60 protein-coding genes, 1 tRNA gene and 1 pseudogene are annotated in these 55,003 nt (G+C 59.0%); 35 read left to right on the forward strand and 27 right to left on the reverse strand.

Annotated features, from left to right (window positions below):
• The 10 genes from QD336_RS00005 to QD336_RS00050 form a co-directional block, all read left to right on the forward strand.
• Positions 1 to 213, forward strand: a 213-nt coding sequence (locus tag QD336_RS00005; protein ID WP_499168728.1) for an integrase core domain-containing protein, incomplete at its 5' end; no start/stop codon positions are given.
• A gap of 436 nt (positions 214 to 649) precedes the next feature.
• Entirely contained in the window at positions 650 to 850 is a 201-nt protein-coding gene (locus tag QD336_RS00010) for a helix-turn-helix domain-containing protein (RefSeq protein ID WP_499168729.1), read from the forward strand.
• A gap of 108 nt (positions 851 to 958) precedes the next feature.
• On the forward strand, positions 959 to 1,339 hold the full coding sequence (locus QD336_RS00015) for a hypothetical protein (RefSeq protein ID WP_499168730.1): 381 nt from the start codon (positions 959 to 961) through the stop codon (positions 1,337 to 1,339).
• Positions 1,340 to 1,454: 115 nt separating this feature from the next.
• Positions 1,455 to 1,730 carry a hypothetical protein gene (locus tag QD336_RS00020; protein WP_499168732.1) on the forward strand — a complete coding sequence of 92 codons (276 nt, stop codon included), beginning with the start codon at positions 1,455 to 1,457 and terminating at the stop codon, positions 1,728 to 1,730.
• Between the two features lie 56 nt (positions 1,731 to 1,786).
• Positions 1,787 to 2,218: a hypothetical protein gene (locus tag QD336_RS00025; RefSeq protein ID WP_499168734.1), complete on the forward strand. Its 432-nt coding sequence runs from the start codon at positions 1,787 to 1,789 to the stop codon at positions 2,216 to 2,218.
• Complete coding sequence (locus QD336_RS00030) at positions 2,211 to 2,528, forward strand: hypothetical protein (protein WP_499168735.1); 318 nt, start codon at positions 2,211 to 2,213, stop codon at positions 2,526 to 2,528. Before QD336_RS00025 ends, QD336_RS00030 begins: the two co-directional genes overlap by 8 nt.
• Positions 2,529 to 2,593: 65 nt before the next feature.
• Positions 2,594 to 2,878: a hypothetical protein gene (locus tag QD336_RS00035; protein ID WP_499168736.1), complete on the forward strand. Its 285-nt coding sequence runs from the start codon at positions 2,594 to 2,596 to the stop codon at positions 2,876 to 2,878.
• Positions 2,879 to 2,949: 71 nt separating this feature from the next.
• Positions 2,950 to 3,261: a hypothetical protein gene (locus tag QD336_RS00040; protein ID WP_499168737.1), complete on the forward strand. Its 312-nt coding sequence runs from the start codon at positions 2,950 to 2,952 to the stop codon at positions 3,259 to 3,261.
• Positions 3,262 to 3,266: 5 nt separating this feature from the next.
• Entirely contained in the window at positions 3,267 to 3,617 is a 351-nt protein-coding gene (locus QD336_RS00045; RefSeq protein WP_499168739.1) for a hypothetical protein, read from the forward strand.
• 171 nt (positions 3,618 to 3,788) lie between these two features.
• Entirely contained in the window at positions 3,789 to 4,145 is a 357-nt protein-coding gene (locus tag QD336_RS00050) for a hypothetical protein (RefSeq protein ID WP_499168740.1), read from the forward strand.
• A gap of 1,156 nt (positions 4,146 to 5,301) precedes the next feature.
• Here QD336_RS00050 and QD336_RS00055 read toward each other — a convergent pair.
• The 5 genes from QD336_RS00055 to QD336_RS00075 form a co-directional block, all read right to left on the reverse strand.
• Positions 5,302 to 6,315, reverse strand: coding sequence for a hypothetical protein (locus QD336_RS00055; RefSeq protein WP_499168741.1), 1,014 nt, complete (start codon positions 6,313 to 6,315; stop codon positions 5,302 to 5,304).
• Positions 6,312 to 6,932 (reverse strand): hypothetical protein, encoded by a 621-nt coding sequence (locus QD336_RS00060; protein WP_499168742.1) that lies wholly within the window; start codon positions 6,930 to 6,932, stop codon positions 6,312 to 6,314. The genes QD336_RS00055 and QD336_RS00060 overlap by 4 nt, the downstream gene beginning before the upstream one ends.
• A gap of 773 nt (positions 6,933 to 7,705) precedes the next feature.
• Positions 7,706 to 9,022 carry an AAA family ATPase gene (locus QD336_RS00065; protein ID WP_499168744.1) on the reverse strand — a complete coding sequence of 439 codons (1,317 nt, stop codon included), beginning with the start codon at positions 9,020 to 9,022 and terminating at the stop codon, positions 7,706 to 7,708.
• A complete protein-coding gene (locus tag QD336_RS00070) occupies positions 9,015 to 9,203 on the reverse strand; it encodes a helix-turn-helix domain-containing protein (RefSeq protein ID WP_499168746.1) in 189 nt (62 codons plus the stop codon). The genes QD336_RS00065 and QD336_RS00070 overlap by 8 nt, the downstream gene beginning before the upstream one ends.
• Positions 9,204 to 10,357: 1,154 nt before the next feature.
• Positions 10,358 to 10,433, reverse strand: a tRNA-Lys gene (locus QD336_RS00075).
• A gap of 282 nt (positions 10,434 to 10,715) precedes the next feature.
• Here QD336_RS00075 and QD336_RS00080 point away from each other — a divergent pair.
• Together QD336_RS00080 and QD336_RS00085 are read left to right on the forward strand one after the other, a co-directional pair.
• A complete protein-coding gene (locus QD336_RS00080; protein ID WP_269341042.1) occupies positions 10,716 to 11,462 on the forward strand; it encodes a cytochrome c biogenesis CcdA family protein in 747 nt (248 codons plus the stop codon).
• Positions 11,463 to 11,497: 35 nt separating this feature from the next.
• Positions 11,498 to 12,436, forward strand: a complete 939-nt coding sequence (locus QD336_RS00085; RefSeq protein WP_499168747.1) for an AEC family transporter — start codon at positions 11,498 to 11,500, stop codon at positions 12,434 to 12,436.
• On the opposite strand, the gene QD336_RS00090 is transcribed toward QD336_RS00085, so the two are convergent.
• Positions 12,420 to 13,628, reverse strand: coding sequence for a UbiH/UbiF family hydroxylase (locus QD336_RS00090; protein ID WP_499168748.1), 1,209 nt, complete (start codon positions 13,626 to 13,628; stop codon positions 12,420 to 12,422). The two genes, QD336_RS00085 and QD336_RS00090, sit on opposite strands and share 17 nt — an antisense overlap.
• Positions 13,629 to 13,838: 210 nt before the next feature.
• Here QD336_RS00090 and pcsA point away from each other — a divergent pair, with 210 nt between their 5' ends.
• The 12 genes from pcsA (at position 13,839) to QD336_RS00150 (ending at position 25,728) form a co-directional block, all read left to right on the forward strand.
• Positions 13,839 to 14,564 carry a phosphatidylcholine synthase gene (gene pcsA / locus QD336_RS00095; RefSeq protein WP_499168750.1) on the forward strand — a complete coding sequence of 242 codons (726 nt, stop codon included), beginning with the start codon at positions 13,839 to 13,841 and terminating at the stop codon, positions 14,562 to 14,564.
• 211 nt (positions 14,565 to 14,775) lie between these two features.
• Positions 14,776 to 16,335, forward strand: coding sequence for an ABC transporter ATP-binding protein (locus QD336_RS00100; RefSeq protein WP_499169237.1), 1,560 nt, complete (start codon positions 14,776 to 14,778; stop codon positions 16,333 to 16,335).
• Entirely contained in the window at positions 16,325 to 17,416 is a 1,092-nt protein-coding gene (locus tag QD336_RS00105; RefSeq protein ID WP_269341046.1) for an ABC transporter permease, read from the forward strand. Before QD336_RS00100 ends, QD336_RS00105 begins: the two co-directional genes overlap by 11 nt.
• Positions 17,416 to 18,336, forward strand: coding sequence for an ABC transporter permease (locus tag QD336_RS00110; RefSeq protein WP_499169239.1), 921 nt, complete (start codon positions 17,416 to 17,418; stop codon positions 18,334 to 18,336). Before QD336_RS00105 ends, QD336_RS00110 begins: the two co-directional genes overlap by 1 nt.
• Before the next feature lie 35 nt (positions 18,337 to 18,371).
• On the forward strand, positions 18,372 to 19,445 hold the full coding sequence (locus QD336_RS00115) for a BMP family ABC transporter substrate-binding protein (protein ID WP_269341048.1): 1,074 nt from the start codon (positions 18,372 to 18,374) through the stop codon (positions 19,443 to 19,445).
• Positions 19,446 to 19,657: 212 nt separating this feature from the next.
• On the forward strand, positions 19,658 to 20,395 hold the full coding sequence (locus QD336_RS00120; protein ID WP_499169241.1) for a FadR/GntR family transcriptional regulator: 738 nt from the start codon (positions 19,658 to 19,660) through the stop codon (positions 20,393 to 20,395).
• A 210-nt stretch (positions 20,396 to 20,605) separates the two neighbouring features.
• Positions 20,606 to 21,967 (forward strand): bifunctional UDP-N-acetylglucosamine diphosphorylase/glucosamine-1-phosphate N-acetyltransferase GlmU, encoded by a 1,362-nt coding sequence (gene glmU / locus QD336_RS00125; RefSeq protein ID WP_499168752.1) that lies wholly within the window; start codon positions 20,606 to 20,608, stop codon positions 21,965 to 21,967.
• Between the two features lie 102 nt (positions 21,968 to 22,069).
• Positions 22,070 to 23,896, forward strand: coding sequence for a glutamine--fructose-6-phosphate transaminase (isomerizing) (gene glmS, locus QD336_RS00130; RefSeq protein WP_499168754.1), 1,827 nt, complete (start codon positions 22,070 to 22,072; stop codon positions 23,894 to 23,896).
• On the forward strand, positions 23,893 to 24,396 hold the full coding sequence (locus QD336_RS00135) for a GNAT family N-acetyltransferase (protein WP_499168755.1): 504 nt from the start codon (positions 23,893 to 23,895) through the stop codon (positions 24,394 to 24,396). The genes glmS and QD336_RS00135 overlap by 4 nt, the downstream gene beginning before the upstream one ends.
• A gap of 13 nt (positions 24,397 to 24,409) precedes the next feature.
• Entirely contained in the window at positions 24,410 to 25,078 is a 669-nt protein-coding gene (locus QD336_RS00140) for a DUF502 domain-containing protein (protein ID WP_499168756.1), read from the forward strand.
• Positions 25,079 to 25,192: 114 nt separating this feature from the next.
• Positions 25,193 to 25,441 (forward strand): CopG family ribbon-helix-helix protein, encoded by a 249-nt coding sequence (locus tag QD336_RS00145; RefSeq protein WP_499169242.1) that lies wholly within the window; start codon positions 25,193 to 25,195, stop codon positions 25,439 to 25,441.
• Positions 25,438 to 25,728 (forward strand): type II toxin-antitoxin system RelE/ParE family toxin, encoded by a 291-nt coding sequence (locus tag QD336_RS00150; RefSeq protein WP_499168758.1) that lies wholly within the window; start codon positions 25,438 to 25,440, stop codon positions 25,726 to 25,728. Before QD336_RS00145 ends, QD336_RS00150 begins: the two co-directional genes overlap by 4 nt.
• A gap of 24 nt (positions 25,729 to 25,752) precedes the next feature.
• Here QD336_RS00150 and QD336_RS00155 read toward each other — a convergent pair whose 3' ends face one another.
• Positions 25,753 to 26,025, reverse strand: coding sequence for a hypothetical protein (locus QD336_RS00155; protein ID WP_499168759.1), 273 nt, complete (start codon positions 26,023 to 26,025; stop codon positions 25,753 to 25,755).
• Between the two features lie 12 nt (positions 26,026 to 26,037).
• Positions 26,038 to 28,143, reverse strand: a complete 2,106-nt coding sequence (recG, locus tag QD336_RS00160) for an ATP-dependent DNA helicase RecG (RefSeq protein ID WP_499168760.1) — start codon at positions 28,141 to 28,143, stop codon at positions 26,038 to 26,040.
• A 189-nt stretch (positions 28,144 to 28,332) separates the two neighbouring features.
• Between recG and QD336_RS00165 the strand changes: the two genes are divergently transcribed.
• A complete protein-coding gene (locus QD336_RS00165) occupies positions 28,333 to 28,644 on the forward strand; it encodes a succinate dehydrogenase assembly factor 2 (protein WP_499168762.1) in 312 nt (103 codons plus the stop codon).
• 3 nt (positions 28,645 to 28,647) lie between these two features.
• Complete coding sequence (gene mfd, locus QD336_RS00170) at positions 28,648 to 32,145, forward strand: transcription-repair coupling factor (RefSeq protein WP_499168763.1); 3,498 nt, start codon at positions 28,648 to 28,650, stop codon at positions 32,143 to 32,145.
• A 49-nt stretch (positions 32,146 to 32,194) separates the two neighbouring features.
• Here mfd and QD336_RS00175 read toward each other — a convergent pair.
• Positions 32,195 to 32,352 (reverse strand): annotated as a pseudogene (locus tag QD336_RS00175) (bifunctional diaminohydroxyphosphoribosylaminopyrimidine deaminase/5-amino-6-(5-phosphoribosylamino)uracil reductase RibD); the annotation flags it as partial.
• Positions 32,353 to 32,537: 185 nt separating this feature from the next.
• Here QD336_RS00175 and QD336_RS00180 point away from each other — a divergent pair.
• Positions 32,538 to 32,882 (forward strand): hypothetical protein, encoded by a 345-nt coding sequence (locus tag QD336_RS00180; RefSeq protein ID WP_013636325.1) that lies wholly within the window; start codon positions 32,538 to 32,540, stop codon positions 32,880 to 32,882.
• Positions 32,883 to 32,940: 58 nt separating this feature from the next.
• On the opposite strand, the gene QD336_RS00185 is transcribed toward QD336_RS00180, so the two are convergent.
• The 3 genes from QD336_RS00185 to QD336_RS00195 are packed head-to-tail and all read right to left on the reverse strand — an operon-like array spanning position 32,941 to position 36,477.
• Positions 32,941 to 33,873: a DMT family transporter gene (locus tag QD336_RS00185; RefSeq protein WP_499168764.1), complete on the reverse strand. Its 933-nt coding sequence runs from the start codon at positions 33,871 to 33,873 to the stop codon at positions 32,941 to 32,943.
• 51 nt (positions 33,874 to 33,924) lie between these two features.
• A complete protein-coding gene (locus QD336_RS00190; RefSeq protein WP_269341066.1) occupies positions 33,925 to 34,593 on the reverse strand; it encodes a DsbA family oxidoreductase in 669 nt (222 codons plus the stop codon).
• Between the two features lie 36 nt (positions 34,594 to 34,629).
• Positions 34,630 to 36,477, reverse strand: coding sequence for an extracellular solute-binding protein (locus QD336_RS00195; protein ID WP_269341067.1), 1,848 nt, complete (start codon positions 36,475 to 36,477; stop codon positions 34,630 to 34,632).
• A 306-nt stretch (positions 36,478 to 36,783) separates the two neighbouring features.
• Between QD336_RS00195 and QD336_RS00200 the strand changes: the two genes are divergently transcribed.
• Entirely contained in the window at positions 36,784 to 37,440 is a 657-nt protein-coding gene (locus tag QD336_RS00200; protein WP_004442311.1) for an invasion associated locus B family protein, read from the forward strand.
• 102 nt (positions 37,441 to 37,542) lie between these two features.
• Here the strand turns inward: QD336_RS00200 and hspQ are convergent, their stop codons facing one another.
• The 4 genes from hspQ to QD336_RS00220 all read right to left on the reverse strand — a co-directional run bounded on the left by hspQ (position 37,543) and on the right by QD336_RS00220 (position 40,796).
• Positions 37,543 to 37,872, reverse strand: a complete 330-nt coding sequence (hspQ, locus tag QD336_RS00205; RefSeq protein WP_269341068.1) for a heat shock protein HspQ — start codon at positions 37,870 to 37,872, stop codon at positions 37,543 to 37,545.
• Positions 37,873 to 37,959: 87 nt separating this feature from the next.
• A complete protein-coding gene (locus tag QD336_RS00210; protein ID WP_499168766.1) occupies positions 37,960 to 38,880 on the reverse strand; it encodes a DMT family transporter in 921 nt (306 codons plus the stop codon).
• 96 nt (positions 38,881 to 38,976) lie between these two features.
• The gene (gene glnA / locus QD336_RS00215; protein WP_003508040.1) at positions 38,977 to 40,386 is read right to left on the reverse strand and encodes a type I glutamate--ammonia ligase; all 1,410 of its coding nucleotides are present in this window, start codon (positions 40,384 to 40,386) and stop codon (positions 38,977 to 38,979) included.
• A gap of 71 nt (positions 40,387 to 40,457) precedes the next feature.
• Positions 40,458 to 40,796 (reverse strand): P-II family nitrogen regulator, encoded by a 339-nt coding sequence (locus QD336_RS00220; RefSeq protein WP_003515720.1) that lies wholly within the window; start codon positions 40,794 to 40,796, stop codon positions 40,458 to 40,460.
• An 89-nt stretch (positions 40,797 to 40,885) separates the two neighbouring features.
• Between QD336_RS00220 and QD336_RS00225 the strand changes: the two genes are divergently transcribed.
• On the forward strand, positions 40,886 to 41,158 hold the full coding sequence (locus tag QD336_RS00225) for a hypothetical protein (RefSeq protein WP_499168767.1): 273 nt from the start codon (positions 40,886 to 40,888) through the stop codon (positions 41,156 to 41,158).
• A complete protein-coding gene (locus tag QD336_RS00230; protein WP_499168769.1) occupies positions 41,155 to 42,630 on the forward strand; it encodes an NAD(P)H-hydrate dehydratase in 1,476 nt (491 codons plus the stop codon). The genes QD336_RS00225 and QD336_RS00230 overlap by 4 nt, the downstream gene beginning before the upstream one ends.
• 184 nt (positions 42,631 to 42,814) lie before the next feature.
• On the opposite strand, the gene QD336_RS00235 is transcribed toward QD336_RS00230, so the two are convergent.
• The gene (locus QD336_RS00235) at positions 42,815 to 43,852 is read right to left on the reverse strand and encodes a GlxA family transcriptional regulator (protein WP_442864858.1); all 1,038 of its coding nucleotides are present in this window, start codon (positions 43,850 to 43,852) and stop codon (positions 42,815 to 42,817) included.
• Between the two features lie 271 nt (positions 43,853 to 44,123).
• A complete protein-coding gene (locus tag QD336_RS00240) occupies positions 44,124 to 44,342 on the reverse strand; it encodes a hypothetical protein (protein ID WP_269341080.1) in 219 nt (72 codons plus the stop codon).
• Between the two features lie 238 nt (positions 44,343 to 44,580).
• Here QD336_RS00240 and QD336_RS00245 point away from each other — a divergent pair, with 238 nt between their 5' ends.
• Entirely contained in the window at positions 44,581 to 45,519 is a 939-nt protein-coding gene (locus tag QD336_RS00245; RefSeq protein ID WP_269341082.1) for a LysR family transcriptional regulator, read from the forward strand.
• Between the two features lie 44 nt (positions 45,520 to 45,563).
• Here the strand turns inward: QD336_RS00245 and QD336_RS00250 are convergent, their stop codons facing one another.
• A complete protein-coding gene (locus QD336_RS00250; RefSeq protein WP_499168770.1) occupies positions 45,564 to 46,484 on the reverse strand; it encodes a methylenetetrahydrofolate reductase in 921 nt (306 codons plus the stop codon).
• Between the two features lie 107 nt (positions 46,485 to 46,591).
• Positions 46,592 to 47,368: a formyl transferase gene (locus QD336_RS00255; RefSeq protein ID WP_499169243.1), complete on the reverse strand. Its 777-nt coding sequence runs from the start codon at positions 47,366 to 47,368 to the stop codon at positions 46,592 to 46,594.
• 191 nt (positions 47,369 to 47,559) lie between these two features.
• Between QD336_RS00255 and QD336_RS00260 the strand changes: the two genes are divergently transcribed.
• On the forward strand, positions 47,560 to 47,721 hold the full coding sequence (locus tag QD336_RS00260; RefSeq protein WP_269341085.1) for an entericidin domain-containing protein: 162 nt from the start codon (positions 47,560 to 47,562) through the stop codon (positions 47,719 to 47,721).
• Positions 47,722 to 47,841: 120 nt separating this feature from the next.
• The gene (locus QD336_RS00265; protein WP_499168772.1) at positions 47,842 to 48,594 is read left to right on the forward strand and encodes a phosphodiester glycosidase family protein; all 753 of its coding nucleotides are present in this window, start codon (positions 47,842 to 47,844) and stop codon (positions 48,592 to 48,594) included.
• A gap of 9 nt (positions 48,595 to 48,603) precedes the next feature.
• On the opposite strand, the gene QD336_RS00270 is transcribed toward QD336_RS00265, so the two are convergent.
• On the reverse strand, positions 48,604 to 48,954 hold the full coding sequence (locus QD336_RS00270; protein WP_499168774.1) for a hypothetical protein: 351 nt from the start codon (positions 48,952 to 48,954) through the stop codon (positions 48,604 to 48,606).
• A gap of 222 nt (positions 48,955 to 49,176) precedes the next feature.
• On the reverse strand, positions 49,177 to 49,611 hold the full coding sequence (locus QD336_RS00275) for a hypothetical protein (RefSeq protein WP_269341410.1): 435 nt from the start codon (positions 49,609 to 49,611) through the stop codon (positions 49,177 to 49,179).
• On the opposite strand from QD336_RS00275, the gene QD336_RS00280 reads away from it, so the two are divergent.
• Both QD336_RS00280 and QD336_RS00285 read left to right on the forward strand, forming a co-directional pair.
• The gene (locus tag QD336_RS00280) at positions 49,610 to 51,013 is read left to right on the forward strand and encodes an L-serine ammonia-lyase (protein WP_499168776.1); all 1,404 of its coding nucleotides are present in this window, start codon (positions 49,610 to 49,612) and stop codon (positions 51,011 to 51,013) included. The two genes, QD336_RS00275 and QD336_RS00280, sit on opposite strands and share 2 nt — an antisense overlap.
• A 65-nt stretch (positions 51,014 to 51,078) precedes the next feature.
• Positions 51,079 to 51,513 carry a DUF1489 family protein gene (locus QD336_RS00285; RefSeq protein WP_499168777.1) on the forward strand — a complete coding sequence of 145 codons (435 nt, stop codon included), beginning with the start codon at positions 51,079 to 51,081 and terminating at the stop codon, positions 51,511 to 51,513.
• 193 nt (positions 51,514 to 51,706) lie between these two features.
• Here QD336_RS00285 and QD336_RS00290 read toward each other — a convergent pair whose 3' ends face one another.
• The 5 genes from QD336_RS00290 to QD336_RS00310 form a co-directional block, all read right to left on the reverse strand.
• The gene (locus QD336_RS00290) at positions 51,707 to 52,315 is read right to left on the reverse strand and encodes a transglutaminase-like cysteine peptidase (RefSeq protein WP_003523403.1); all 609 of its coding nucleotides are present in this window, start codon (positions 52,313 to 52,315) and stop codon (positions 51,707 to 51,709) included.
• A gap of 384 nt (positions 52,316 to 52,699) precedes the next feature.
• Positions 52,700 to 52,978, reverse strand: a complete 279-nt coding sequence (locus QD336_RS00295; RefSeq protein ID WP_499168778.1) for a DUF1993 family protein — start codon at positions 52,976 to 52,978, stop codon at positions 52,700 to 52,702.
• Positions 52,975 to 53,253 (reverse strand): DUF1993 family protein, encoded by a 279-nt coding sequence (locus QD336_RS00300; protein ID WP_499168779.1) that lies wholly within the window; start codon positions 53,251 to 53,253, stop codon positions 52,975 to 52,977. The genes QD336_RS00295 and QD336_RS00300 overlap by 4 nt, the downstream gene beginning before the upstream one ends.
• Before the next feature lie 234 nt (positions 53,254 to 53,487).
• Positions 53,488 to 54,105 (reverse strand): PilZ domain-containing protein, encoded by a 618-nt coding sequence (locus QD336_RS00305; RefSeq protein ID WP_269341093.1) that lies wholly within the window; start codon positions 54,103 to 54,105, stop codon positions 53,488 to 53,490.
• Positions 54,106 to 54,286: 181 nt separating this feature from the next.
• A complete protein-coding gene (locus QD336_RS00310) occupies positions 54,287 to 54,844 on the reverse strand; it encodes a PAS domain-containing protein (RefSeq protein ID WP_269341095.1) in 558 nt (185 codons plus the stop codon).
• Positions 54,845 to 55,003: the final 159 nt, after the last annotated feature.

Consider the following 55,003-nt stretch of genomic DNA (forward strand, 5'->3'; position numbering starts at 1 on the left):
CACATCATCCAGCCGGGCAAGCCGCAGCAGAATGCTTATGTCGAACGCTATAACCGGACCGTCCGACATGAATGGCTCGACCAGCACATCATCGAAAGCATTGAGGAGGCACAGGAATTTGCCACGCAGTGGCTATGGACCTACAACAACGAACGTCCCAATATGGGCATCGGCGGCATCACGCCCGCTCAGAAACTGAAAATGGCCGCGTGAATTCTACCGCGGAGCCCCGTTGAAAGCGGGGGGATTACCGGTCTTCCTTTGCCTACGGGCTTACGCCCTAGGGCCTGCCGCGCTGGCGCTTGGCCAGTGCCCGCTCTGTCTGGAATGAAGCAAGCCATGCTTCAAAGCCTTGCAAAACAGGTCCATGGCGCACTTTTCGTGCCGTGACGGACTCCAAAACGAAATTAAATTTCAAGAAATGCATGTGAAGCGTTGACAATAGGAGTTAAAGGAAGGTAAGGGAAAAGCAACGGAACGAAAAGGCCGCGAATTGGTGCGCCTCAGACGAGCCGTTTTGCTGGGCCTCCGGGCCAACTTTCATTACATTACTGCAACACGTCGCGGGCCTTGGCCTAGCAACGAATAGCCGTGACCAGAAACCAAAGGAACCGAATGGAACCATCGACAGAAAAGGAGACAGCACCGCATGGACGCAACCACTAACCAAACTCAAATGATCGTAGGCGCAAAGAACATTGCCGCCGAAACCGGCCTTTCCCCGCGCCGGATTTACGCCCTCGTAGATCAGGGCAAGATTCCAGTTTTAAAAATCGGCTCTAGCATTGCGATCCGCCGCGCCAGCCTCGCCGCATGGCTTGACGGCTTGGAACGCAGCACGGCGCACTAAGACGCCGCTTAGACGCACCACGACACCACGACAATTTGACGAATTGGCCCGCGCGAAAACAAGCGTCGGGAAGCGTCAGACCGCGACCAAAAAAAAGGAGGATCAAACATGAATTTCGAAAACGTTCTGGCCTATGTGCGGCCTGATTATCAGCCGGGCGGCGCGGTCTATACCCTGCTTTTCCCGGAGTGTGAAATCCAGATCACAAAGAGCGATGCCGAGCGGGGCACCGTAAACACCACGATCAAGGGCGCACGGGCCGGGGACACTATGACAAGCCGCATTTCGGTTTTCATTGACATGGCACGCCGCGAAAAGGCTTCCGTCATGATCGCGGCAGATGACGCCAGCCAGACAGGGACAATGCGCAAGGTCATGTTGCAGGCAATGCCGGAAATGATCGCAATCGACCCGGAAAAGCTTGTCACGGGCAATTTTGCCGGGGCAGGGGCGCACATCATCGAACGTATCCAAGAGGTCGCGGCATGAACCGGCAAGGCGAAGAAAACCGCAAAATCGTCTCCATGCTGGCGCGTCGCCCCGTGAAATGGACTCCGGGCAAGATTTGGTTTCCAGCGCCGCCGAAAGACGACAAGAGGGGCAAATGATGCAGGCACAAGAGAACGTTTCGCAAGTAACGCGCAAGAAAAATCCGAAAGAGGCTAATTGGGCAGTCTTTATCAATGCCCGCCGACCCCGGCTTTTCAAAGTAATGCAGTCCGTTAGGGGCAATATTATCGTTAAGGCAACCTTTGACGACGGCACGCCTGTTCATGGCGGATCGCAATACGAGCTTAAAAAATCAAGCATCAATAGCGATGAGTGGCAGCTATGCCACACATTTGAGGAAGCGGAAAGCGTCCTAGACGAACGTCTTTAACTAAACACAGGCCAGACCCGGAAGGGCACGGCAAACCAGAAAAGGAGATACGGGCAATGACGGAACAAATCGAAACCACGGCACCGGCAGAAACGCGGGAATGGTGGCAGGGAAAATTCATTCTCGCACTGCGCAAAAACGACGACCCATCGTCGGGCCTACGCTCGAAAATCGGCGCAATCTTTGAAGTTATCGGCGTCTATGGCGGTCGCCTCATCACTGAAATTCGCATGGCGGACGGCAATTCCACGAGCACGGCTTTTCCGGTCCAATTCTTCGAGATTGACAGCCTGATTTCGTCGGTAAACCCGGCAAGAGACGGAAGCCGCATGTTTGGCAGCTATGGCGACGCAATGGCCTTTGCCGTGGTTGCAAATGCCGACACCCCCATGGGCAATATGACAGTGGATCAGATCGAGTCCTACCGTTCGTCACTAGTCGGTGACAATGCCGCCACGAACGACGACCGGACACGCCGCAATGCATGACGCAACCCCGGAAATTAATGCGAAACCAGCCCCGGATTCTTGTGCAACTGCCGTTGTCCTGACGATGGAGGGCACGCGGCGAACCGCCTCTTTCTTTGCAGTCAAGGGCCTAGACCCGAAACGGCAGGAATGGATTGTTGTGCCCCTGAATAATCCAGATGCCGATCCGTCGCGCCTGCCTCTTGTCGCGGACATTGACGAGGAAACCGGGCTTGCCGCTCACATGATTTGCAAAACCCCGCAATTGGCGTGGGAGTACGCAAAGATGCACGGCCACAAGGTCAAGCCGTGCACCAATGAGGCCGCTTAGAGCGCCGCAGACCTAAACCAATGGCCCGGCATGGTGCAGGGCCTGCAAACAGCAAAGGAGACTTAATGACGTACCTAAACGGCTTCCATATTGTGGCCCGATCCAATGGCCGCGACCTGAATTCGGAAACCCGGATTTACAAGGTTGTAGAGCATCTTTCAGACAACCTTATCGCGCAACCCGTGGCAACCGGGGGCGAACCTATCCCGGACGAGGCTTGCCAGCTTTTCAGCGTCGGACGCTTGGCGGCTGCAAAGCTTTTCGCCAGTTACAACGCCGCTCTGAAATATGACGTAAAGACCCGAACCGGCACGCTTACGCCAGCGCCACGGGTCCGCATCCCTAGCTAATCCAGACGCCCGGATGGGCTAACCTTCCGGGCTTCCAATGACAAGAAAATGAGAGAAAAAGGAGTATCGCAATGAAAGGAATCGCAACACATACCACCAACGCACGGGCGCAAGCAACCACGGAAAGCGCACCGTACCGGGCCGCAACGGTCAAAATGAAACACCTGTTTTCAACTGGTCACTGCCTAGAGACATTCTTGCGCAACGATGGGCGGACGCAAGTAAGCTGGCGACCCGGAATCCCGCCCATGACAAGCTATCACAAGCGCGCCGCAGTCCTGCCGCACTATCGGGCAGCGCTCGACAACTGGCACGCCCACTTAGGCCGGGAAACGGACGTTGCAGGCGGCTTTCCAGACACAATGACGATTGAGCAGGGTTGACCGCAATGGAAGCTGAAAACACGAACGTTGCTATCCATGCCCGCGACATCGAAATTTCGGATATCATCCCCAGCCCGGCACCCACAACGGACGTTTACGGCGCGCGAGTCCTTTGCCGGTTTACGGCGCATATCAAGCCTCTCGACCTGACTATTTCAGGCCTTGTTCTGGCGCACCATGACGGAGGCGAATTCGTTGCGGGGCCGGGCAAAGGCGCAATCATTCCGGCATGGCTCAACATGACGCGGGGCACGCGGGCCGGGACAGCCATTGCCGCCGCTGCGTCTAAGGCTTGGAACGCCCTAAGCGCCGAGGATATCCGGGACTTGCGGCTGGCGAACCGCAAGGCGGCTTAACCGGGCAGGGGGGGTGGACACCTCCCAGCGAAGGCTCTTTGCCGTGTAACGGTAGTCAATATAGACGAGCAAACAGGGGTTCAGGGGCATAACCCTAGCCGAAAGACGAGAAACGCGCTGTGTTGCGAAATACAAAGCCAAAAAAAGCGCACAACAACGAAAGGAAACGACTTGAACGATAATCATCAGATTTTTACCGTAGAATTGACCGGCTCTTTCGCCGCGACGTGCATCAAGACAGGGATGAAAAACGACCAGAGCAACCGCTGCAAGGCTGGCACAACCCGAAGCCCTATTCCCGCTCTGGCCCGCAAGATGATCGCAGAAGGTTACAACCCGGCGGCAACAATGCACGTAGTTCGAAAGCGAGACGATGGAACATTCATGCCGATCTCCAAGGCTGACAGCACAATTGAGACGTGGGCGGAGCGGGATTGCGTCGAAAGCGAAAAGCGATCGGTTCGAATTGGCCGCTTCAATCCGCCACCGGCAGCGAGAGACGCGATTACGCTACCAAAGGCCGCTTAATCCTTGGTGTTTTGATCATACACGCGCGTTTCAGGCTTGGCGGGTGTGATTGCCTATCACCGCCACGAAACGCGCTGTGTTGCGAAACCCTAAACCTTTTCTGCCCCTTCCCCTCAAACTACCCTTTAGTAACTTTCGGAAGCCTTTTGTTTCAGGATCGCAAAACGGGAAACCGGGGCCTATTTCTGGCACGCAAGCCTTTCCACGGGCTGCGCCCATGGCTGCGCGGCCTAAGGCCTTGCTGCCGCCCGTCCTCTCTGCATCCACGGGCCTGAAACGGGGCAGGGCAGGCTGAACCATCCATGGCAGCGCGTGACGGCCATTGCCAATCCCAGCCCATGCCAGCCATGACAGCGATCCATGCCAAAGAGGGGCGGGCGGCGCACCGGCGTAAGCCGGGGCAAAAACATTCCCATGACGCCAATCGCAGCCATTGCGCACCAAAGCCCCGCCCATTGCATCACAGCCGTTTTTCTAATACGTGATTTTCTGTCAAGCGAAATGCATGAATATTTCGTCACTGTTACTTGACCTAATGATTTAATGGACCACGATAACCCAAGGTGACGATTTCCGAAAACCATCACTTCGCCATTGTGAGCATTTGCCCACGACGCGAACATTTGCCCCTAGGCTGGAATATGCAAGTGCACGTGTTAGTGGCCCCCACCGGTCCCACGTAGCAAGGTTTGCTCAGATTCCAAGCCCCCCCCCACATCTGTCCCTGCCGTCTATCGGGGGATCGCGCAGCCATGACTACCGCACAAATCGGCACTGGCAAGGGTAGGATGGGCGCGCATGGGCCGCGATAGGCAAGACCGCAGCGGCTACACCTAACGGCCTTCAGCGGGCTCCTACGGCGATTTGCTTTCGTCTGGCAATATTCGTACAGGCATCTGCATTCCACAATCGGCATAGTTCAGAGAGAGGCGGGCAGCAAAGCCAGCTTGCTGGCGTCCGAAGAGCGAAAGCTCTGAGCCTTGTCACCCTGTCACACAACAAACTCAAGTCAGCATGGCCCAACGGTGCAGCCTTTGCCGACAAACCAACGACGCACTCACCACAAAGGAAAATCATGAGCAAAGCAAACAAGACATATAGCCAGCACACGACGGGCAACAGAAATCGCTAGAGTTTCGGCAAAAACTGACGAGCCTCAAAACGGCCAGTCACGTTTCGGCTTTTCATCGAAACATTCAAAAATTTCCTCCCAGTCTGCCGGTTGATCACCGCTTATCAACGCGGGGGGATTCTGCCTCAAATAATAATTTCTCTGCTTTTTTAAGTCTTTAGTTAACAGTTGCGCATCGTATATTTCGCAGCCTGAAAAGTCGCAATCATTGAAAGCATATGCGAAATCCGCACCATGGTTCAATGTGAGCAATGAGTCGACAGACCTAATTCCGCAGTTCGTATATCGGCAACGATAAAATCGATGGTCTAGATGGACGTGACGCCAATTAGAAATCTCAACATTGCGAAACTCAACGCCATACAGGTCGTCTAGCTCGTAGTTGGGGTCGTAATCAAAAACACCACCATAGTAGGACACCAACTTAAAGCCCGGAATAAACGACCAATAAACTTCGTCATCATCCGGCGTTTGCTCATCGCTTTCATGACTGAACGAAATGTTTCTACCTGTATTTAAGCCATTTTCGTCGCCTTTCGTCATCACCGTAGATATTTGAGGCCTATGTCTATGGGAGTGACTAGAGCTCATGTGATCTTCTATATAGTCAGCAAGCAAATTCATTGCCTGAAAACCGTAATCTTTGTCGCCGCCGGATACTAGAACTCCAAGAGTAGCTATTCCTGCAGAGACATGGGCGGGTTTGCCCCCCTCAGCGAGAAATTTCGCCCCCTCCTGAAGTAGTTTCGCCCTTCCTTCACTCTCAGACTGATTTGCTTGCCTTGTATTTATCGATCCGCGCCAGCCAGCGGTGCAAAACGTAACTAATGCGAAGAGGGCGACTCCAAACGGTGCCAGCGCCTGCGCCATCTTGAGATCGTCGTCTCCATCAAATCCGTTCCCGAAGATAAAAAAGAAGGCCGTAAGTATGGCTAGCCCTGTGAGAATTGCGCTAGTTATGGCGAGCGCATACCAGTGATTTTCTGCCAAGGTTGGCCATTCCTGAACGCGGCTAGTATCGTTCTTCCGTTCATTCATTGGGCATCTACCTCGGTGTTTTGAGCATAGCTAGCGGGTGCAAGCCGTTTAAACACGCGCTCAAAGTCATTGAGGGCATCAAACAGCTTCGTAGTGTTGGCGTTAATGCGAAATATTTTTGAGAACGTTTCTTTCCCATAGAAGTCGGAGATGCGTTCGTCATCCGTCGCAAATGACCACCATTCCCACCTCGCCATTCGCTCGATTGGACGAGCTTCCTCAACAATCTGGTCGTATACCTCGCTGGAAATTTGGATGATTGCATCCAATAGGCGATTGAGTTCTTCATTTTCAAACTCGAAAGCAGGCCCTGACCATTCCTGTAAGACCTTAAGCGGCTCGACGGCTTCAAATTCGAAAGAATTGCTGAAGTCGAAATCACGGAGAAGTCCACGGAGCCGGGGTGTAAACAGCCTTCGTAGCTCGTTGGCTAGTTTGATATCGTGTGGATGAAGGAGCGTGCCAGCGTCGCCGTTCTGGTCAGCCTTGTATTCCGCAAAGGCCCAAGTGACAAACGATAAAAGAAATGCAGCTAGAATTTCAAACGGAAACTCCCCGCTTTTGTAGACGTAGACTGCCCCCGCACTCAACAGCATGCAGGCTATACCCGCTGCCATCCTTCCTACTCGCCACATAGACGCCCCCGCCCGAATCAACTCTCCGATCCTAACGCAAAAGGCAGTTCGGGCGTGTCTTTTCACTTAGTGCCCCGAAAACGCCAAATGCGTTTTCCGAGGCGCAGCCGCGCAGCCATGGCGAAGCTGTGGAAAGACATTACAGGCCACGGATCGTATTGACCGGCTACCGCCGTTCCTGCCGCGCTGGCGCTCGGCTTGTTCACCATTGACGGCAAGGTCACAAGCCCGGCCGCAGAACCGTGTTCGATCTGTCTTATTGGGCTATAACCCCGGACCGCATCGTTCGCATGTGTGTAATAGTTTCGTGACTGACATTCGTTCTGCTTGTGTTGCGTTGATGGATAGGAAAGGCCCGCCACCTTTTCACGGGCAACGGGCCTGATAATCATTGATGGGTTGTGCTTGGCTTAGGAGCCTTACGCCTTTACCGGGTAATAGGCTGGGGCGCTGCTGCACTGGTCGTTAATGCACCACGCTTCATAGTGCTGCCGTTCCTCTGCCGTGACAGCCATTGCCCGGCGCTCATTGATTGAGCCTCGCACCGGGTTGACTGCATCGTTTTGGCTTGCTTTCTTTTATTCATTTCAGGTTTCGCGACCCCTCCACGCAATCCCCCCGGAACTAGTTGGAACCGTGCAGCGGCGGGCCACCGCAACTAGTTATGGGGGTATAAGGGGGTGTGTGTGTGATTTTTCGCAAGTCTCGCAACTAGTCAACATGTTGTGGACTTGCGCAACCTGTTGACCTAAACCCTAGTCAACTTCTCCGTAACGCCTTGCGTCATCCTGCTTTCGGTCATCAAGCGCGATATAGCTCTTGTCCCGACCGTTCACGCGTACCGTTTCAATCTTCAGCTTGTCACCCATAAGACGGTCAAGGGCCATTTCGAAATCCCTTTGCGTGAAACTGGTGGCGTGCATCTTGTGCAAAACCTTCGGCGCGAATTGCGGAGAATTCTTGCTGCTGGAAAGCGTTCCATTGGTCGCCTTGCCGTCATACTCGACAAATCGACTCATGAATTCAAATTCCGCATCCCTACGTCGCTTTGTTTCCTCAGGCGTTGGCGGCGCATTCTCGTCATGCAAAACGAAAACACCCCTTTGCCATTTGACGACAAAGCCTTTCCCCTTCTTGCCGTAATTCGATTTGGTATTCCTGATACGGCGCAAGTTGCCGGACTCGTCCTTTTCTTCCGTCATGAAAACAGCCGAACGAACCGAGTTAAACCATGCAGTTGAACCTGATTTGCCCGTGCCCGACTCAATGCCGGATTGCGACGGATGATAAAGCAGCACAACGGTAACACGCTGCGCAATGGCTAGGGTGCGCAACATGGCCACGAATTGACGGACTTGAACGCGCTTGATTTCGTCACCGCCAAACAGGTCCGCCGCTGTATCGAGCCACAGGGCCACGGGGCGCACGCGCTTGACTGTCTCGACAAGCCTATGCCACGTCTCCGTTGGCTGCATCTGGCCTTTCTTGTCCGGCTCGCTCAACAGCGGGTCTTTGTCGGCCATGGGGATCAAATGAAGCCCGTTGATGTCACCGCGCGACACGCCCTCACTTCTTGCGATGTCATGAAACCGTCGCTTGAATTCGTTTTCATCATCTTCAGCGCCTAGGTAGATCACCGGGCCGCCCATGATTTCACGGCCTAGGAACGTCTTTCGCCTCAGGGCAGTGACAGCCGCTGCTTGCGATCCAAGCAAGGATTTGCCCGTGCCGCCCTCAGCCGATAGAATGCCGACCTGATATAGCGGAAACATACCATCCCAATACCATTCGCGCTTGGGAACGTCGTCATCATCCCAGTCTTTCATTTGGACGGACTCAAGCGGCTCGAAATCGCTCATTGGCCCATCAGAATCATATTCATCCGGGGCCGGTCTTTCGTCATTTTCCGGCACAAAATCATATCGGTCCGAGTCGTCATAAGGCTGACGATAATCGTCTTCCGTCGCCTCGTATCTTTCGCGATGGATTCCTTCTAATTCGAGTCTTTGCCTCTCAGGCGCGTAGGCCTCCCATGCTAGGCGTTCTTCCTCATTAATGGTGGAATTAGTCATGCGCTGCCGCTTCAAGGCCAGCAATCCACGACTCCAGCGTTGCGCGCCGGATCGTAATTGAGCCGCCAAGACGGAAAACGGGGATTTCTTTGCGTGACACCATGAACCGCACGCGCCGGGCCGTGACTCCAATTGCATCCGCAATAGCTTGCGTGCCGACGATTAGATCGATTCTTTGCATTCTTCCTCCTTTTCGAAATGATGCAGGAACGGAAAAAACGCGCCGATTGGATGCAGCATGATGCCGCGCCAATAGGGCGTTTCAAATTCCTAGCGATGTACTGATTGCGTGCGGATCGCACGGGCCAGACGTGGCGCGACTCCGATTCGCACCGGGCTTATAGGATTATTGCCGAGCGCGAGTCAATGACATTCTTTGACGTAACGCCTTATTGTAGCAACATACGGGACCCATTAAGACACAGTGACGCATTGCCAGTCACTACACCGTAAACACCATGCAAACCACGACACCCCGAAGCGACACTTCCCCATTTCGTCACTTTCGCCTCCTTATCCCTAGAGGGCGGGTAGCTGAGGGGGCGAACGCCCCGATAAAGGCCGATAGGCCGTAAATCCGAACCACAGCGGGGCAGGGGCTGGCCATACTGACACCGGCTTTGTGATACGCCACGAAAACCGGATTGCGCCTTACGGGGCAGCTATGTGGCGAAGTGGTCAAATTCACCTAGGTATTTTGCACCGTAGTGGATTGCGTCTCGTCACTGGTGCAACCCAGTAGGGGAGGCCAATCCCTGCGGCCTGCGGCCTAGGGCTAACGCGCTGCGCTTGTTTCTGCCCGCCCAGTTGAAAGCGCGCCTTGGAATCGAGGAGGGGCTGTAACTGGCCGGGGCGTAGCAATGCGGGAGAATCGCGGGGCGCGCACAAACGGTTGCAGTGTTAGCGAGGCAGGCAATCACCACCGGGCAATGCTCAATCGGCTTGTTTGTGCGCCCCTCTCATAAAAAGGAAACCCCGCGCGGCTAAGAGAACCGGGCGGGGCTGAATACGACGAAAAAAAAGGAGTGTGAATGCCGAGAGAAGCTATTCGTGAACCGCATGTGACGAAACGCGTATCGTGGCAAAGAATTTGTTTCATCGACTGTCCCAGCCATGACGGGGCGGGCAGCACGCACGCGGCAGCGGGCCAAATAAAGCCGATTCCCAGCCATAAACGGACCATGTTCCACCGTGTACCATGATCCAAGTGTGTTCCATGTAAGCGCCGGTAACAGGATGTAAAAGCCCAGAAAACAGGGGATTTCAGAGTAGCGGGCTTGGAGCATGAAAAGGCCTCACCGTTTTTGGTAAAGCCTTGATTTCTTTGGGGAATTGTGGTGAGAGCGCAGGGATTCGAACCCTGGACCTACTGATTAAAAGTCAGTTGCTCTACCGGCTGAGCTACGCTCTCCCGTGTCCGGGCTTGGCTGCCCTTCGGAAGTGCGCGGAACATAGGTAGAGCGATCCGTTCGGTCAACCCAAAAAAAGCGGTTTCGACACTCAATACGGTTTTTTTTGTCGCACCCCCGAAAAGGTGATTGGAGAGAGGGGGCGGCTGGGGATAAAACCGGCTTCAGGCGTGTCGGGCGGACGGGTGAAATCGTTTCGCGGCAATGACATGCGCGAAAATGAAGCGTGAAGTGGTGGCGAATCTCGAGAATCGCGGCGGCTTTGCGGGATGCGGAGTTCTTTCTTGTCGATTGCCGATATTTCCCTGTTCAGTGCGCTTCTGGCCGGCGCTCTTTCGTTTCTCTCGCCCTGCGTCCTGCCGCTGGTGCCGCCTTATCTCTGTTATATGGCGGGTGTTTCGGTCGAACAGTTCCGGACGGAAGAGACCGCGCCGCGGCCGGAGATTCGCCGGGCCGTGCTGTTTTCGGCCTTTTTCTTCACGCTTGGTTTTGCCACGGTGTTCGTGGCGCTCGGGGCTGGCGCCTCGACGATCGGTACGCTTCTGCGCCAGAATCTCGATATCCTCGCCAAGATCGGCGGTTTCATCATTATTCTCATGGGCCTGAATTTCCTCGGTGTTTTCCGCATCGGCCTGTTTTCGCGCGAGGCGCGGTTTCAGGGGGCGGGCAAGCCGGCCACGCTGTCGGGGGCCTATGTCATGGGTCTCGCCTTCGCCTTTGGCTGGACGCCCTGCATCGGCCCGGTTCTGGGGGCTATCCTCGGGGTTGCCGCCGCGCGTGATACGGTCGGCGATGGCGCGATGCTGCTTGCGGTCTATTCGCTTGGCCTTGCGGTGCCGTTCTGGATTGCGGCGGCGTTTTCCGGGTCGTTCATGCGTTTCCTCGTTCGCTTCCGCCGCCATCTCGGTCTGGTGGAAAAGCTGCTCGGCGTGCTGCTGGTGCTCACCGGTCTCGCTTTCATGTCCGGTTTCATCACCAATGTCGCGATCTGGTTCCAGGAGACCTTTCCGATCCTGATGAAAATCGGTTAAGCCTCCCGCGGACATTACAGGCGAGGGGAATGATCGTGGCCGATATCGTGGGATTGCTGTTGCCGTTTTTCGGCCTGATCTTCATCGGTTACGGTGCGGCGCGCATAACGAAACAGCCGGTCGAGGCGATGGGCTGGCTGAATACCTTCATCATCTATGCCGCGCTGCCGGCGCTGTTTTTCAAGCTTGTCTCCAAGACACCGGTGGAAGAGCTGGCGCGCGTGGATTTTGTCGCCGCCAGCCTTGCCTGCACCTATGGCATTTTCCTGCTGGTGTTCCTGATCGGCCGCTTCGTGCGGAAAAACAGCCTCGCCGAAACCACGATCCAGAGTTTCGCGGCCAGTTACGGCAATATCGGCTATATGGGGCCGGGCCTTGCGCTGCTGGCGCTTGGGGAGAAGGCGGCGGTGCCGGTAGCGCTGATCGTCTGCCTTGAAAACGCTGCCCATTTCATCGTCGCGCCAGCGATGATGGCGGTTGCCGGCGGGGACAAGCGCTCAGTCGGAAGGCTTGCGCTGGATGTGGCGCGCAAGGTCATCACCCATCCCTTTATCGTGTCTGTCATTGCCGGTTTCCTGGCCGCTTCGCTCTCCTGGCAGCCGCCGGAAGCGGTGCAGCGGCTGGTGGATTATCTGGCGCAGTCGGCGGCGCCCTGTGCTCTCTTCGCCATGGGCGTGACGCTGGCGCTTCGGCCGATGAAACGGGTGCCGGTGGAGATCAGCTATATCGTGCCGGCCAAGCTGATCTTGCATCCGCTTGCCGCTTATCTGCTTCTGTCATCGCTTGGGCGGTTCGAGCCGGTGTGGATTTATTCCGCCGTGCTTCTGGCGGCGTTGCCGACCGCGACGAATGTCTTCGTCATCGGCCAGCAATATCACGTCTGGCAGGAGCGGGCGTCAGCCACGATCCTGATCTCGACGGTGCTGTCGGTCTTTACGCTGACGGGCGTGGTATATTTCATCCAGCCTTTTTGAAGCTGCCGAACAGCAATGAGGGCAGGGCCTTCAGGCCGCGACCGGGCTCGATGCCTTCGCGCATGACCATGCTTCGCAGCGTGCCGATGCCGGAAAGCACATGCAGGCCGGCCGCGCGCGCCATCTGTACCGGCAGAAGGTCCGACAGCAGCGAGCGATTGAGAAGATCGACGCTCAGCGTGCGGCTATAGACATCCGCACGCCGCCTGCGGTCGAAGCTCGCGCCTGCATCGGCGGCGATCGGCCTGTCCGAGACGGCGCCGAGCAATTCCGTCAGGGCGATGATGTCGCGCAGGCTGAGGTTCAGCCCCTGCGCGCCAATGGGCGGAAAACCATGCGCAGCCTCGCCGATCAGGGCGACGCGGCCCTTGCCGAAACGATGCGCGGTCATGGAGGAAAGCGGCCATGCCTGCACGCTGTTTTCCACGGTCACGGCGCCGAGCATGGATTGCATGCGCTCCTCGACCTTCAGGCTCAGCGCCTCCAGCGGCAAGGCCGTCAGCTCCCTGGCCTGTTCCGGTGTGACGACCCAGACGAGGCTGGAGCGGTCACCCGGTAGGGGAACCTGCGTGAAAGGTCCGGTGGGGGTGTGGAATTCCGTCGAGACATTGCCGTGCGGGCGGCTGTGGCCGAAGTTCAAAACCACGGCAGTCTGCGGGTAGGACCAGGATTTGGCGCCGATGCCGGCGGCTTCCCGCACCATCGATTTCCTGCCGTCGGCGCCGATCAGGAAATCGGCGGACAGCACCTCGCCATCCGCGATCGTGACCGAAATCCGGTCATTGCCGATGTCGATCGTCTCGGCCGTTGTGTCGAGGCGGGTAATATTGTGTTCCTGCTCCACCACCTCGCTGAGAACGCCGAGCAGCGCCTCGTTGGGAATATTCCAGCCGAAGGCGTCAAGCCCGATTTCGGAGGAGCGGAACTGCACGGTCGGCGCGCGCAGCAGCCGGTCGGTGCCGTCGATGATCTGCATGGTGGACAGGCGTGCGGCCGAAGGCATGATGCGTGACCAGAGGCCAAGACGGTCCATGAAACGGATGGACTGGTCCATCAGCGCCGTGGTGCGCTGGTCCTTCCTTTCGCCCGAAGGCGCGATGAGCGCCACATGGCGGCCGGCCCGGGCGAGCGCGATGGCCGCGATCTGGCCTGCAAGGCCGGCACCGGTGATGGCGATATCGAAGTGTCTCATGGTCCTGATCCATTGTTATTTCCAAAACATCATAGAGGCTTTGGGCGGGTAAATCCACTTCGGCTCTTGAACATCCGGTTGTGAAGATTCGTTGGTTGCCCTCTTATATTAGTCTTAGGATAAGCGGGTTGAGCCGGTTGCAAAGCGTGGTGAATGGCCGCATACCGGAATGAACAGGGCGGATGAAAAAACGGGGCGCAGGCGCTGACCATGAAAATTTTCAACTACAAGCGTGTTCCCTATGCGGAAATCCGCGCCTTTTCCGTTCATATTTTAACGGCGTCCGGCTCTTTCCTGGCGTTTCTCGGTGTCGTGGCCGCTTCCGAACATCGCTTCGTCGATATGTTCTGGTGGCTGGGGCTTGCGCTTCTGGTGGATGGCATTGACGGTCCCATCGCCCGCAAGGTCAGGGTGAAGGACGTTCTGCCCAACTGGTCGGGCGATACGCTCGACAATATCATCGATTATGTCACCTATGTGCTTCTGCCCGCCTTTGCGCTCTACCAGAGCGGCATGATCGGTGAACCCTGGTCCTTTGTGGCGGCCGGCATGATCGTGGTTTCGAGCGCGATCTATTATGCCGATATGGGCATGAAGACGGATGAATATTTCTTCTCCGGTTTCCCTGTCGTGTGGAATATGGTGATCTTCACCCTGTTCGTAATGGATGCCAGCGCGACCACGGCCATGACGGTGGTGACGGTTTCGGTGTTCCTGACCTTCCTGCCGATCAATTTCCTGCATCCGGTGCGGGTGAAGCGGCTGCGGCCGCTCAATCTCTTTGTCGTGGCCATCTGGTGCGCGCTTGGCGGTTATGCGCTGCTGATGCATTTCCAGACGCCGACATGGGCGGTGATCGGCTTCGTGGTGAGCGGAATCTACCTTTATTGCATCGGGGGAATCCTGCAGTTTTTCCCGTCGCTCGGCGCGAAATGATGAAAAGATAAAGCTGTTTATTGCTTGTGCAAATTGCATTTAAGCAGTGTCTTTTTCAGTTGTGCGCAGCAGCAAAACAGTTATCAATATGTCTTGATTGGATGAAATTGCATACGCATTGGCGTCTGATTGGGAACAATGACCACGATCGTTGGAAACGCTTCGAAGAAGGCGCGGCGGTCGGTGAGAGAGGGAACTCGTGACTGGAACTTTGGCGCCGGAGGCCGTGCCTCTCCTGTCCGTCCGCAAGCTGACCAAGCTGTTCGGCAATTTTGCCGCCTGCAACGGCATCGATCTCGATATTGCGCCGGGCGAAATCCATGCGCTTCTGGGTGAAAACGGCGCCGGCAAGTCGACGCTGGTCAAGATGCTGTTCGGTGTACTTGCGCCGACCGAGGGTGACATCATCTGGCAGGGCCAGCCAGTGTCCGTGGGCTCGCCCAGCGAGGCCCGCAGGCTTGGCATCGGCATGGTGTTCCAGCATTTTTCCCTGTTCGAGGCGCTGACGGTCGCTGAGAACATCGCCCTGTCGCTCGATCCGAAAATTTCTCTGAAAGAAATCGCCAGGGAAGCGGAAACGCTGTCGCGCGCCTATGGCCTGCCGCTCGATCCCAATGCGCATGTGGCCGATCTTTCGGTCGGCGAGCGCCAGCGTATCGAGATCGTCCGCGCCCTGTTGCAGAACCCGCGCCTCATCATTCTCGATGAGCCGACCTCGGTTTTGACGCCGCAGGAAGCCGACAAGCTGTTCGAGACACTGGCAAAGCTGAAGGCCGAAGGCCGTTCGGTGCTTTATATCAGCCATCGCCTCGAAGAGGTGCAGCGTATCTGCGACCGCGCCACCGTCCTGCGTCATGGCAAGGTGACGGGCGCCTGCGATCCGCGCAAGGAAACACCGGCATCGCTGGCGCGCATGATGGTTGGCAGCGATGTCGCAAGCGTTTCTCGCGCGACGGGCGAGGCGCTCGGTGCGCCGCAGATCGAAGTCATGGGGCTTTCGGTTGCGCCGCGCACACCTTTCGCCGTGGCGCTGAAGTCCATTTCCATGCAGGTGCGTGCCGGTGAAGTGCTGGCGATTGCCGGTGTGGCTGGCAACGGGCAGGGCGAGCTGTTCGATGCGCTTTCGGGCGAATATCCCGTCTATAATAATGACGCGATCCATCTGCGCGGCAAGCCGGTCGGTCGTATCGGCATCAATGGCCGCCGGCTGATGGGCGCGGGTTTCGTGCCGGAGGAGCGCCACGGCCATGCCGCCGTTCCCGGCATGAGCCTTTCCGACAATCTGCTGCTGGCGCGGGCGCGCTCCGACCGCAAGGCGTTCCTGGCCGGCGGTTTCCTGCGCGTCATCCGCGGCTCGGTTATCAAGGCGGCAGCGCGGCGCATTTCGGAAACCATGGATGTGCGCAAGAGCGGGGCCGATCCTCTGGCGGGTTCACTTTCCGGCGGCAACCTGCAGAAATTCATCGTCGGGCGCGAGCTTGACCGTCAGCCTTCCGTGCTTGTCGTCAACCAGCCGACCTGGGGTGTGGATGCGGGTGCCGCAAGCCGCATCCGCCAGGCGCTGGTCGATCTCGCCAGGGCCGGCTCGGCCGTCATCGTCATCAGCCAGGATCTCGATGAAATCTTCGAGGTTGCCACCAATATCGCAGTCATTTCCGACGGCAAGCTGTCCGAAGTCCATCCGGTGGAGGAGATGACGCTTGAAAAGATCGGTCTGTTGATGGGCGGCATTCAGACGTCACATTCGGGAGCTGCCCAGCATGCGCATTGAGCTTGAAAAACGCGCAGGGGTCTCCCGGCTTTTCACCCTGCTTTCACCGCTGCTGGCGCTGGTTTTGACGCTGCTGGTCGGCGCCGTCATGTTCGCCATGCTCGGCAAAAATCCGGCCCATGCGCTTTATGCCTTTTTCGTCGAGCCGCTGCTGGAGGTCTGGTCGCTGCATGAACTGGCGATCAAGGCCGCACCGCTGATCCTGATCGGCGTGGGTCTCTCGATCTGTTATCGCTCCAATAACTGGAATATCGGCGCGGAGGGGCAATTCACCATCGGCGCGATTACCGGCTCCATCCTGCCGGTGCTTTATCCCGACTGGCATTCGCCGCTCATTCTGCCGCTGATGATGGTGATGGGTGCCATTGGTGGTGCGCTTTATGCGGGCATTCCGGCACTGTTGAAGACGAAGTTCAATACCAATGAAATCCTCGTCAGCCTGATGCTGGTTTATGTCGCGCAGCTTTTCCTCGACTGGCTGACGCGCGGCATCTGGCGCGATCCGGGCGGTTATAATTTCCCGCAGACCAAGCCCTTTAACGAGAGCGCCGTTCTGCCGGAAATGCTGGCCTCGGGCCGGGCGCACTGGGGTTTCGTGTTCGCCATCGTCGCTGCCATCGCGCTGTGGTTCATGATGCGCTACATGCTGAAGGGCTTTGAGGTGACCGTGCTCGGCCAGTCTGCAAGGGCAGGGCGTTTCGCCGGTTTCTCGTCGAGCCGCATGGTGTGGTTCTCACTGCTGCTCTCAGGTGCGCTCGCGGGGCTCGCCGGCATTTCGGAAGCCTCCGGTTCCATCGGACATCTCCAGCCCAGTATTTCGCCGGGTTATGGCTTTACCGCCATCATCGTCGCCTTTCTCGGCCGTCTCAATCCGCTCGGCATCATTCTCTCCGGGCTGGTGCTGGCCCTGACCTATCTCGGTGGCGAGGCGGCGCAGCTTTCGATCGGTGTTTCCGACAAGGTGACGAGGGTGTTCCAGGGGCTGATGCTGTTCTTCGTATTGTCCTGCGATACGCTGATCTTCTATCGCGTCCGGGTCGTCTTCACCGGCAAGGCACATCGCAAAGAAGGAGCGGCATGATGGATATGCTTCAGGCCATTCTTCTCACCGTCATCACCGCCGCGACACCGCTCGTCATCGCTGCCTCTGGAGAACTGGTGACCGAACGCGCAGGCGTGCTCAATCTCGGCGTCGAAGGTATGATGATCATGGGTGCGGTCTGCGCTTTCGCCACCGCGCATATGACGGGTTCACCCTATCTCGGCATTCTGGCCGGGATTGCTTCCGGTGCGGTTTTCTCGCTGCTGTTCGGTTTCCTGACGCTGACACTCGTCACCAATCAGGTGGCGACGGGCCTTGCGCTTACCATTCTGGGCCTTGGCGTTTCCGGCATGCTGGGGGAAAGCTTTGTCGGCCTGCCGGGCATCAAGCTGCAGCCGATCGTGTTTCCGGTTCTGTCGGAAATCCCCTTCATCGGGCCGTTGCTGTTCCGGCAGGACCTGATTTTCTACATGTCCATCGCGCTGGTTTTCGGTATCAGCTGGTTCCTGTTCAAAAGCCGCACGGGCCTGAAAATCCGCGCCATCGGTGACAATCACGCCTCGGCCCATGCGCTCGGCATCAATGTCATCCGCACGCGGTATCTGGCCGTCATGTTCGGCGGCGCCTGCGCCGGCCTTGCGGGCGCGCAGCTGTCGCTCGTTTATACGCCGCAATGGGTGGAAAACATGTCGGCCGGGCGCGGCTGGATTGCGCTCGCGCTTGTCGTCTTTGCTTCCTGGCGTCCGTGGCGCCTGCTGGCGGGCGGTTATCTGTTCGGCGCCGTCACCATCGGCCAATTGCACGCGCAGGCCTTCGGCATCGGCGTGCCGTCGCAATTGCTTTCGGCGCTACCTTACTTTGCAACTATTGTCGTGCTGGTCATCATCTCGCATAATCGCCGCACGACCTTGATCAATACACCGGCATCGCTGGGCAAATCCTTCGTGCCGGACAGGTGAAGCATTCTCACGTCTCCAAACCAACAGGGGTAAAAATGAAAAAACTGGTCATCGCACTTGCCGCTTCCATCGCGGCGCTTGGAGGCGTTGTTTCCTCCGCTGAAGCCGCCGACGCCAAGAAGGTCTGCTTCATCTATGTCGGCAGCCGCACCGATGGCGGCTGGACGCAGGCGCATGAAATCGGTCGCGAAGAGCTGCAGAAGCATTTCGGCGACAAGATCGAAACGCCGTTCCTCGAAAGCGTTCCGGAAGGCCCGGATGCTGAACGCGCCATTGAGCGCATGGCCCGTTCCGGCTGCGAACTGGTGTTCACCACCTCCTTCGGCTTCATGGATGCGACCGTGAAGGTTGCCCAGAAGTTTCCGAAGGTGAAGTTCGAGCACGCCACCGGCTTCAAGACGGCTGAAAACGTCGCGACCTACAATTCGCGTTTCTATGAAGGCCGTTACATTCAGGGCCAGATCGCCGCGAAAATGTCCAAGAAGGGCGTTGCCGGTTACATCGCCTCCTTCCCGATCCCGGAAGTGGTGATGGGTATCGACGCTTTCGTTCTCGGCGCGCAGTCCGTCAATCCGGACTTCAAGGTCAAGGTCGTCTGGGCCAATACCTGGTTCGACCCCGGCAAGGAAGCCGATGCGGCCAAGGCGCTGATCGACCAGGGCGTCGATATCCTGACGCAGCACACCGACACGACGGCACCGATGCAGGTTGCGGCCGAACGCGGCATCAAGGCTTTCGGCCAGGCTTCCGACATGATCGCCGCCGGCCCGCAGACGCAGCTGACCGCCATCAAGGACACCTGGGGCGCCTATTACATCAAGCGCACGCAGGCTCTTCTCGACGGCACCTGGAAGTCCGAATCCATCTGGGACGGCCTCAAGGACGGCATCCTGACCATGGCGCCCTACACCAACATGCCTGATGACGTGAAGAAGATGGCCGAGGAAACCGAAGCCAAGATCAAGTCGGGCGAACTGCACCCCTTCACCGGCCCGGTGAAGAAGCAGGACGGTTCGGAATGGCTGAAGGCGGGTGAAAAGGCAGAAGACAAGGTTCTGCTCGGCCTCAACTTCTACGTTGCCGGCGTGGACGACAAGCTGCCGCAATAATGCGGATTCTCTTCCATTACTGATGACAGGCCGCACATGAAATTCATGTGCGGCTTTGCTTATTTTCATGTGTTTTACTGCGCGGATGAAGTTTGCCTTTGCTTTTCATGCAACTTGATGTTTTTCACTATAATCTGACTTGAGATACACACGTCTGGCGCGATTTTTGTGATCGCCAACCGAACGGAAGGACATGGCACTTGCAGCGCGGAATGCTCGATGCGGCGATCGGTTTTCGAAAGCTGCGGACAAATCATGCACAGGTCGTTCACAAGCTCGGTCTCGATATCGTTTCCGGCACCTTCAAGACGGGTGACATCCTGCCGGGTGACGCCGAGCTTATGGAGCGGCTGAAAGTTTCCCGTACCGTGTTGCGCGAGGCGATGAAGACGCTGACCGCCAAGGGCATGATCTCCCCCAAGGCGCGTATCGGCACCCGGGTGACGGAGCGGGAAAGCTGGAACATGTTCGACAGCGAAGTGCTGCTCTGGCACTTCGAGGCCGGTGTCAGCGATGAATTCCTGCTGCATCTCTACGATATCCGCAAGGCTTTCGAACCCTACGGCGCGGGACTTGCCGCCATCAGGGCGAATGATGCGGATATTGCAAAGCTCGCTGCTTACGCCAACGAGATGGGCAATACGGCCTATTCCAAGGAAAAGCGGGCGCTTGCGGATATGAATTTCCATGTCCTCATCACCGAAATGTCCGGCAATCCGTTCATGCGCACCGTCGGCTCGCTGATAAAGGCGGCACTGGTCGGCATCTTCCGGATGAGCAATCCGGATACCGATCCCGACGAGATTTCCGACGTTTCCGCCTCTCACCTGAAACTCGTCGAAGCGTTTCGTCTGCGCGATGAGGCGGCTGCACGGCGCGAGATGGAGAGGCTGATTGAAAACGGCCGCCAGCAGATATTGCAGTTCACGGCCCGCAATCCCCGCCGATAGGGCCGATCGCCATCCCGCCGCTGATCACGTTTGATGAAAATCCCTGCGGAAATTTGGTGCAGATTTGCATGGTTTCTTAAGTGGGCCGCCGTTATAGCAATTCCGGAATGAAGTTACCGATGCGCCCGTTCGTTTTGCGGATGGCGTGAAGTCAAACATATGCCGCTGTACCGGCTGCTAGGCAGCCGCTAACGGGGTGTTGGAGGTCTTATGGAGCGCAGCTCTCTAGCCATTATTCTCGCAGCGGGCGACAGCACGCGCATGAAATCGTCAAAATCCAAGGTGCTGCATCCGGTCGCCGGGCGTCCGATGATCACGCATGTGGTTGAGGCGGTGGCTGGATCGGGTGTCGGTACGGTTGCGCTCGTCGTCGGGCGCGATGCCGACAATGTCGCAGCCGCCGCGAGCCTGCCGGGCCTTGAGGTCGAAGCTTTTCTCCAGACGGAACGCAAGGGCACCGGCCATGCCGTTCTCGCTGCCCGCGCCGCCATTGAGCGCGGTTTTGACGACCTGATTATCGCTTATGGCGACGTGCCGCTCATCACCTCAGCGACGCTCGACCGTGCGCGCGAAGCCATCGCCGCCGGCGCCGACGTTGCCGTCATCGGTTTCCACACCGACCGGCCCACGGGTTATGGTCGCTTGCTGGTCGAGAATGGTGAGCTGGTGGCGATCCGCGAGGAAAAGGACGCTACCGACGAAGAGCGCAAGGTGACCTGGTGCAACAGTGGCCTGATGGCGATCAATGGCCGCAATGCGCTGGATCTGCTTGGCCGGATCGGCAACAGCAATGTGAAGGGCGAATATTATCTGACCGACATTGTCGAGATCGCCCGTTCGCTTGGCCGCCGCGCGGTGGCCATCGACGCGCCGGAAAACGAACTGGTCGGCTGCAACAACCGCGCCGAACTGGCCTTTATCGAGAAGCTCTGGCAGGAGCGCCGCCGTCATGAACTGATGGTCGATGGCGTATCGATGATCGCGCCCGAGACCGTCTTCCTCTCCTTCGATACGAAGATCGGACAGGATGCGCTGATCGAGCCCAATGTCGTCTTCGGCCCCGGCGTGACCATCGAGTCTGGCGCGGTCATCCACGCCTTCTCGCATCTGGAAGGTGCGCATGTCGCGCAAGGTGCGACGGTTGGCCCCTATGCGCGGCTGCGCCCGGGTGCGAACCTGCATGCCAATGCCAAGGTCGGCAATTTCTGCGAGGTCAAGAAGGCCGAGATCGGCGAGGGCGCCAAGGTCAATCACCTGACCTATATCGGCGATGCCTTCATCGGTGCTGGCAGCAATATCGGTGCCGGCACTATCACCTGCAATTATGACGGCTACAACAAGGCGGAAACCCGCATCGGTGCGAACAGCTTCGTCGGTTCGAACTCGTCGCTGGTCGCTCCCGTGACGATTGGCGAGGGGGCCTATATCGCTTCCGGCAGCGTGATTACCGATGATGTGCCCGATGATGCGCTAGCCTTTGGGCGCGCACGGCAGGAAGTGAAGCCGGGCCGGGCGACCGTCGTGCGTGAGCGGGCGAAAGCGCTGAAAGAAGCGAAGAAAAAATCGTCCTGAGAGACGTTACCAAACGATACTGAAAGTGACCGGCGGCATAATTGCCGATTTCACGGAAACGGTTAGTAGTTCCGGCGAAGAGATCGCCGTCTGGAGAAATATATGTGCGGAATTGTCGGAATTGTCGGAACTGAGCCCGTTGCTGAACGGCTTGTCGATGCGCTGAAGCGTCTCGAATATCGCGGTTACGATTCGGCCGGTGTCGCCACCATCGACAATGGCGCGATGGACCGCCGCCGGGCGGAAGGCAAGCTGTTCAACCTGGAAAAGCTGGTTTCGGAAAAGCCGCTGCCGGGTGTCGTCGGTATTGCGCATACACGCTGGGCGACCCATGGCGTGCCGAACGAGACCAATGCCCATCCGCATTTCGTCGAAGGCGTGGCCGTCGTTCACAACGGCATCATCGAAAACTTCGCCGAATTGCGCGATGAGCTGACCGCCGAGGGCGCCACCTTCACCACCCAGACCGATACCGAGGTGGTGGCGCAGCTTCTGGCCAAATATACGCGTGAGGGCCTTGGCCATCGCGAAGCGATGCTGAAGATGCTGAACCGCGTCACCGGTGCTTATGCACTGGTCGTCATGTTCCAGGACGACCCCGGCACGCTGCTTTCGGCCCGCTCCGGCCCGCCGCTTGCCGTCGGTTATGGCCGCGGCGAAATGTTCCTCGGGTCCGATGCCATCGCGCTTTCGCCCTTCACCAACGAGATCACCTATCTGGTGGATGGCGACTGCGCCATCGTCACCCGGCAGGGTGCTGAAATCATCGATTTCTCCGGCAAGCCGGTGAAGCGCGAGCGGCAGATTTCGCAGGCGACGGCCTTCGTGGTCGACAAGGGCAATCATCGCCACTTCATGGAAAAGGAAATCTACGAGCAGCCGGAAGTCATTTCCCATGCGCTCAGCCACTATGTGGATTTCGCTTCCAAGACAGTGAAGCAGGCCGACAAGGCCATCGACTTCGCCAAGCTTTCCGGCCTTGCCATTTCTGCCTGCGGCACGGCCTATCTGTCTGGCCTGATCGGCAAATACTGGTTCGAGCGTTATGCCCGCCTGCCGGTGGAAATCGATGTTGCTTCGGAATTCCGTTACCGCGAAATCCCGCTCGTCCCCACGCAGGCGGCGCTGTTCATTTCGCAATCGGGCGAAACCGCCGATACGCTGGCGGCGCTCCGTTATTGCCAGCAGGAGAGGCTGAAGATCGGCGCGGTGGTCAATACGCGGGAATCGACCATGGCGCGCGAATCGGATGCGATCTTTCCGATCCTCGCCGGCCCGGAAATCGGCGTCGCCTCCACCAAGGCCTTCACCTGCCAGCTTGCGGTGCTGGCTTCGCTTGCCGTTGCTGCGGCCAAGGCTCGCGGCACGCTGAAACCGGGTGAAGAAAAACAGCTGGTGCAGCATCTGATCGAGATGCCGCGCATCATGAGCAAGGTGTTGAACGTCATCCAGCCGCAGATCGAGGCGCTGTCGCGCGATCTGTCGCGTTTCAAGGATGTGCTTTATCTCGGCCGTGGCACCAGCTTCCCGCTGGCGCTGGAAGGCGCGCTGAAGCTCAAGGAAATTTCCTATATTCACGCCGAAGGTTATGCCGCCGGTGAGCTGAAGCATGGGCCGATCGCGCTGATTGACGAGAACATGCCTGTTATCGTCATTGCGCCGCATGACCGCTTCTTCGAAAAGACCGTGTCGAACATGCAGGAAGTCGCCGCACGCGGTGGCAGGATCATCTTCATCACCGATGAGAAGGGGGCTGCCGCCTCCAAGCTCGACACCATGGCGACGATCACGCTGCCCAATGTCGACGAGCTGATCGCGCCGATGGTCTTCTCGCTGCCGATCCAGCTGCTCGCCTATCACACCGCCGTCTTCATGGGCACGGATGTGGACCAACCGCGCAATCTGGCGAAATCGGTGACGGTGGAATGATCGTCCGGCCGGAGCGGCAGGGCGACGAAGAGGCGATCGGAGCGCTGACCGAAGCTGCGTTCCGGAATATGCCATTCAGCGACCAGACGGAACATCTGATCGTCGACCGGCTGCGCAAGGCGGGGGGGCTGACCGTTTCCCTGGTGGCGGAAGATGGCGGGGAAATCGTCAGTCACGTCGCTTTTTCGCCCGTCTCCCTGCCCGGTGTGGAAGGCCGCTGGTTTGCGCTCGGGCCGATCTCTGTCGCTCCGGACAGGCAGGGTGAGGGAATAGGCTCGCGCCTCGTGCGGGAGGGACTTTCCACGCTGGATCGGCTTGAGGCCGCCGGCTGCGTTCTGGCCGGCGATCCCGACTATTACGGCCGCTTCGGTTTCCGGCATTTCGAGGGTCTGCACAGCAGGGGCATCCCTGACAAATATTTGTTGGCCTTACGCTTGCATGGCGGAACTCCATCCGGCATTGTCGGTTTTCATCCGGGTTTCGATAGCGACAACGCTTAATTCCGAACGGTAAATGACCGATATTCCAGTCAAAATCTCCTTCGCAGCCCGTCTGCGCAACAGCTTCCTCACGGGTGTCCTGATCCTTGCGCCCGTCACCATCACCATGTGGCTGGTGTGGAGTTTCCTGCAATGGGCGGATAGCTGGGTGAAACCCTATATTCCCGCCCGTTACGACCCCGAGCAATATTTCGATGTGGCAATCCCCGGTTTCGGCCTGCTGATCGCCGTCATCGGCATCACCTTGATCGGCTTTCTCGGCAACAACCTCATCGGCAAATGGATCGTCGGTTTCGGCGAGTCCATCCTCAACCGCATGCCGCTGGTGCGGCCGATCTACAAGAGCATCAAGCAGCTGTTTGAATCGGTTCTGAAGGAGCATTCGAACTCCTTCAAGAAGGTCGGCCTGATCGAGTTTCCGTCCTCCGGCACCTGGGCCATGGTCTTCGTCGCCTCCGATGCCAAGGGCGAACTGGCCTATCGTTTCAACGAGATGGGCCAGCAGATGGTCGCCGTCTTCCTGCCGCCGACACCGGTGCCGACGGCGGGTTTCCTGCTGTTCGTGCCAAAAAACAAGATCGTGATGCTGGACATGACGCCGGAAGATGCGGCGAAACTGCTGATTTCCGGCGGTATCGTGGCGCCAGATTTCACGCCGCCGAAGATGATCGCGCCGGTTTGAAGGCGTTGCGAGGCGCCAGGCTCGTTCCTCCATTCTCACGGCAGAATGAAAGGCCATACGGTTGACGAACCAATGTGGTTCACTAATAATCGTGGTGAACCGAAAGAGGTTGCGATCATGACTGCATTCACTGTGCGTCTGCCTGATGAGGTTGCCGACAAACTTGACCAGTTGGCGGAAAAACTTGATCGGTCGCGATCCTACATGGCGGCGCGGGCGATTGAGGACTTTGTTGCCCGTGAGGAGTGGCAGCTTGCAGAGATCGAGGCCGGTGTGGCGGAAGCCGATCGCGGCGAGTTCGGGACGCCTGAGGATCTCGCAAACATTGTTAGAAAATATGTAAGATCTACTCGGCCGTCATGAGTGACCGGCGAATTCGTTGGACCTTACGGGCGCTGCGACGGCTCGATGAAATTGGTGCGCATATCGAAAAGGATAATCCAGCGGCTGCAGCCCGGGTGATTTCCCGCATTGTTTCAGCGGTTGATATATTGGCGGAGCAGCCAGCAATGGGGCGGGTCGGACGAATCAGAGGAACACGGGAAGCCGTGCTTTCCGACATTTCCTACATCATTGCCTATCGCGTGGGCGAGGATATCGAAATTTTGACGATCATCCACACATCGCAGCGGTGGCCTTCGGCGCTTTAGCCAAACAGTCTCCAGATTTCATGGTCAATCCTCGTCATCCATATCATCCACTTCCGACCCGGTATTGGTCGCGTGGAATACGGGAACGAAAAGCCGCATATAGACCAGCCGCACGCTCCAGCCCTGTTCCAGCGCCTCTGCCCATGCCTTCTTGCGCCCGGGCTTCTTGAACGCCTTGCCGATCGCCTTTTTCTCGCTTTTCGCAAATGTGTCGGGCTGCAGGATATTCTGCGGCGAGCAGAGCGCATAACCCTTGCGGAAGGCGGGTGGCGGGCGGCGTGGGTCGATCATGTTCATGGGCGTTCACTTTCAGCCGGCATGCAGGAAGCGGATCGCTTCGTCGCGGCGGTGCAGGTAGAGCAGGGTGCGCAGCGCATTGCCGCGCGGGCCCGTGAGTTCGGGATCGCGCTCTATGACATAGGCCGCGTCCTTGCGGGCGATTTCCAGAAGGTCGGCATGGGCTTCAAGGCTGGCGATGCGGAAGCCCGGTGTGCCGGACTGGCGGGTGCCGAGCAGCTCACCTTCACCGCGCAGCTTCAAATCCTCTTCCGCGATCAGGAAGCCGTCTTCGCTGTCACGCAGGATGGAGAGCCGGGCGCGACCGTTTTCGCTGAGCGGGCCTTTGTAGAGCAGGATGCAGGTGGAGGCCTCGTCGCCGCGTCCTACACGGCCGCGCAGCTGGTGCAGCTGGGCAAGGCCGAAACGTTCGGCATGTTCGATGACCATGATTGTCGCGTCAGGCACATCGACGCCGACTTCCACCACCGTCGTTGCCACCAGCAGCCGGGTTTCGCCGTTCTTGAAGGCCAGCATGGCGGCGTCTTTTTCCGGGCCGCTCATGCGGCCGTGGATGAGGCCAATATTGGCGCCGAGCATCTGCGAGAGAACTGCGTGTCGCTCTTCCGCCGACATCAGGTCGGACTCTTCCGTTTCCTCCACCAGCGGGCAGATCCAGTAGGCCTTCTTGCCATCTTTCAGCGCCGCGCGCAGCCGCTCGACAATATCGCCGATCCGCTCGGTGGGGATCGTTACCGTCTGGATGGGTTTGCGACCGGCAGGTTTTTCCGTGAGCTTGGAGACATCCATATCACCGAAGGCGGCCAGAACCAGCGTGCGTGGAATGGGCGTGGCGGTCATGACCAGCATATGCGGCGTGATGCCCTTGGCGGTGAGGCGCAGGCGCTGATGCACGCCGAAACGGTGCTGCTCGTCCACCACGGCCAGCACGAGGTTTTTGTAACTCACGCTGTCCTGAAACAGCGCATGGGTGCCGATGATGATCTGCGCTTCGCCGGAAGCGACCCGTTCCTCGATCTCGCGGCGCTCCTTGCCCTTGGTGCGGCCGGTCAGCACTTCGACGGTGATGCCCGCTGCCTGAGCGAGTTTGGAGATGGTGGCATAGTGCTGGCGGGCGAGGATTTCGGTCGGCGCCATCAGCACCGCCTGTCCGCCGGCCTCCACCGCCGTTGCCATGGCCATCAGCGCCACCAGCGTCTTGCCGGCACCGACATCGCCCTGCAACAGCCGCAACATGCGGTCTTCGCCGGCCATATCGGTGAGGATATCCTTCACCGCCGCACTTTGGCTTGCCGTCAGCGAGAAGGGCAGCTGTGACAGGATTTTTGCGGCGATATCGCCCTTGGCGCGGATCGGTTGGCCCGCCACCTTGCGCAGCCGCTGGCGCACCAGCGCCAAGGACAATTGCCCGGCAAGGAATTCGTCATAGGCAAGCCGCCTGCGCGCCGGGGCTTGCGGCTCGATATCGGCACTGTCGCGCGGATCGTGCAATTCGCGGAAGCTCGAAGCGACATCGCCGAAACCCTGGCGGGTCTTGAGCGTCTCGTCGATCCATTCCGGAAAGGCCGGCAGCTTCGACAGCCCACCTTCGATCGCCCGCCGCAGCACCTTGGGAGAGAGGCCGGCGGTCATGGGATAGACGGCTTCGACCAGAGGCAGGTTTTCCGCCTCGGAAAGCTTCACCATGAAATCCGGATGCACCATGGAGGCGCGACCATTGAACCAGTCCACCTTGCCGCTGACGAGAACCTCTTCATCGACAGGCAGGGCCTTGGACAGCCAGTCGCCCTTGGCGCGGAAGAAGGTCAGCGCCAGTTCACCCGTCTCGTCATGCAGGAAAACACGATAGGGTGCGGAGCGGTTTCCGGGTGGCGGCGGCTGGTGCCTGTCGACTCGTCCCTGGATGGTGACAATGGCGCCGGGTGCGGCAAGCGCGATGCTGGGGCGGTTGCGGCGGTCGATGACGTTCGACGGCGCGTGGAAGAGAAGATCGATGACGCGGGTGTCGTCAGCGCTTTCCCGGCTCAAGAGCTTCGCCAGAAGATCGGCAAGTTTCGGCCCCACACCGGCAAGGGTGGAAACGGAGGCAAACAGCGGATCGAGAATGGCCGGGCGCATGGGTCAGCAAAATCAGGGAAGGGGACGCGTTATGCAAGACTTGGCGCCCGACAAACAGGGTTTATCACCGGCAGATTTTCACTGCTGCGGCATTATTTCGATAAAAACCGGTTCCCAAGCGTTCGCTTCTTGTTCTATAGGAGGTCGCAGTCAACACGTTGTTGATTAGTCAACCGAAAGGTGAATGCGATGACTGGACTGGTGCGCACGAGTGCCGACCTTGATCCGAGACGCCGGCGGATTCTTTACCGCTGCTGGCACCGGGGCATTCGCGAGATGGATCTGGTGCTCGGGCAATTTGCGGAAGACAACATTTCCGGGCTTTCCGATGAGCAGCTGGATGAGCTGGAAGTCATCATGGCAGAAGAGGATAACGACCTCGTCAAGATGGTGACGGGCGCGCTTGCCATCCCGGAAAAATTCCAGACGCCGCTGTTTGAAAAGATCGCCTCTTACCGTCCCGATTTCGATCTCGTCACCGCCGAAACCCTGAAAGCCTGAAACATGATAGCCGGATTCGATGCAAAGCTGGTGTCGTCGGCCGATACGCCGCTGACCATCGGAAACGTGCCTTCCGGCATGGAAGCCCTGCTGTTGGCCGACATGGCGCGGGCAGGGACATCGGTGGCTTACGTGATGTCGGATGGCCAGCGGGTCGCCGATCTCGAACAGATACTCGGTTTCGTCGCACCTGACATTCCGGTCATGACGCTGCCGGCGTGGGATTGCCTTCCCTATGACCGTGTGTCACCGAGCGCCGACACCTCGGCGCGCAGGCTCGCCGCGCTCTCCGGTCTCATTGCCCATGCGAAGAAACCGCATCCGGCCATCGTGCTGGTCACCGTCAACGCCATGCTGCAGAAAATGGCGCCGCGTGACATCATCGAGAGCCTCGGCTTTTCGGCCAGGCCCGGCAACCAGATCCGCATGGAAGAGATTGCCGCGCGGCTGGAGCGCAACGGTTTCGACCGGGTGGCGACGGTGCGTGAAGTGGGCGAATTCGCCGTGCGCGGCGGCATTCTCGATGTTTTCGTGCCGGGCACGGAAGAGCCGGTGCGGCTCGATTTCTTCGGCGATACGCTGGAAAGCATCCGCACCTTCGATCCCGCCAGTCAGCGCACAATCGGCCAGGCGCGCTCGCTCGATCTGAACCCGATGAGCGAAGTGACGCTGACGCCGGATACGATCAGCCGTTTCCGTAAGAATTATCTGTCGCTGTTCGGCGCGGCGACGCGTGACGATGCGCTTTATCAGGCCGTCTCCGAGGGCCGTCGTTATGCCGGCATGGAGCACTGGCTGCCACTGTTTTACGAACAGCTGGAAACCGCCTTTGACTATCTGAAGGGCTTCCGCATCGTCACCGATCACACGGCGCGCGAGGCGGCAAAAGAGCGCTCCAAGCTGGTGCTCGATTATTACGATGCGCGCCGTGCTTCCGGTGAAACCAAGGGGTCGACGCAGGGTGCGCCCTACAAGCCGGTTTCGCCCGGCCAGCTCTATCTCGACGGCAAGAGCTTTGATGCCGCGCTCGCCGCCGTCAACGCCGTTCGCCTGACGCCCTTCAACGAGCAGGACAGCGAAGGTCGCCCGGTCGCCACGCTGGACGCCCATGTCGGGCCGCGCTGGGCGCGTCCGCCAACCGAAGGTGAGCGCGAAGAACGGGTCAATGTTTTTGATCTCGCGGTGAAGCATATTGCCGAGCGCCGCGCCAAGGGCTGGAAGGTACTGATCACCGGCTGGTCGGAAGGTTCGCTCGACCGGCTGCTGCAGGTGCTCAACGAACACGGGCTTGAGAAGATCAAGCCGGTCACTTCGCTCAAAGAAGTGGAGAAGCTCGGCAAGGGCGAGGCGGCCTCGGCGGTTCTCAGCCTCGAAGCGGGTTTCGAAACCGGGACGCTCGCTGTCATCGGCGAGCAGGACATTCTCGGCGACCGCATGGTGCGGCGCTCCAAGCGCCGCAAGCGCGGCGCGGATTTCATCTCGGAAGTGGCGGGGCTGGATGAGGGCTCGCTGGTCGTCCATGCCGAACACGGTATCGGCCGCTTCGTCGGCCTGCGGACAATCGAGGCGGCGGGTGCGCCGCGTGCCTGTCTGGAACTGCATTATGCCGATGATGCCAAGCTGTTCCTGCCGGTTGAAAACATCGATCTTCTTTCCCGTTACGGCTCGGATGCGGCGGAAGCGCAGCTGGACAAGCTCGGCGGCGGCGCATGGCAGATGCGCAAGGCCAAGCTCAAGAAGCGCCTGCTGGACATGGCCGACGAGCTTATCCGCATTGCGGCCGCGCGTCTGGTGCGCCATGCGCCGGTGCTGGCGGCGCCGGACGGGCTTTATGACGAATTCGCTGCCCGTTTCCCCTATGATGAGACGGAAGACCAGCTGAACGCCATCGAGGCCATTCGCGAGGACCTCGGTGCCGGCCGGCCGATGGATCGCCTCATCTGCGGCGATGTCGGTTTCGGCAAGACCGAAGTGGCGCTGCGCGCCGCTTTCCTTGCCGCGATGAATGGCGTGCAGGTGGCGGTGGTGGTGCCGACTACGTTGCTTTCGCGCCAGCATTTCCGCACTTTCTCGGAACGTTTCCGTGGCCTGCCGATCCGGGTGCAGCAGGCTTCGCGCCTTGTCGGCTCCAAGGAACTGACGTTGACGAAAAAGGAAGTGGCGGATGGAAAGACCGATATCGTTGTCGGCACCCATGCGCTGCTTGGCGCGGGCATCAGCTTTGCCAATCTCGGCCTGCTCATCATCGACGAAGAGCAGCATTTCGGTGTGAAGCACAAGGAGCGGCTGAAGGAGCTGAAGAGCGACGTGCATGTGCTGACGCTGTCTGCGACGCCCATTCCGCGTACGTTGCAGCTGGCGATGACGGGCGTGCGCGAACTCTCGCTCATCACCACGCCACCGGTGGACCGCATGGCGGTGCGCACCTTCATTTCGCCGTTCGACCCGCTCGTCATCCGCGAGACGCTGATGCGCGAGCACTATCGCGGCGGCCAGAGTTTTTACGTCTGCCCCCGCCTTGCCGATCTCGCCGATATTCACGCTTTCCTGCAATCGGATGTGCCGGAACTGAAGGTAGCGGTGGCGCATGGCCAGATGCCGGCGGGTGAACTCGAAGACATCATGAATGCCTTCTACGATGGCAAATATGATGTGCTGCTGTCGACCACCATCGTCGAATCCGGCCTCGACGTGCCGACTGCCAACACGCTGATCGTGCATCGCGCCGATATGTTCGGTCTCGCCCAGCTTTACCAGCTGCGCGGCCGTGTCGGACGGTCCAAGGTACGTGCCTTCGCGCTCTTCACCCTGCCGGTCAACAAGGTGCTGACAACGACTGCCGAGCGCCGGCTGAAGGTGCTGCAATCGCTCGACACGCTCGGTGCCGGCTTCCAGCTGGCGAGCCACGACCTCGATATTCGCGGCGCGGGCAATCTGCTCGGTGAAGAACAGTCGGGCCACATCAAGGAAGTCGGTTTCGAGCTTTACCAGCAGATGCTGGAAGAGGCGGTTGCCGAGGTGAAGGGCGACGAGCAGGTGCAGGATAGCGGCTGGTCGCCGCAAATCTCTGTCGGCACCTCCGTCATGATCCCGGAGGATTACGTTCCCGATCTGCATCTGCGCATGGGTCTTTACCGCCGTCTCGGCGAGCTTGCCGATATCAGCGAGATCGACGGTTTCGGTGCGGAAATGATCGACCGTTTCGGCCCCTTGCCGAAAGAGGTGCAGCATCTCCTCAAGATCGTCTACATCAAGTCGCTCTGCCGCATTGCCAATGTCGAGAAGCTGGATGCCGGGCCGAAGGGTGTTGTCGTGCAGTTCCGCAACAAGGAATTCCCCAATCCGGCAGCGCTGGTCGGTTACATCGGCAAGCAGGGATCGATGGCGAAGATCCGTCCTGATCACAGCCTGTTCCTCAACCGCGATCTGCCGACGCCGGAAAAGCGGCTGACGGGTGCGGCGATGATCATGACGCAGCTTGCTGAACTGGCGCGGTCGTAGATTTGAGCTTTCGGGAGCATTCACAGCAGGCCTAGGTGCGTGTGGCTTCACCCCCCTCTGCCCTGCCGGGCATCTCCCCCTCAAGGGGGGAGATCGATCTGCGGCGAGGTTTCCCCTATCTCAACGTCTGAGGACGAAGCGACGAGAGAGCCTCCTGCCGATCTCCCCCCTTGAGGGGGAGATGCCCGGCAGGGCAGAGGGGGGTAAACCGCACCCACCTTCGGTTAGTTGCCAAATGGCCAAACCCCGAAAACCCAACCCGCTCCCTTCAGCGAAAATTACCGCGATGTAACGAAACGGACATCTGCCGGTAGCCTTCGTGGGCGTAGTCTCAGTTTCGTACCCGGTGCGGCGGATCAGTAGACGCCGCCGGGTCATGAAGGAGCAGGACGATGTGGACCAACATCAACAGGTTTGCCACCGCTGGTCTGGTTGCTTTGACAATTGCGGGCACCACAATTGCCACCACCAGCCAGGCGGAAGCGCGCAATAATTTCGGCCGTGGCCTTGCCGCGGGCATTGCCGGCACGATCATCGGCGGAGCGCTTATCGCCGGGGCAAGACATCCCGGTTACGCTTATGGCCCCGCCTATTACGCGCCCGCCTACGGTCCGCCCGTTTATGCTGCACCGGCCTACGGCCCGCCAGTTGTTTACCAGCCGGTCTATCCGCGCTGCCACGTGGCCTGGAGGCAGAATGCCTGGGGCGACATGTATCGGGTCAGGGTTTGTGATTGACCGAATGCCATACCGGCGACGCGAATACGCGTCGCCGGTTCTTCGCATTCTTTAGGCGTCAGCGTCCGTCTTCCGGTGTGATCCCCACGGCCACGTTCTGGTCAGTTGCGGCGATGGAGGCGGGCAGCGGCACTTTTCTCTGCTTCTCGCGGATCAGTGTCAGCAGGCCGGAGCCGACGATGAGGGCGATGCCGACGAGCATCCAGCTGTCGATACGGTCACCGAAAATCAGATAACCGAACAGGATGGCCCAGAGCATCTGGCTATATTGCGTCGGGCCAATCATGGCGGCAGGCGCATATTGGGCGGCATACATGACCAGGACGTTGCCAAGTGCGCCAAGCAGGCCATATCCCGCCAGCAGCAGCCATTGCTCGCCGCCCGGCATGACAAAGGTGGGCACCATGGCGATGCCGCTGATGGTGAGACAGCCCAGCACGCCGGCCCCATATAGCGAGACATTCTTTTCCGACGGGCCCATGGCGCGGAAGATGACGATGCTGAGCGCGCCGCTGAAGCCGCCGATGATGGCGCCGAGGTGACCGACGCCCAGTTCACGGAAGCCCGGCCGCAGGATGACCAGCACCCCGAGAAAACCGATGATGACGGCCGACCAGCGGCGGATGCCGACCTGTTCCTTCAGAAACACCACCGACATGATGGTAACGAAGGAAGGCAGCAGGAAGATCAGCGCGAAGGCTTCGGCCATGGAAAGATGGGTGAAAGCAGTGACGCTGCCGACCGCACCCGTGCCGGCGGCAAAAAAGCGGATGATCCACAAGGGCCGGTTGGTCGTCTTCACCACATCCACCCAGCGATCATTGCGTTTGCGGATGAAGGGCAGGGCGATGAGGCCGAACAGGGCGCCGAAGAAGGCCGATTCGATCGGCGAAATCTGGCCTTCTATGAGTTTAACGCTGGCATCGCTCCAGGCGTAGGCAGCGAAGGCGGCAAAGGCGAGCAGAATGCCTTTCAGGGTCTTGTCGGACACGGAAACACCGGCGAAAAATCGAGTTGCTGAAAACCGCCGGTGGTTCGACCGTCAGTTCATCGATCTATGCTCGTCCGCCTTGATTTTTGCAATATCCCGCAGTGCAGCAATCAGGACATCAGGCGTTTGTGCACCGCTTATGGCGTATTTCTGATCGAGGATGAAAAACGGCACGCCAGCGACACCCATCTGCTGCGCGGCGTCTATTTCTGCAACGACCGTGTCCTTGTCCGCATCGGAGGCAAGCAGCCGCTCGACCACTTTCGCATCCATGCCGGCCTTTGCGGCGACGTCAGCCAATACGGCGTGGTCGCCGATATTGCGGCCTTCCTCGAAATTGGCTTTGAACAGGCCGGTCACGACCTTTTCCTGCACGTCGCGGCCTTCCGAATGGGCCCAGAGCGACAGGCGATGGGCGTCAAGCGTGTTCGGGCCGATCTTGATCGCATCGAAATCGTAGTTGATGCCGACTTCCTTGCCGAGCTGCACCAGCGTGGCATGGGCCTGTTCCAGACGCTCCTTGCCAAGCTTTTCCTCGAGAGCCGCTTTTTGGTCGACGCCCTCCGGCGGATAGTCCGGGTTGAGGCGATAGGGGCGCCAGTTCACGTCGACGCTGATTTCATCCTGCACCTCGGCAATGGCGAGATCGAGCCTGGCCTTGCCGAGATAGCACCATGGGCAGACCATATCCGATACCACGTCGATGACGATGCGTTCCATGGCTTAGTTCCTTGCTCTGGACCTGGCGACGGCAGGCTATTGCGCCCGCGCATCCCACCAGGTCTGTTTCTGATTGCCTGATATCGGTGTCATATCCGGGCGGTCGATATATTTCCAGCGCGCGACCCACTGTGCGCCGATGTAATAGAGCGGAATAATGTAGTGGCCGGCAACGAGCAGACGGTCATAGGCGCGCACTGCCGCCTGGAAATCTTCCGTCGAGCGCGCCTGCAGCAGCGCCTCGATCATCCGGTCGATATCGGGATTGGCTGCACCCGCATAGTTGAAGCTGCCCTGCGCATCGCGCGAAAGCGAGTTCCAGCGGTTCAGCTGCTCCATGCCCGGCGAAAGCGAGGAGGGCAGGGAGCGGATGATCATGTCGTAGTCAAAGCTGTTCGAGCGGGCTTGATATTGCCCGTCATCGACCGAGCGGATGCCCATGGCGACGCCGATCAGGTTCAGCGAGCGCTGATAGGCAAGCGCGATGCGTTCCTGCGCCGGGTTCTGGGTCATGATCTCGAAGGCGAGCTGACGGCCATTGGCGTCGGACATCCTGCCATTCTTGATCCGGTATCCGGCCTCTTTCAGCTTGTCGACGGCCATCTTCAGAACCCTGCGGTCCGCACCTGTGCCGTCGGTCTCCGGCATGGCATAGGTGCCGGCCAGCAATTCCGGGGGCATGGTCTTCGCCGCGTCGCCAAGCAGGGCAAGCTCGCGTTCATCTGCGGCATTGCCATAGGCGCCGAGCGGGGAATTCTGCCAGTAGCTCTGGGTGCGCTTGAAGGAACCGCCGAGGATGTTCCGGTTCAGCCATTCGAAATCGAGCGCATAGGACAGGCCTTCACGCACCTTTTCATCGGCGAAGACGGCGCGGCGGGTGTTGAAGACGAGGCCGAACATGCCCGTCGGCAGACGCGGCTGGAAGACGTCCTTGACGATATCGCCACGATGCACGGCCGGGAAATTATAGGCCTGTCCCCAATGGGACGTATCAGAGGTGCCGTTGATGGCGTCACCTTCGGGATAGATGTCGATATCACCCTTCTTGAAGGCCTCGAACATGGTGGTGACCTGAAGGAAATAGGTCACGCTGATCTCGTCGTAATTGTCGAAGCCGACCTTACCGGGAACGTCCTTGCCCCAATAATCCGGATTGCGTTCCCAGATGATTCGCTCGCCCGGCCGCAGGGTCTTGATTCGGTATGGACCCGAGCCGACAACCGGCCCAAGGCCTGCCTGCTCGAATTTTTCCGGATCGATCGCATGTTTTGGCAGGATCGGCGTGGAGGAGGCGAGAATGAGCGGCGTTTCGCGGTTCGCCTTGTCGTTGAAGGTGAAACGCACGCCGCGATCACCGACCTTTTCCATTTTCGCCACGCCGTCCAGACGGCTGTTGAACGGAGGCCGCCCTTTTTCCTTCAAGAGGTTGAAGGTGAAGATCACATCATCCGGCGTCACCGGCTGGCCGTCGGACCATTTTGCGCTCGGATTGATGTTGAACTGGATGAAGCTGCGCTCCTCATCCCACTCCACGGTTTCGGCGAGCAGACCGTAAAGGCTGAAGGGCTCGTCACTGGAGCGCAGCATCAGCGATTCGTAGAGGAGATTGCCGAATTCCGGGTCCCAGACGCCGCGCGCGGTGGTGCGCATTCCCTTGAGCACGAAGGGATTGAGGCTGTCGAAGGTGCCGACGACGCCATAGGAAATGCGGCCGCCCTTTTTTACGTCCGGATTGACATAAGGCAGGTGCCTGAAGTCCGCGGGAAGCTCCGGTGTGCCATGCATGGAGATGCCGTGCAGCGGTTGCGCCAGGGCGTTCCCGGCGGGAAGCAGGGATGATCCCAAAAGGAACAATGCGGGGATGAGGGCCGCAAGGTTGCGCATGTCACTATCCTGTCTAACTGTCCGTCCGATGTGCGTCACGACCCGTTTATCGTCATGATTCTGGCAGATATGTAGCACACGGATATTGCATGACCCATGCAAGGGCGGGAAATCTTGGGTCCGCTCAAGAAAAAGTTAAAGAAGTGCTGGATATCGCCGCGATCGGCATGTAACAGGGTGGCCGGAAGAGACGGGTCACGCATTTGCCTCATTTAAACGACAGTTGAACGGGCAGAAGGATACCGCCATCGGCGAACAGGGTCTTAACGGTTCTGTTCTGGCAGACATTCAGGAGACGGAACTCTTATGATGCACAAGGCAAACACATTCACCCGGACGGCTCTGTCCGCTCTGGTCCTCTCTCTGGGCGCGGTTTCCGCTCCGGCCATTTCGCAGGCGCAGGATGCTGCTCCGGCCGCTCAGGGCGCTGGCGCCCCGCCGCTCGGCTGGTTCAAGACCTGCTCCAAGCAGGAAGACAACGATGTCTGCGTCGTGCAGAACGTGGTTCTCGCCCAGAACGGCCAGATGATCACCGCTGTCGGCCTCATCACCGTTGAAGGCAAGGTCAACCGCAAGCTGCTGCAGGTTTCCGTTCCGACCGCGCGTCTCATTCCTCCGGGCGTGATGATGCAGATCGACGGCGGCAAGGGCCAGAAGCTCGACTACGCCGTTTGCCTTCCCGACAAGTGCACGGCCGAAGTTCCGCTGACGGACGCCATGATCGCTTCCTTGAAGAAGGGTAGCGAGGTGGTCTTCACCTCCATCAACTTCCGCCGCGCGCCGAACCCCATCAAGATCGCGCTCTCCGGCTTCACCGGCGCCTATGACGGCCCGGCGATCACCCAGTCGCAGCTGGCCGAAAGCCAGCGCAGCCTGCAGGAAGGCATGCAGAAGAAGGCTGAAGAGGCCCGCAAGAAGCTGGAAGCCGCTCAGGACGCCGCCAAGGGCGCGCCGAAGCCCTGATCGCTGCAAAGCATCGACAATGACAAAACCGGTCTGGCGACAGACCGGTTTTTTTATGCGCGTTTTATGCCCCTGGGAGGGTGGGGAGATGTCTGGCGGGCGTCAATGCGCCGTCGACATTTTTGGGCGCCATTCGCCGTTCGGCGACTTGTCGAAGATGCGGCCGATATTGGGATTTCTCAGCGGCGTCTCGTCTTCATCGTGCACGAGGTTCTGCTCGGAAACATAGGCGACATATTCCGTCTCCTCGTTTTCGGCCAGAAGATGATAGAAGGGCTGGTCGCGATCCGGCCTGATTTCCGCGGGGATGGCGTTCCACCATTCCTCGGTATTGGCATATTCCGGATCCACGTCGATCACCACACCGCGGAACGGAAACACCTTGTGGCGGACGATCTCGCCCAGCGTGAATTTTGCGTTTCTGTGTTTCATGGCATGTACTTCCTTTCCCAATACTAGTTGGTGTCGGAACGCGAAATATCAAGACCTAGCGGTTCTGACGCCGGTCAGCCGCCATGCTCAGCGTTTTCTGCCGATCGGTGCTGTGGCGAGGATGACGCCGCCGGTGACAAGCACGATGCCGATGGCGTGATAGGTCTCGAAGGTTTCGCCGAGGAACAGCGTCGCCATCAAGATCGAGACCGGCGGCATCATGTATAGCGTGATGCCGGCCGTGGCGGGTCCAAAAACGCGCACCGTATGGGTGAAGCAATAAAAGGCCAGAAGCGAGGCGAAGAGGATGATGCCACCGATCTTCGCCCAGGCCGCGCCGGTGGCGGGCAGCATGCCGCCTTGGGCAAGTTCCAGTGCCGCCGGAGGCAAAAGCACCAGCGCGCCGGAAAATGCGATCAGGCCGAAAAGGCTGAAGGACGCCATCTGCCGCGCCGCGGGATCGCGCAGCAGCAGAGAATAGATGGCAAAGGCGATCGCCGCCGTCAAAATCGCGAAATCGCCGATGTTGAAATTCATGTGCCTGAGAGCGGAGATATCGCCCTTGAGCACGATGGCCGCGACACCGGCAAAGGCAATGACCATGCCCACCACTTCAAGTTTCCGGATCGGACGTCCCTGAAAGACGCGCTGGAACAGGATGATGAACAGCGACGAGGTGGTGTAGATCAGCGTGCCGTTGGCGGCCGTTGTCATGGTGAGGCCCCAATAGACCACGCCGCCGCAGATGCCCATGCCGAGAATGCCGAGCACAAGCCAGAGCATCGTTTTCCGCCGCAGGAAGGCAAGGCAGTTGCGCCAGTCGGCAATCATGAAGGGGGCGATGATGAGGGTAGAGCCCATCCAGCGGATGAAGGCGGTGATGAAGGGCGAGACCTCGCCGACGACGCCCCGGCCAAAAATGACATTGCTGGAAAAAAAGAGCGGCACTGCTAGAAAAATGAGCCAGTCCGTGAGGCGTGTGGGCTGAGATGCTGGCTTCGTCGGCATGGGCTTATGTCACATTCGGCAGAATAGAAAACGGCGGCTTTCCGTAGAAAACCGCCGAGATGGATCGAGCGCCCCGGGGAGCGCCCGAAAGGCTGATCAGGCCGAGTAATACATGTCGAATTCGACCGGATGCGGGGTCATTTCGAAACGCATGACTTCCTGCATCTTCAGCTCGATGAACGAGTCGATCTGGTCGTCGTCGAACACGCCGCCGGCGGTGAGGAACTTGCGATCCTTGTCGAGGCTTTCCAGCGCTTCGCGCAGCGAGCCGCAGACGGTCGGGATCTTCTTCAGTTCCTTTGCAGGAAGGTCGTAAAGGTCCTTGTCCATCGGCTTGCCGGGATGGATCTTGTTCTTGATGCCGTCGAGGCCGGCCATCAGCATGGCCGCAAAACCGAGATAGGGGTTCTGGGTCGGATCCGGGAAGCGGACTTCGACGCGCTTTGCCTTCGGGTTGGAGCCGAAGGGAATACGGCAGGAGGCGGAACGGTTGCGCGCGGAGTAGGCGAGCAGAACCGGCGCTTCATAACCCGGCACCAGACGCTTGTAGGAGTTGGTGGTGGGGTTGGTGAAGGCGTTGATGGCCTTGGCATGCTTGATGATGCCGCCGATGTAGTAGAGGCAATTTTCAGACAGGCCGGCATATTCGTCGCCCGCGAAGGTCGGCTTGCCGCCCTTCCAGATCGACTGGTGAACGTGCATGCCCGAGCCGTTATCGCCGAAGATCGGCTTCGGCATGAAGGTTGCCGTCTTGCCATAGGCATTGGCGACCTGGTGCACGACGTACTTGTAGATCTGCATCTTGTCGGCGCTGGAAACCAGCGTGTCGAACTTCACGCCCAGCTCGTGCTGTGCGGCAGCCACTTCGTGGTGGTGCTTTTCAACGACGACGCCCATTTCGGCCAGAACCGTCAGCATTTCGGAACGCATGTCCTGCAGGCTGTCGATCGGCGGAACCGGGAAGTAGCCGCCCTTGACGCGCGGACGGTGACCGAGGTTGCCGGTTTCGTAGTCGGTGTCGTCGTTGGACGGCAGTTCGGACGAGTCGAGCTTGAAGCCGGTGTTGTAGGGGTCTGCCTTGTACTTCACGTCGTCGAAGACGAAGAATTCGGGCTCAGGGCCAACGAAGACGGTGTCGCCGATACCGGAGGCCTTGAGGTAGGCTTCAGCCTTCTTGGCGGTGCCGCGCGGGTCGCGGTTATAGGCTTCGCCCGAAACCGGGTCGAGAATGTCGCAAAGGACGACCAGGGTGGACTGGGCGAAGAACGGGTCGATATGGGCGGTGGCCGGATCGGGCATCAGCACCATGTCGGACTCGTTGATGGCCTTCCAGCCGGCGATCGAGGAGCCGTCGAACATGACGCCATCGGCGAACATGTCTTCGTCCACACAGACAACATCCATGGTGACGTGCTGCAGCTTGCCCTTGGGGTCGGTAAAGCGCAGGTCCACGAACTTGATGTCGTTATCCTTGATCTGCTTCAAGATATCGTTTGCGGTCGTCATTTAAACGTTTTCCTTGAGTGTGATGATGACGAGGTGAAAACCCAAGCCTCCCCGGCTCGGGACGTTCTTGATTATATGGCGTCCACGCCTGTTTCACCGGTACGGATGCGGATGACTTCCTCGACATTGGAAACGAAAATCTTTCCGTCGCCGATGCGGCCGGTCTGCGCCGCATTGCGGATCGCCTCAATGACGGCTTCCGCGTTTTCGTCCGCCAATACGACTTCGACTTTTACTTTCGGCAGAAAGTCCACGACGTACTCTGCTCCGCGGTAGAGTTCCGTGTGGCCCTTCTGACGACCAAAGCCTTTTGCTTCCGTGACCGTGATGCCCTGAAGTCCGACTTCCTGAAGGGCTTCCTTCACTTCATCGAGCTTGAAAGGCTTAATGATCGCTTCGATCTTTTTCATGAGAAAATATCTCTCCGCTTCTCCCGTTAAAGCAGGTTATTCCCGCTCTGCCACAAGAATGCACGTATTGTGCCAGATCGGAAGCGGGCGTGAAGAAAAAACTTCGCTCACCCGGCTTTCCGACACAAAATGCATTCGGTTTTGGCGGTTTTCCAGCCAATTTCTCTCGGGAACCCGAAAAATCCATCAGCTTTTCTGTGAATTCTTATTGTTTTAGCAATTCTGAATATTTTGGAATGCGTAAGTGGAGCGATGCCCGTTTGTTTATATTTTATGCATTTGATTATTATTTGGACTTGGCCATCTGCTTATTTTTGTATCGATTGCCTTTCCGGCGTTTTGAAGGGATGATCGGGACATGACATCCCTCCTGTACCTTTCCCTGTTCGACCCAGCTGTGATGGCCCGCATCGATGCGGCGGCCGGGCAATCCGGCGTTCCGCTTTATGATCTGATGGAGCGGGCGGGGCAGGCGGTCGCCGCTTCTGCGCTGCGGCACTATCCGCAGGCGCTGCGTTTTGTCGTGCTCTGCGGTGGCGGCAATAATGGTGGTGATGGTTACCTGGCGGCGCGGGCGCTTGTAAAAAGCGGCGCGGCGGTTGCGGTTCATCATCTCGGCGATGCGGCCGCACTCAAGGGCGATGCGCGGGTGGCATTCGAACGGAGCGGGGTGACGCCGCTGCCGCTCGGCGACTATGCGCCCGCCGACGGCGATGTGGTGATCGATGCGGTTTTCGGGGCGGGATTGTCCCGCGATGTTCCGCACGAACTTGTCCGGGTGATCGATGCGGTGACGAAGGCAGGTGTGCCTGTTCTTGCCGTTGACCTGCCTTCCGGTCTCTGCGGCAGGCGGGGCGTACCTCTCGGCGCCTCGTTCAGGGCGGAACGCACCGTAACCTTCATGGCGCGCAAACCGGGCCATCTGTTGATGCCGGGGCGGGAACTGTGCGGAACGCTTGAGGTGTTCGATATCGGCATACCCGGCCGCATCCTTGCCGCCCACGCGGGATCGGTTGCGGAAAACGACCCGCTGGTCTGGCGGAATGCCTTGCCCCATGCCGATATGGAGACCCATAAATTCCGGCGCGGGCATCTGACCGTTTTTTCCGGTCCGGCGCATGCGACGGGCGCAAGCCGCATGACGGCGCTTTCCGCGCTGAAGGCGGGGGCGGGCATCGTCACGGTCGCGGCGCCAAAGAAAGCGCTCGATGTGCTGTCGATGACGCTGACGGCGGTAATGAACACGGCCATGGACGATGCCGACGATCTGCGCCTGTGGCTCGACGACCGGCGCCACGGCGCCTTCGTTCTCGGGCCGGGTTTCGGCGATCTCGAAAAGGCACGGCAATTCGTGTCCCTGCTTGGAGACAGGGCGGTCGTGCTGGATGCCGATGCCATTACGGCTTTCAAGGATCGCCCGGAAAGCCTGTTCGAGCGCATCACATCCGGCGCGGGCAAATTCGTGCTGACACCGCATGAGGGCGAGTTTGCGCGGCTGTTTCCCGATCTTGCCGCAGACAGGGCGTTGAGCAAGATCGAGAAGGCGCAGGCCGCCTCAGCCCGCAGCGGCGCGGTGCTGGTCTATAAGGGGGCCGATACGGTGATTGCCGGGCCTGATGGCCGGGCTCTCGTCAACACCAATGCGCCGGCAAGTCTTGCCACGGCCGGATCAGGCGACGTGCTGGCCGGCATTATCGGCGCTCTGCTCGCGCAGGGCGCGCCGGCCTTCGAAGCGGCTGCCGCCGGCGTGTGGCTGCATGGGGAGGCGGGCAGCAGGGCGGGTGCCGGCATGACGGCGGAAGACCTTGCCCACGCGGTTCGGCCGTTTGGTTGAATTCAGGATGATGGGTAACCGGTGGCCGTCACCTTGACTTGACCCGTTACTGTCCGGCTCAGATGTCCGGACAAGCGCACGACATTGTTTCTCGCGGGGTTCAGCCGTAAATGCAGCCTGCCTTGAGGCTTAACCCGGTCGGCGGTGGATCATGCTCGATCCTGTGCAAACACCAGCGCCTCAGTCAGTGCGCGGCCTTGCCCTGGCTCGCCGTTGCCATTCGCGAGGCGCTCATCAGCAGCTTGCGTTCGGCACGCTCCTGCTGCGGCGTGCGATTGTAGATCTCGCGGTAACATTTCGAAAAATGCGAGGCGGAGACGAAGCCGCAGGCGACGGCAACCTCAACGACGGGCATTGCGGACTGGATCAGCAGATGCCGTGCGCGGTCGAGGCGGATTTCGAGATAATAACGCGCGGGCGAGCGGCCCATTTCCTGCCGGAAGAGGCGTTCCACCTGCCGGCGTGACAGATCGGCGGCATCGGCGATATCCAGCAGCGACAGCGGCTCGGCGAGATTGCCTTCCATCAATTCGATGATCGACAGGACCTTGCTGTTCTGCACGCCAAGGCGGGCGCGCAGCGGCAGGCGCTGGCGGTCGTTGGGGCTGCGCACACGATCGGTCAATTGTTGTTCGCAGACACGATTGACGAGGTTCTCGCCGAAATCCTGTCCGATCAGGCTCAGCATCATGTCCAGTGACGCCGTGCCGCCGGCGCAGGTATAGATGTTGCTGTCGACTTCGAAGAGGTCCGCATAAACTTCCACCTGCGGGAAGGCCTCGGAAAAGCCGGGCAGGTTTTCCCAGTGGATCGCGCAGCGCTTGCCGTTCAGCAAGCCGGCCTGTGCGAGGATATGTGCGGCGGTACAGAGGCTGCCTATGGCGATGCCGCGATTATAGGCTTCGCGCAGCCAGGCATTGACGGATTTGTTGATGTGTTGGTCCACATCAATGCCCGAACAGATGATTGCCATTTCCGGGCGGTTTTCGCCGCTGACGTAGCGCCGCTCGTCGGCAAGACAGGTATCGGCCTCAAGACAGATGCCGCTGGACGACATGACCTTCTGGCCGTCGAGGGAGGAGAGGCGCCACTCATAGGCCTCATAGCCCAACATTCGGTTGGCGATGCGAAGCGTTTCAACCGCTGCGGCGAATGGCAGCATGGTAAATTGCGGAATGAGAAAAAAGACGATTGAGCGTTTCTTCTGGGAGTTCTTGCTCATTTGCCCGTGCTCCGTTGCGAATACGCAATTCCTCCCTTGGAATTGGTCTTCTGGATGTCCTGATTACGACATCTTTAACGAAAAATACGCCTCGGAATCGGAGCTGTCAAAAAATAGCTTTTGAAATATGCAAATTTTGCGACAAGCCTTTAAAACGGGCGATGTGTCGCATGCAAAACAGGCAGGTAATTTTGCGCCTCTGATCCTGTCACTCAGGGGCGGCGGTGGCGGCTCGCAACACATTCAGAGGTTGCGAGCCATCGGTTGGCCATCATTTGCGGATGGCGTGTATGCGGGTGGTTTCGGTCGTCGGCCATCCGATATCCTTCAATGTTTCAGGCGGCAATGACTCCAGTGCACGAAGCATCCTTTCACGGCGCCATGCCGCGTAACGGGCCGACACATGGTCCGACAGGCGATCGAGCCAGCCGCTGGGCGAGGGATGGTGCTGAGAGCGGTTTGTCACCGGCAGATGATGTATCATGGTCATGTCTTGATCCTTTCCTGAACCACGATCCTGTTTACGACTTCGGTATGTGCCTGCCTATTTCATCAGGCAAGAGAATGAATCTTATGTCATTCATCAATATTGGGAATGAATGACCGGCGGCGGCGAGGAGGAACATTTCGGTTCGTGCCACGCCAGTGCTTCGTTCCCACGAGGTTCATTCCACCCCGTTTATCGATGTCCCGGATGGTGCGCGCTTGTTGACATTCAATCAAACGAAATGATATCCATCTATAAATCAAAATATTTGAAGGTGCGTGCCATGACCGTGACTTTCCGCCAACCGCTGCCGTTGCTGGATAACGACATATTGAGAACCTTCGTCGCCATTGCCGAAACGGGAAATTTCTCCACCGCTGCGGAAGTGGTGTTCAGAACGCCTTCGGCCGTTTCCATGCAGATCAAGAAACTCGAGGAACAGTTGAAGACGACATTGTTCCTGCGCGATGCCCGCTCGGTGACATTGACGGCGCATGGCGAGACGCTTCTGACTTATGCGCGGCGCATGATCGCGCTATCCAACGAGGCGGTGTCGCGTTTCGTTATGCCGGAACTGTCCGGCGTCGTCCGTCTCGGCGCGCCGGAGGATATTGGCGAGCGCGGTCTGCTGCCCGGCATTCTCAAGCGTTTCGCCGAAGCCTTCCCTGGCATCATGATCGATGTCACCATCGATTCCAGTTCCAATCTCTACAAGCGCATGGACGAACAGCGGCTGGATCTCGCTCTCGTCAACTGTGCCTCGCATCCGCTGCGGGATACGGGTGAGGTGTTGATGCGCGAACGTCTCGTCTGGGCTGGTGCGAAATGCGGCACGGCCTATCTGCGCGATCCGCTGCCGATCTCGATCTGGGAAGAAGGCTGCATCTGGCGGTCGGAGGCGATCCATTCGCTGGAGAAGCGCGGCCGCAATTTCCGTGTCGCCTATTTGAGCGGCCATACCATGGCGCAGCGTGCCGCGATTGCCGCCGATCTCGCCATCGCACCCCTGCCGCGATCCTATGTGCAGAATGACTTGGTCATTCTGAGCGACAAGGAGGGGCTTCCGGAGCTTGGCTGTTTCGATATTCGCCTGATCATGGGCGACAAGGCGTCGCGTCCCGTTCTTGCGGTGGCCGAGAGCATCCGCAACGCCTTTGTCGAGGTCGCCAAGGCGGCATAAGCCAAATGGTCGCGCGGCGGCATCGTCCGTCGCGCCGAAGGGCCTTAGACGGCTACCGAATCCGCAGGCGCGGCACGGCCCGCATCGCTTGCCTGCCAGCTTCCGCGGCTGACCAGCCAGTCGGACGATGTCTGCAACCCGCCAAAGGGGAAGACGTGAATCTGCCGGATCGGCCCCTGCGGATTGGCCTGCCAATGCCGCTCGATCGGTCCGACGACACTTTCCGGCGAATGGCCCCTGGCCAGCGTCGTCAGGGAAAGGGCGTTCTTCTTGAGATAGGCGATGGAGTTGCCGACGCCGCAGAGCGCGGCATATTTCAGCAGCGTGGTGATCTTGGCCGGGCCGGAAACGCCGATATGCACCGGAAGCGCAATTCCCGATGCCGCAAGTCCTTCCGCCCAGGCGATGAAACGCGCCGGATCGAAGCCGAACTGGGTGACGATGCGCATCGTCGCATCGCTTCTTTCGGCAAAATCGCGTTTCAGCCGCAGCGCGGCCATCGCCGTCTCTTCGCTGAAATCGGGACTGCCTTCGGGGTGTCCGGCGATTGCGATCTGTTTTATGCCGTAACGGTCGAAAATGCCGGTGGACAGCATGTCCATGCTGGCTGCGAAGGGACCGGCAGGCCTGTTGACGCCGCCGCCCACCACCAGCACATCCGTTACGCCCGATTCGTCGACGAGCCGCCTGACCTGTTCCTCAAATTCCGCACGCGACGGGATGCGCCGCGCCGCCAGATGTGGCACCGGCTCGTAACCGAGATCGCGCAGATGCCTCGCCGCATCAACGAGCCTTTCCTGTGAGGCCGCTCCGGTATCGGTGAGATAGACCCGCACGCCCTGCGGAAAAAGGCCGGCAAGGCTGCTGGGGCCAAGCACCTGCGCGGGCGAGGCTTCGATGGAGGCGGAAATGGCGGAAGCGGTGGAAATATCGGGCAATTTGTGCGTGATCCTTTTCATTATCATGCACCGGTTTTTCGGCGAAGTCTTTGCCCGTTGCGGCAGGACAGCCCTGCATCTGCGACGAAGCTGTGCGCCGGATTGTCCGGCCTGCGCCGTTTTCCCGTATCCGTTCACCAGATCCGTTTGGTCAGGCCATTCCACAGCCAGGTCCAGATCGTCGGCGGAAAGCGCAGCACCGATTTTCCGGGAGAGGGTGGCTGCGGCGCAAGGCTGCCGGAAAGGGCGTCTTCGATAGCGCTGACGGCAATATCGACCGAACCGGCGGTGAGAAGCAGCGGATAGGTGGCGATGGTGTCGGAAGGTGATGGTTTCAGCCGTTTTTCGTAAAGCGTGGCGCCGGTATCCACGCCCTTGTCCACCAGATGCACGGTTGCACCGAAATTGCCCCGGTCCTTTTCCACCAGTGCCCAGTAGCCGCCCATCTGGCCGCGATAGGCGGGGTTGATGCCGGCATGAAAATTGATGACCGGGCATTGCAGGGCCTGCAGCGTGGCCGGCGTCAGCAGACGGCAGGAAATGGTGAAGATCGCCGCCGGTTTCAGCAGATTGGCCGCCGTGCGGCAGTCCTCATCGTTGAGCGAGGTGAATTGCGTGACGGGAATGGCGGGATGAAGGTCGGGAGAAAGGCCGTGTTCGGCGATGATGTCGTTGCCGCGCCGAACCGTGAAGCGTTTGCCGAGCCGGGAGGCGATCATCGTCGCCATCTGGCCCATGGCGACAATCCAGCCGAGCCGCCGCGCCCGCCGTCTCAGAATGGCCGATTTGCTTTCGGGCTCTTCCTGGAAGACGTGAATATCCGGAAAACGCCCGGCCAGCGCGTTGATCATGACATTCGGGTTCAGTCCGCCCGCGGTCATTACCAGAAGCCGATTGTTGAAGTCAGTCATATCACCCACGGACTTTTCCCAAACCATGATGCAAGTGACGAGTTTCCCTCGGAAAATTTCAAAACCCTGTTAATTTTCATCGACGGGAATTTTTGAAATGCGCTGGAACCGATTTTCAGGACTCACGTTATTGTGACGCATATCACATCGGTGCTTGTCTTTGGACGGCAAGCCATAGGGGAGTAGTTCAAATGATCACACGCATTCTTTCGACCGTTTTCGTGGCTCTGTTGACCGTCGTAACCTTGAGTTCGTGCGGCAACACCATTCGTGGCATGGGCCGGGATACGGCGAATGCCGTGAATGCGACGCAGGACGCCGGCCGCAGTGTGGACCGCGCCGCCCGCCGCTGACAGCATCTCCCCCTTAAAAATCCGGCGTCATCCTGAAACAGGGGTGGCGCCTTTTCTTTGACCGAATTTCCCTGCGAATGTTCCCCTGACGAGAATCACGGGGTGGGCATGAACCGATCGATGAAGAAACTGGCAAAGCTGCTGTTGCCCCTGTTGCTGCCGTTTTCGGCTGAGGCGGGCGGACAGGTGGATTTCTGCAAGACCGTGGACCACGCGGGCGGCCGCTACACCGTCTGCAGTTTCGATCCGGCCAGGAGCACGATCCGGATTTATGATCGCGATCATGTCTCCGGTCAGGGATATCGTTCCTTCGCCGATCTTTCCTCCGGGCTCTGGCGGCAGCACATGTTCAGCGTCTTTGCCATGAATGGCGGCATGTACCATTCGGATTATTCCCCCGTCGGGCTCTTTGTCGAAAACGGTGTCGAGCGTGCGCCGATCATTACCGGTGGCGGCTGGGGCAATTTTCATCTTCTGCCGAATGGCGTGTTTTATCTGAAGGGCGCCACGGCCGGCGTACTGGAGACCGAGGCCTATATGGCCGCGGCACCGAAACCCGATTTCGCCACCCAGTCCGGCCCGATGCTGGTCATCGACGGCAAGCTGCATCCGCGTTTTCTGCCCGATAGCGACAGTCTGAAGCGGCGTAACGGTGTCGGCATCTCCCGCGACGGCATGGTGCATTTCGCCATTTCGGAAAATACCGTGCGCTTTTATGATTTCGCCACCCTGTTCAGGGATGTGCTGGATGCGCCCAATGCGCTTTATCTCGACGGTACGATTTCCAGCGTCGACATTCCGGCAATGAACAGGCGGGACGGGCTGTTTCCCATGGGGCCGATCATCGCTGTCGTCGACAGGGTGCCGGACTAGTCAGGAAAATCAGATCGGCGCCTTCGGATAGGCGTTTTCGAGACCGGCCGATGCCGTCAGCCCCTTGCGGAAGGCAAGATAGGCGGGGTGCTGGCTGGCCTTGGCCGTTTCCATGAGGCGTATCTGAAGCCGGGCGGGGGCATTGCCGCCGAGCCAGTCGCCGGTCGCTTCCAGCCTCAGGCTGTTGAGGAAGCGGGCATTGCTCTGTTGGTCGAGATAGAGATTAAGGCCGGCCAGCAGGTTTTCATCCTGCAGCGCGTTTTCCATAAGCAGCAATACCCAGGCCTTGTCCTCGCTTGTCAGCGAAGTCAGTTTCGACGCGACCGTTTCGCGGTCGGGAAAGGAGGATGCCTGCTGCATGGAGTGACTCGCATCGTTGCCGTTGCCTCCGTCGATAAAGCAGAGGCCGCAGCCTTTCAAGGCGCGAAGTCCGGATGCGGATGTTCGACCGAAACGTGCCGGCCATAGGGGTTTTCAACAGGGGTTTGTGCGAAACTGTTAAATAACGGTTACACTTTAGTCCAAATTGCGGCGATCACTGAAACGGCGTCGATGCGACCTCCAAGCTAACGCCTTGTTTTTTCATATACCTATGCGCGGGGCGAATGGCAGCTTGTCGAAAACGCCTTCATTTAGCCGCTTTTTGCATTTGCCTTCGCCGTCGGATTTTAATAAATGCTTCCTCCACGGGCCGGGTCTTGAAGATCCCCCGGAGAGTGAATAGCTGGAGTAATCATGGAAGAAACCGCTCAGAAATCCTGCTGGGGCGTCACCTTGCGCGCACTTGCAGGCTTTGCCGCTTTTCTCGCATTGACGTACATTTTTGGCAGCCCATAAGCACTTCTCCTGAATGACGGGTTTTGAAACGGCGCGGTTTTCCTTTGGAAACCGTGCTGTTTTCGTTTGCGGGCCCCGGATGTCGCGGCTGCGCAAACCGCTGCCGCTCTTTTGTGGCGATCCGTCGCGGCTTTGGATATGATGGTGGTGGAATCCATTATCATTCAGGACGAATTTCATGTTTCTTTCGGTCTTCGACGTCTTCAAGATCGGTATCGGTCCTTCGAGCTCCCATACGATGGGGCCGATGACGGCGGCCAACCGCTTTCTGGCGCTGATCCTCAGCGACGAGTGGCCGCGTCCGGCGGGGGCATCCGTCTCGCAGCTGAAGGTCAGCCTGCATGGCTCGCTTGCCTTTACCGGCATCGGCCACGGCACCGGGCGTGCCGTCATTCTTGGCCTGACCGGCGAGCGGCCGGACCTTGTCGATCCCGATGCCATGGATGCGATTATCGGAAAGGTTGAAGAGGCTGGCGCCGTATCGCCGCCCGGCCATCCGTCCTACGTATTCCGTCCGGCGGAGGATCTGATCTTCGACAAGAAGAACCCGCTGCCGGGCCATGCCAATGGCATGACCTTTTCCGCCTTCGACAGTCAGGGCAGGCTGCTTATCAAGCGCATCTATTATTCCGTCGGCGGCGGTTTCGTCGTGACCGATACGGAACTGGAAGCGATCAAGCAGCGCGGTAAGACCATCGATAACGGGCCGCGTGTGCCTTATCCCTTCGCGACCGCGCGGGAAATGCTGGATATGGCTGCCCGCTCCGGCCGCACCATCGCCCAGATGAAGCGCGCCAACGAGGAAACGGTGGTCACCCGCGAGGAATTGAACGAGCGGCTGGACCAGATCTGGGAAGCCATGAATGGCTGTATCGAGCGCGGGCTGAAAGTGGATGGCATCATGCCGGGCGGCCTGAAGGTGCGCCGCCGCGCCCGCTCCATCTACGAGAAGCTGAATGCGGAATGGCGCAGCAACCGGATGAACCCGGTGATGGCGAATGACTGGCTGAGCGTCTACGCCATGGCGGTGAACGAGGAAAATGCCGCCGGCGGGCGCGTCGTCACCGCGCCGACCAATGGCGCGGCGGGCGTCGTGCCGGCCACGGTCAGATATTTCCGGCATTTCCATGAGGATGCGAGCGTCGATGACGTGCGCGACTTCCTGCTGACGGCAGCGGCCATCGGCGGCATCATCAAGCACAATGCCTCCATCTCCGGTGCGGAAGTGGGCTGTCAGGGCGAGGTGGGATCGGCTTCCGCGATGGCGGCGGCGGGTCTTGCCGCGGTCATGGGCGGATCGCCCGAGCAGGTGGAAAATGCTGCCGAAATCGCGCTCGAACACCATCTCGGCATGACCTGCGACCCTATCGCCGGGCTGGTGCAGGTGCCCTGCATCGAGCGTAATGCCATGGGCGCGGTAAAAGCGGTGACGGCGGCTTCGCTGGCGCTGAAGGGCGACGGCCAGCATTTCGTGCCGCTCGATGCCTGTATCGAAACCATGCGCCAGACCGGCAATGACATGAGCGAAAAATACAAGGAAACCTCCACCGGCGGCCTCGCCGTCAACGTTGTGGAGTGCTGAGCGGGCAGGGCGGCAGGCTTCGTGCAGATGCTTGACGCCCGCCGCAAAAAGGCATTGATAGAACCATGCCTCTACATCTCATCAAACTTTGCGTCGGCGCGGACTCCCTCCAGGATTTGAGGGAGTGGGTGGCGCATCGCTCCCTGACTGCAATAGCAGCCGGTCTTGAACCGCACAGCGTGCACACCACCCGGATGATCCCGAAACGGGTCGAGGAATTGCTGGAAGGCGGTTCGCTCTACTGGGTTATCAAGGGACAGGTGCAGGCGCGGCAGAAACTTCTCGACATCCGCTCCTTCAAGGGCGAAGACGGCATTTCCCGCTGCGATCTCATTCTCGGCCCGGAGGTGATAGAAACCTCACCTGCGCCGAAGCGGCCGTTTCAGGGCTGGCGTTACCTGAAGGACGACGAGGCGCCACGCGATCTCGGCGGCGACGGAGGTGGGGAGGACATGCCTTCCGATCTTCGGCGGGAATTGGCCGAGCTTGGTTTGCTCTGACATTCCATAGATGAAAGAAATCTCGTTTCGCCGGTCGAGTTGATGGCGTCCTGAAAGCTATCCTCCGTCATGCTCGAGACTGTCCCGAGCGCGAGCACGTCGGGTGTCAGGCGTTTATCGGCAAACAAAAAAAGCCGGCCCCTTGCGGAGCCGGCTTTTTATTCGGGGAGACGGTATTCTCGTTGGTTGGGCGTCAGTTGATGCCGCCGACCGCAGTGGTGGCGCGGCCATCCTGAATTTTCACCCAGCGGCCCGGATTGGCCGTGTCCTGGCGCTTCAGGTAGGTATATTCGGTTTCCGACCAGTTCATGACCTTGTTGCGCATGTTGTCGAGAACGAAATCGCCACGATCGGTGCGCACGGTCAGGACGGCATGGCCTTCGCCATTCGGCTGCAGAACCACGGTGATCAGCAGGTTGGAGGCGGAGAAGCCCTTGTTCATCAGCATCTTGCGCTTCAGAAGCACGAAGTCTTCGCAATCGCCGACGGTGGTGGGATAGGCCCAACGCTCTTCGACGCCGTAGATTTCCATGTCGGTCATCGGCGTGATGGTGGTGTTGACGGTGTAGTTGACGTCGAGCATCGTCTTCCAGCGCTCTTCGGTCAGTTTCATCGGGCCGTTGTCCAGTGAGGTCGGCTGGCATTCGCTCTGATAGGTCTGGCAGAATTCATAGTGGCCGATCGGCGGATTGGCCTTGCCGATGACGCGCATGACGGCGGCCGGCGATGCGCTGGCCTGATGTGCGAAGGCGCTGACGATGAATGCGATCAGAGTGAAAACGAAACGGTTGTTCTTGTTCATTGCTTGTCTCCCCGTGGTGAGGAGACATTCGCAGCTATATTTTGACCCTGCGGAAATTTGCGTGGCGCAATTTGAGCTTAAATTTCAGCAAATTAGCCGCTATTTTGAACTGTATTTGAGTGAGTTTTTATGCGTGTTTGAAGCAAATTTTATTACAATTTTACGCATCCGGACTTTAGGGTTTCGGTAGCCATTTAGATCGCTGTATTGAAAGCGGTTTTCGGTGCGGCGGTATTCTCGTGATCCTGTGCGGTCCATCGGCGACGCCTGCTGGAGACACGGATTTCCCGTTTTGGGATGGGTGTTTCAGGCTGGAACAACCCGAAAAAGCGCCGAAAAAAACTTCGAAAAAACTGCATTTTTTCCGGAAAAAATGTTTGCGGGCTAATTTTCCCCGCCGGTTTCGGCGGTGATCTGGGCCGGCCTGGTACGCAATTGTCCCTCATAATCGCGTTTTCCGAGCGGCACGCCGCGCATGCGCAGGATGTCGTAGGCGGTCACGGCATGGAAATGGAAGTTCGGCAGCGAGAACGAGAGAATGAAGGTTTCCGATGTGAAGCGGAGCCTTCGGGGGCCGATCTGAAGGTCCAGTTCCCTGCCGGCCCAGCTATTGACCTCATCAGGGATGAAAGCTTCCAGCGCCGTTTGCGCCTTGCCCATCATGGCCCTGAGGTCGGTGAAGGGACGGGGCCCACCAGGGCGGGCGGTTCGAACACGCCGGTTTGGGCAGCTTCTACGCCCCATACGGCATGGTGCCAGGCGGCCTCGATCTGAAAGTGGAAGGGCGCCATGTCCTCGAAGAGCCGGGCCTGCACGAAATCATCCGGATCGGTGCCGGTTTCGGCGCAATGCCGGGCCGCACGGTCGAGAAAACCTCCGACCGCTCTCACGGTCTGCAGGAAGGTTGGAACGCTGAGGTCGTAAAATGTCGTCACCATCGGCTTTTTCCATTTGAGCCGAACGCCGCCGCAAGGGACAGGTGCCGATAATCACACCGCCGTCCGGGAACCCTGTTGATTATGAGTCCATGGTCTGGTGCAAATGCGCGCAGAAAATACCGCGCCAATGTCAGGTTACATCACGCCCGGCGGAACGGCCTGTCGGGAGCGTTGCACGCGCACGACCTTACACGTTTTCCGGACGTAAAACCACGCCGTGTCCGGTGGAGTTTCCTAGAGGAATTCGATCAGCGCGTCCGGCGACTGGACCCGGTCGAATTCGACCGCGACGCCTTCCATGAAGTGGCGCACGATCTTGCCGCTCATATTCTTGCCGAGCTGAACGCGGCTACCCAGAGGCGGGCGGTTTTCGATCTCGATTGCGGCACCCGACAGGGAAAGGTCGATCAGCCGGCAGGCGACGAGCACGCCGTCTTCCAGAACGAGCTGCGCTTTTGCGTTGCGCGGCGTCAGGCGGTCATGGCGGCGGTCTTCCGGCAGGCCGAGCAATTGCCGTTTGGCGATCCATGCGAGCTGGGCGGCGAGTTTTTCGCGCTTGCGCTCCGGCGCATTGATGGCGATGAGGAAACCCGATGCGGTGAGCGATGTCACCGTGCCTTCGATCCGGCCGATATGCTGGAGATAGGCGATGACGCGATCACCGGTGCGGGCAATGCCCGGGCAGGTGAACTGCGCCCTTTCGGCGGTCATCTCGGTTGCGGTGCAATCATATTCTTCATGGTCGGGCAACATCAGGCGGCCGGTGAAAGACACACGGACGGCGTCGTCGAGGTGAGGCTCCTCAACCGGGCGCAGGATTTGGGCGGTGTTGACCGAACGGGACGAAAACATGGGCAGCGCAATTTTATTGAATGATGACGGTCAGTTTCTACCTTGCGCGAGTTAACAGACTGTATTGTTTAATCTCTACAATTTTTCTGATCGGCAATATCGTTACAGCTTTGACCTATTTTTCGAGATTCCGGGGCGGCGTAAATCTTCCGGCCCGGCCATGCGCAGTCCGGGAAATCCGTCAGATGCTTCCTGCGAATGGTATCGCGGCCGCTTCCATTTCCGTCCAATGCCCCGCCGGCGCGATGTCCATGCGCAGCAACCGGCTGCTTTTCATCGACAGGCAATGGATGGGCGCGGCGAATTCATGACGCGGCCGTTCGGGAAGCAGCGCGCCGAGCAGCCTTTGGGCAGCGTCGGCATCCGTGCGCAGCGGCAATAACAGCATTTCGAATGCCAGCGGCGAGGCGCCATGGTCGTCTTCCGCTTCGACATCGAAGACGACGGGCAACTGGTGCTGCAGGATGCCGCGCGCCACGCGGCAGGGGAAGGTGGCATTTGCCCGCGGCCACAGTTCCGAAAACGGCCGGTCGCGCAGTTCCCGGCCGAACAGGTCACAGAGGCGGGTGCCGGCAAGGCGGAAGAATGGCGTGGCCTCTCCCTTGTCCGTCAGGATGAAAAGGTCGCCGAGATGATGTTTGAGCTTCGCGGGATCGATATCCTCGCGCCGGGGGGCGGGGTTTCTGCCCCGCAATTCATCCCAATAGGCATATATGTCCAGTCCGGCCATGCTTTTCATAGCATCTCTCCCTGTTCGTTTTTGAGACATCATGTCCATCCGAACGCCTGTATCTGGTGATGTAGCGATTTTCGTGCCAACTGGATTTGTTAAGGTTAACAAAGGGTTGATATTGCGTGGTGGTATGGCCCGTGGCACGGGTGCCGCCATGTCGGGGAA

The organism is Rhizobium sp. BR 250 (assembly GCF_047445855.1).
Lineage (GTDB): Bacteria > Pseudomonadota > Alphaproteobacteria > Rhizobiales > Rhizobiaceae > Agrobacterium > Agrobacterium tumefaciens_I.

Excerpts from the sequence above, each read along its gene's own strand:
- QD336_RS00110 (WP_499169239.1), top strand. The coding sequence starts at position 17,416 with ATGGATATGCTTCAGGCCATTCTTCTCACCGTCATCACCGCCGCGACA.
- QD336_RS00240 (WP_269341080.1), bottom strand. The coding sequence starts at position 44,342 with ATGACCATGATACATCATCTGCCGGTGACAAACCGCTCTCAGCACCAT.
- QD336_RS00090 (WP_499168748.1), bottom strand. The coding sequence starts at position 13,628 with ATGAGACACTTCGATATCGCCATCACCGGTGCCGGCCTTGCAGGCCAG.
- QD336_RS00255 (WP_499169243.1), bottom strand. The coding sequence starts at position 47,368 with ATGACTGACTTCAACAATCGGCTTCTGGTAATGACCGCGGGCGGACTG.
- QD336_RS00285 (WP_499168777.1), top strand. The coding sequence starts at position 51,079 with ATGCCTCTACATCTCATCAAACTTTGCGTCGGCGCGGACTCCCTCCAG.
- QD336_RS00150 (WP_499168758.1), top strand. The coding sequence starts at position 25,438 with ATGAGTGACCGGCGAATTCGTTGGACCTTACGGGCGCTGCGACGGCTC.
- QD336_RS00280 (WP_499168776.1), top strand. The coding sequence starts at position 49,610 with ATGTTTCTTTCGGTCTTCGACGTCTTCAAGATCGGTATCGGTCCTTCG.
- QD336_RS00300 (WP_499168779.1), bottom strand. The coding sequence starts at position 53,253 with ATGGTGACGACATTTTACGACCTCAGCGTTCCAACCTTCCTGCAGACC.
- QD336_RS00295 (WP_499168778.1), bottom strand. The coding sequence starts at position 52,978 with ATGATGGGCAAGGCGCAAACGGCGCTGGAAGCTTTCATCCCTGATGAG.
- QD336_RS00015 (WP_499168730.1), top strand. The coding sequence starts at position 959 with ATGAATTTCGAAAACGTTCTGGCCTATGTGCGGCCTGATTATCAGCCG.
- QD336_RS00055 (WP_499168741.1), bottom strand. The coding sequence starts at position 6,315 with ATGAATGAACGGAAGAACGATACTAGCCGCGTTCAGGAATGGCCAACC.
- QD336_RS00245 (WP_269341082.1), top strand. The coding sequence starts at position 44,581 with ATGATATCCATCTATAAATCAAAATATTTGAAGGTGCGTGCCATGACC.
- glmU (WP_499168752.1), top strand. The coding sequence starts at position 20,606 with ATGGAGCGCAGCTCTCTAGCCATTATTCTCGCAGCGGGCGACAGCACG.
- QD336_RS00190 (WP_269341066.1), bottom strand. The coding sequence starts at position 34,593 with ATGGAACGCATCGTCATCGACGTGGTATCGGATATGGTCTGCCCATGG.
- QD336_RS00235 (WP_442864858.1), bottom strand. The coding sequence starts at position 43,852 with ATGAGCAAGAACTCCCAGAAGAAACGCTCAATCGTCTTTTTTCTCATT.
- QD336_RS00275 (WP_269341410.1), bottom strand. The coding sequence starts at position 49,611 with ATGAAATTCGTCCTGAATGATAATGGATTCCACCACCATCATATCCAA.
- recG (WP_499168760.1), bottom strand. The coding sequence starts at position 28,143 with ATGCGCCCGGCCATTCTCGATCCGCTGTTTGCCTCCGTTTCCACCCTT.
- QD336_RS00180 (WP_013636325.1), top strand. The coding sequence starts at position 32,538 with ATGTGGACCAACATCAACAGGTTTGCCACCGCTGGTCTGGTTGCTTTG.
- QD336_RS00155 (WP_499168759.1), bottom strand. The coding sequence starts at position 26,025 with ATGAACATGATCGACCCACGCCGCCCGCCACCCGCCTTCCGCAAGGGT.
- QD336_RS00165 (WP_499168762.1), top strand. The coding sequence starts at position 28,333 with ATGACTGGACTGGTGCGCACGAGTGCCGACCTTGATCCGAGACGCCGG.
- QD336_RS00030 (WP_499168735.1), top strand. The coding sequence starts at position 2,211 with ATGCATGACGCAACCCCGGAAATTAATGCGAAACCAGCCCCGGATTCT.
- QD336_RS00140 (WP_499168756.1), top strand. The coding sequence starts at position 24,410 with ATGACCGATATTCCAGTCAAAATCTCCTTCGCAGCCCGTCTGCGCAAC.
- QD336_RS00270 (WP_499168774.1), bottom strand. The coding sequence starts at position 48,954 with ATGCAGCAGGCATCCTCCTTTCCCGACCGCGAAACGGTCGCGTCGAAA.
- QD336_RS00070 (WP_499168746.1), bottom strand. The coding sequence starts at position 9,203 with ATGCAAAGAATCGATCTAATCGTCGGCACGCAAGCTATTGCGGATGCA.
- QD336_RS00120 (WP_499169241.1), top strand. The coding sequence starts at position 19,658 with ATGCTCGATGCGGCGATCGGTTTTCGAAAGCTGCGGACAAATCATGCA.
- QD336_RS00195 (WP_269341067.1), bottom strand. The coding sequence starts at position 36,477 with ATGCGCAACCTTGCGGCCCTCATCCCCGCATTGTTCCTTTTGGGATCA.
- QD336_RS00310 (WP_269341095.1), bottom strand. The coding sequence starts at position 54,844 with ATGAAAAGCATGGCCGGACTGGACATATATGCCTATTGGGATGAATTG.
- QD336_RS00230 (WP_499168769.1), top strand. The coding sequence starts at position 41,155 with ATGACATCCCTCCTGTACCTTTCCCTGTTCGACCCAGCTGTGATGGCC.
- QD336_RS00260 (WP_269341085.1), top strand. The coding sequence starts at position 47,560 with ATGATCACACGCATTCTTTCGACCGTTTTCGTGGCTCTGTTGACCGTC.
- hspQ (WP_269341068.1), bottom strand. The coding sequence starts at position 37,872 with ATGAAACACAGAAACGCAAAATTCACGCTGGGCGAGATCGTCCGCCAC.
- QD336_RS00045 (WP_499168739.1), top strand. The coding sequence starts at position 3,267 with ATGGAAGCTGAAAACACGAACGTTGCTATCCATGCCCGCGACATCGAA.
- glnA (WP_003508040.1), bottom strand. The coding sequence starts at position 40,386 with ATGACGACCGCAAACGATATCTTGAAGCAGATCAAGGATAACGACATC.
- QD336_RS00290 (WP_003523403.1), bottom strand. The coding sequence starts at position 52,315 with ATGAACAAGAACAACCGTTTCGTTTTCACTCTGATCGCATTCATCGTC.
- QD336_RS00200 (WP_004442311.1), top strand. The coding sequence starts at position 36,784 with ATGATGCACAAGGCAAACACATTCACCCGGACGGCTCTGTCCGCTCTG.
- QD336_RS00035 (WP_499168736.1), top strand. The coding sequence starts at position 2,594 with ATGACGTACCTAAACGGCTTCCATATTGTGGCCCGATCCAATGGCCGC.
- QD336_RS00025 (WP_499168734.1), top strand. The coding sequence starts at position 1,787 with ATGACGGAACAAATCGAAACCACGGCACCGGCAGAAACGCGGGAATGG.
- QD336_RS00065 (WP_499168744.1), bottom strand. The coding sequence starts at position 9,022 with ATGACTAATTCCACCATTAATGAGGAAGAACGCCTAGCATGGGAGGCC.
- QD336_RS00010 (WP_499168729.1), top strand. The coding sequence starts at position 650 with ATGGACGCAACCACTAACCAAACTCAAATGATCGTAGGCGCAAAGAAC.
- mfd (WP_499168763.1), top strand. The coding sequence starts at position 28,648 with ATGATAGCCGGATTCGATGCAAAGCTGGTGTCGTCGGCCGATACGCCG.
- glmS (WP_499168754.1), top strand. The coding sequence starts at position 22,070 with ATGTGCGGAATTGTCGGAATTGTCGGAACTGAGCCCGTTGCTGAACGG.
- QD336_RS00115 (WP_269341048.1), top strand. The coding sequence starts at position 18,372 with ATGAAAAAACTGGTCATCGCACTTGCCGCTTCCATCGCGGCGCTTGGA.
- QD336_RS00060 (WP_499168742.1), bottom strand. The coding sequence starts at position 6,932 with ATGGCAGCGGGTATAGCCTGCATGCTGTTGAGTGCGGGGGCAGTCTAC.
- QD336_RS00020 (WP_499168732.1), top strand. The coding sequence starts at position 1,455 with ATGATGCAGGCACAAGAGAACGTTTCGCAAGTAACGCGCAAGAAAAAT.
- QD336_RS00305 (WP_269341093.1), bottom strand. The coding sequence starts at position 54,105 with ATGTTTTCGTCCCGTTCGGTCAACACCGCCCAAATCCTGCGCCCGGTT.
- QD336_RS00250 (WP_499168770.1), bottom strand. The coding sequence starts at position 46,484 with ATGATAATGAAAAGGATCACGCACAAATTGCCCGATATTTCCACCGCT.
- QD336_RS00265 (WP_499168772.1), top strand. The coding sequence starts at position 47,842 with ATGAAGAAACTGGCAAAGCTGCTGTTGCCCCTGTTGCTGCCGTTTTCG.
- QD336_RS00135 (WP_499168755.1), top strand. The coding sequence starts at position 23,893 with ATGATCGTCCGGCCGGAGCGGCAGGGCGACGAAGAGGCGATCGGAGCG.
- QD336_RS00040 (WP_499168737.1), top strand. The coding sequence starts at position 2,950 with ATGAAAGGAATCGCAACACATACCACCAACGCACGGGCGCAAGCAACC.
- QD336_RS00105 (WP_269341046.1), top strand. The coding sequence starts at position 16,325 with ATGCGCATTGAGCTTGAAAAACGCGCAGGGGTCTCCCGGCTTTTCACC.
- QD336_RS00220 (WP_003515720.1), bottom strand. The coding sequence starts at position 40,796 with ATGAAAAAGATCGAAGCGATCATTAAGCCTTTCAAGCTCGATGAAGTG.
- pcsA (WP_499168750.1), top strand. The coding sequence starts at position 13,839 with ATGAAAATTTTCAACTACAAGCGTGTTCCCTATGCGGAAATCCGCGCC.
- QD336_RS00210 (WP_499168766.1), bottom strand. The coding sequence starts at position 38,880 with ATGCCGACGAAGCCAGCATCTCAGCCCACACGCCTCACGGACTGGCTC.